The 57,159-nt window shown below is 72.1% G+C and carries 46 protein-coding genes, 1 pseudogene and 1 riboswitch (2 of these 48 running past the window's edge); of the genes and pseudogenes, 15 read left to right on the forward strand and 32 right to left on the reverse strand.

Translation table 11 applies throughout. From position 1 onward, the window contains the following. The 5 genes from ACZ4EF_RS08465 to ACZ4EF_RS08485 form a co-directional block, all read right to left on the reverse strand. Positions 1-486, reverse strand: the start of a protein-coding gene (locus tag ACZ4EF_RS08465; protein WP_467503452.1) for an SNF2-related protein. It extends 2,793 nt beyond the left edge of the window; only the first 486 of its 3,279 coding nucleotides appear in the window; the start codon lies at positions 484-486; its stop codon lies beyond the left edge, outside the window. A 125-nt stretch (positions 487-611) separates the two neighbouring features. Beyond that, on the reverse strand, positions 612-2,519 hold the full coding sequence (locus tag ACZ4EF_RS08470; protein WP_391163216.1) for a ricin-type beta-trefoil lectin domain protein: 1,908 nt from the start codon (positions 2,517-2,519) through the stop codon (positions 612-614). A 376-nt stretch (positions 2,520-2,895) separates the two neighbouring features. Further along, the gene (locus ACZ4EF_RS08475) at positions 2,896-3,912 is read right to left on the reverse strand and encodes a LacI family DNA-binding transcriptional regulator (RefSeq protein WP_467503454.1); all 1,017 of its coding nucleotides are present in this window, start codon (positions 3,910-3,912) and stop codon (positions 2,896-2,898) included. A 334-nt stretch (positions 3,913-4,246) separates the two neighbouring features. Then, positions 4,247-4,987, reverse strand: coding sequence for a class I SAM-dependent methyltransferase (locus ACZ4EF_RS08480; protein ID WP_467503456.1), 741 nt, complete (start codon positions 4,985-4,987; stop codon positions 4,247-4,249). A 117-nt stretch (positions 4,988-5,104) separates the two neighbouring features. Beyond that, positions 5,105-6,061, reverse strand: a complete 957-nt coding sequence (locus ACZ4EF_RS08485; protein WP_467503458.1) for an enoyl-CoA hydratase/isomerase family protein — start codon at positions 6,059-6,061, stop codon at positions 5,105-5,107. A 217-nt stretch (positions 6,062-6,278) separates the two neighbouring features. Continuing rightward, positions 6,279-6,373, forward strand: a riboswitch (ZMP/ZTP riboswitch). A 20-nt stretch (positions 6,374-6,393) separates the two neighbouring features. On the opposite strand from ACZ4EF_RS08485, the gene ACZ4EF_RS08490 reads away from it, so the two are divergent. Then, positions 6,394-7,863, forward strand: a complete 1,470-nt coding sequence (locus tag ACZ4EF_RS08490) for a glycine hydroxymethyltransferase (protein ID WP_467503460.1) — start codon at positions 6,394-6,396, stop codon at positions 7,861-7,863. Positions 7,864-7,979: 116 nt separating this feature from the next. On the opposite strand, the gene ACZ4EF_RS08495 is transcribed toward ACZ4EF_RS08490, so the two are convergent. Both ACZ4EF_RS08495 and ACZ4EF_RS08500 read right to left on the reverse strand, forming a co-directional pair. Next, positions 7,980-8,195 (reverse strand): DUF4190 domain-containing protein, encoded by a 216-nt coding sequence (locus tag ACZ4EF_RS08495; RefSeq protein ID WP_355346831.1) that lies wholly within the window; start codon positions 8,193-8,195, stop codon positions 7,980-7,982. Between the two features lie 161 nt (positions 8,196-8,356). After that, entirely contained in the window at positions 8,357-8,509 is a 153-nt protein-coding gene (locus ACZ4EF_RS08500) for a hypothetical protein (RefSeq protein WP_355346770.1), read from the reverse strand. 114 nt (positions 8,510-8,623) lie between these two features. On the opposite strand from ACZ4EF_RS08500, the gene ACZ4EF_RS08505 reads away from it, so the two are divergent. The 4 genes from ACZ4EF_RS08505 to ACZ4EF_RS08520 all read left to right on the forward strand — a co-directional run bounded on the left by ACZ4EF_RS08505 (position 8,624) and on the right by ACZ4EF_RS08520 (position 12,641). Then, the gene (locus ACZ4EF_RS08505) at positions 8,624-9,259 is read left to right on the forward strand and encodes a TetR family transcriptional regulator (RefSeq protein ID WP_467503463.1); all 636 of its coding nucleotides are present in this window, start codon (positions 8,624-8,626) and stop codon (positions 9,257-9,259) included. 326 nt (positions 9,260-9,585) lie between these two features. Further along, a complete protein-coding gene (locus ACZ4EF_RS08510; RefSeq protein WP_467503464.1) occupies positions 9,586-10,749 on the forward strand; it encodes an AraC family transcriptional regulator ligand-binding domain-containing protein in 1,164 nt (387 codons plus the stop codon). A gap of 236 nt (positions 10,750-10,985) precedes the next feature. Beyond that, on the forward strand, positions 10,986-11,696 hold the full coding sequence (locus ACZ4EF_RS08515) for a ThuA domain-containing protein (RefSeq protein ID WP_401856508.1): 711 nt from the start codon (positions 10,986-10,988) through the stop codon (positions 11,694-11,696). Positions 11,697-11,831: 135 nt separating this feature from the next. Then, positions 11,832-12,641 carry a DUF6227 family protein gene (locus ACZ4EF_RS08520; protein WP_391163211.1) on the forward strand — a complete coding sequence of 270 codons (810 nt, stop codon included), beginning with the start codon at positions 11,832-11,834 and terminating at the stop codon, positions 12,639-12,641. Positions 12,642-12,666: 25 nt separating this feature from the next. Here ACZ4EF_RS08520 and ACZ4EF_RS08525 read toward each other — a convergent pair whose 3' ends face one another. From ACZ4EF_RS08525 to ACZ4EF_RS08595, 15 genes and pseudogenes are all read right to left on the reverse strand, one after another. Further along, entirely contained in the window at positions 12,667-13,737 is a 1,071-nt protein-coding gene (locus tag ACZ4EF_RS08525; RefSeq protein ID WP_401856509.1) for a carbohydrate kinase family protein, read from the reverse strand. Then, positions 13,734-14,240 carry a hypothetical protein gene (locus ACZ4EF_RS08530; protein ID WP_355346790.1) on the reverse strand — a complete coding sequence of 169 codons (507 nt, stop codon included), beginning with the start codon at positions 14,238-14,240 and terminating at the stop codon, positions 13,734-13,736. The genes ACZ4EF_RS08525 and ACZ4EF_RS08530 overlap by 4 nt, the downstream gene beginning before the upstream one ends. A 69-nt stretch (positions 14,241-14,309) precedes the next feature. After that, positions 14,310-15,317 carry a hypothetical protein gene (locus ACZ4EF_RS08535; RefSeq protein WP_467503467.1) on the reverse strand — a complete coding sequence of 336 codons (1,008 nt, stop codon included), beginning with the start codon at positions 15,315-15,317 and terminating at the stop codon, positions 14,310-14,312. 265 nt (positions 15,318-15,582) lie between these two features. Continuing rightward, a pseudogene (locus tag ACZ4EF_RS08540) lies at positions 15,583-16,194 on the reverse strand (RNA polymerase sigma factor); the annotation flags it as partial. Between the two features lie 504 nt (positions 16,195-16,698). Then, the gene (locus ACZ4EF_RS08545) at positions 16,699-17,907 is read right to left on the reverse strand and encodes a glycoside hydrolase family 6 protein (RefSeq protein ID WP_355346796.1); all 1,209 of its coding nucleotides are present in this window, start codon (positions 17,905-17,907) and stop codon (positions 16,699-16,701) included. Positions 17,908-18,096: 189 nt separating this feature from the next. Next, on the reverse strand, positions 18,097-19,002 hold the full coding sequence (locus tag ACZ4EF_RS08550) for a carbohydrate ABC transporter permease (protein ID WP_391163203.1): 906 nt from the start codon (positions 19,000-19,002) through the stop codon (positions 18,097-18,099). Beyond that, complete coding sequence (locus ACZ4EF_RS08555) at positions 18,999-19,895, reverse strand: carbohydrate ABC transporter permease (RefSeq protein ID WP_467503470.1); 897 nt, start codon at positions 19,893-19,895, stop codon at positions 18,999-19,001. The genes ACZ4EF_RS08550 and ACZ4EF_RS08555 overlap by 4 nt, the downstream gene beginning before the upstream one ends. After that, positions 19,895-21,202, reverse strand: coding sequence for an ABC transporter substrate-binding protein (locus ACZ4EF_RS08560; RefSeq protein ID WP_467503471.1), 1,308 nt, complete (start codon positions 21,200-21,202; stop codon positions 19,895-19,897). Before ACZ4EF_RS08560 ends, ACZ4EF_RS08555 begins: the two co-directional genes overlap by 1 nt. A gap of 17 nt (positions 21,203-21,219) precedes the next feature. Then, positions 21,220-22,656 (reverse strand): aldehyde dehydrogenase family protein, encoded by a 1,437-nt coding sequence (locus ACZ4EF_RS08565; protein WP_467346133.1) that lies wholly within the window; start codon positions 22,654-22,656, stop codon positions 21,220-21,222. 520 nt (positions 22,657-23,176) lie between these two features. Next, on the reverse strand, positions 23,177-24,358 hold the full coding sequence (locus tag ACZ4EF_RS08570) for an ROK family transcriptional regulator (RefSeq protein ID WP_391045781.1): 1,182 nt from the start codon (positions 24,356-24,358) through the stop codon (positions 23,177-23,179). A gap of 179 nt (positions 24,359-24,537) precedes the next feature. Further along, entirely contained in the window at positions 24,538-25,818 is a 1,281-nt protein-coding gene (locus ACZ4EF_RS08575; protein WP_355346810.1) for an alpha-L-fucosidase, read from the reverse strand. A 201-nt stretch (positions 25,819-26,019) separates the two neighbouring features. Then, the gene (locus tag ACZ4EF_RS08580) at positions 26,020-28,710 is read right to left on the reverse strand and encodes a glycoside hydrolase family 3 C-terminal domain-containing protein (protein WP_467503474.1); all 2,691 of its coding nucleotides are present in this window, start codon (positions 28,708-28,710) and stop codon (positions 26,020-26,022) included. Positions 28,711-28,712: 2 nt separating this feature from the next. Continuing rightward, positions 28,713-29,585, reverse strand: a complete 873-nt coding sequence (locus ACZ4EF_RS08585; RefSeq protein WP_467503476.1) for a carbohydrate ABC transporter permease — start codon at positions 29,583-29,585, stop codon at positions 28,713-28,715. Then, a complete protein-coding gene (locus ACZ4EF_RS08590; protein ID WP_391045789.1) occupies positions 29,582-30,583 on the reverse strand; it encodes a carbohydrate ABC transporter permease in 1,002 nt (333 codons plus the stop codon). The genes ACZ4EF_RS08585 and ACZ4EF_RS08590 overlap by 4 nt, the downstream gene beginning before the upstream one ends. A gap of 377 nt (positions 30,584-30,960) precedes the next feature. Then, positions 30,961-32,265 carry an ABC transporter substrate-binding protein gene (locus tag ACZ4EF_RS08595; RefSeq protein ID WP_391163195.1) on the reverse strand — a complete coding sequence of 435 codons (1,305 nt, stop codon included), beginning with the start codon at positions 32,263-32,265 and terminating at the stop codon, positions 30,961-30,963. Between the two features lie 388 nt (positions 32,266-32,653). On the opposite strand from ACZ4EF_RS08595, the gene ACZ4EF_RS08600 reads away from it, so the two are divergent. Both ACZ4EF_RS08600 and ACZ4EF_RS08605 read left to right on the forward strand, forming a co-directional pair. Then, on the forward strand, positions 32,654-35,707 hold the full coding sequence (locus ACZ4EF_RS08600) for a discoidin domain-containing protein (RefSeq protein ID WP_391118899.1): 3,054 nt from the start codon (positions 32,654-32,656) through the stop codon (positions 35,705-35,707). A 138-nt stretch (positions 35,708-35,845) separates the two neighbouring features. Continuing rightward, positions 35,846-36,898: a LacI family DNA-binding transcriptional regulator gene (locus ACZ4EF_RS08605; RefSeq protein ID WP_401308294.1), complete on the forward strand. Its 1,053-nt coding sequence runs from the start codon at positions 35,846-35,848 to the stop codon at positions 36,896-36,898. A gap of 565 nt (positions 36,899-37,463) precedes the next feature. Here the strand turns inward: ACZ4EF_RS08605 and ACZ4EF_RS08610 are convergent. The 4 genes from ACZ4EF_RS08610 to ACZ4EF_RS08625 form a co-directional block, all read right to left on the reverse strand. Then, complete coding sequence (locus ACZ4EF_RS08610) at positions 37,464-38,168, reverse strand: 4'-phosphopantetheinyl transferase family protein (protein WP_467503479.1); 705 nt, start codon at positions 38,166-38,168, stop codon at positions 37,464-37,466. Continuing rightward, on the reverse strand, positions 38,165-39,031 hold the full coding sequence (locus tag ACZ4EF_RS08615; RefSeq protein WP_467503481.1) for a metallophosphoesterase family protein: 867 nt from the start codon (positions 39,029-39,031) through the stop codon (positions 38,165-38,167). Before ACZ4EF_RS08615 ends, ACZ4EF_RS08610 begins: the two co-directional genes overlap by 4 nt. A 211-nt stretch (positions 39,032-39,242) precedes the next feature. Then, entirely contained in the window at positions 39,243-40,436 is a 1,194-nt protein-coding gene (locus ACZ4EF_RS08620; RefSeq protein WP_467503483.1) for a thiolase family protein, read from the reverse strand. A 143-nt stretch (positions 40,437-40,579) separates the two neighbouring features. Further along, entirely contained in the window at positions 40,580-41,026 is a 447-nt protein-coding gene (locus tag ACZ4EF_RS08625) for a MarR family winged helix-turn-helix transcriptional regulator (protein ID WP_391163189.1), read from the reverse strand. Between the two features lie 88 nt (positions 41,027-41,114). Between ACZ4EF_RS08625 and ACZ4EF_RS08630 the strand changes: the two genes are divergently transcribed. Continuing rightward, positions 41,115-41,522: a VOC family protein gene (locus ACZ4EF_RS08630; RefSeq protein ID WP_355341747.1), complete on the forward strand. Its 408-nt coding sequence runs from the start codon at positions 41,115-41,117 to the stop codon at positions 41,520-41,522. A gap of 179 nt (positions 41,523-41,701) precedes the next feature. Here ACZ4EF_RS08630 and ACZ4EF_RS08635 read toward each other — a convergent pair whose 3' ends face one another. Together ACZ4EF_RS08635 and ACZ4EF_RS08640 are read right to left on the reverse strand one after the other, a co-directional pair. Further along, positions 41,702-42,172 carry an RNA-binding S4 domain-containing protein gene (locus ACZ4EF_RS08635; RefSeq protein WP_355341744.1) on the reverse strand — a complete coding sequence of 157 codons (471 nt, stop codon included), beginning with the start codon at positions 42,170-42,172 and terminating at the stop codon, positions 41,702-41,704. A gap of 357 nt (positions 42,173-42,529) precedes the next feature. Next, positions 42,530-43,285: an SDR family NAD(P)-dependent oxidoreductase gene (locus ACZ4EF_RS08640; protein WP_391045812.1), complete on the reverse strand. Its 756-nt coding sequence runs from the start codon at positions 43,283-43,285 to the stop codon at positions 42,530-42,532. Positions 43,286-43,492: 207 nt separating this feature from the next. On the opposite strand from ACZ4EF_RS08640, the gene ACZ4EF_RS08645 reads away from it, so the two are divergent. Next, positions 43,493-44,380: a LysR family transcriptional regulator gene (locus tag ACZ4EF_RS08645; RefSeq protein WP_355341738.1), complete on the forward strand. Its 888-nt coding sequence runs from the start codon at positions 43,493-43,495 to the stop codon at positions 44,378-44,380. A 43-nt stretch (positions 44,381-44,423) separates the two neighbouring features. Here ACZ4EF_RS08645 and ACZ4EF_RS08650 read toward each other — a convergent pair whose 3' ends face one another. Continuing rightward, positions 44,424-45,707, reverse strand: a complete 1,284-nt coding sequence (locus tag ACZ4EF_RS08650) for a phosphodiester glycosidase family protein (protein ID WP_467503486.1) — start codon at positions 45,705-45,707, stop codon at positions 44,424-44,426. A 333-nt stretch (positions 45,708-46,040) separates the two neighbouring features. Between ACZ4EF_RS08650 and ACZ4EF_RS08655 the strand changes: the two genes are divergently transcribed. The 3 genes from ACZ4EF_RS08655 to ACZ4EF_RS08665 all read left to right on the forward strand — a co-directional run bounded on the left by ACZ4EF_RS08655 (position 46,041) and on the right by ACZ4EF_RS08665 (position 48,695). Then, entirely contained in the window at positions 46,041-46,823 is a 783-nt protein-coding gene (locus tag ACZ4EF_RS08655; protein WP_467503488.1) for a hypothetical protein, read from the forward strand. 38 nt (positions 46,824-46,861) lie between these two features. After that, positions 46,862-47,869 (forward strand): phosphotransferase family protein, encoded by a 1,008-nt coding sequence (locus tag ACZ4EF_RS08660; protein ID WP_467503490.1) that lies wholly within the window; start codon positions 46,862-46,864, stop codon positions 47,867-47,869. A gap of 184 nt (positions 47,870-48,053) precedes the next feature. Next, positions 48,054-48,695 carry a hemerythrin domain-containing protein gene (locus ACZ4EF_RS08665; RefSeq protein ID WP_355341726.1) on the forward strand — a complete coding sequence of 214 codons (642 nt, stop codon included), beginning with the start codon at positions 48,054-48,056 and terminating at the stop codon, positions 48,693-48,695. 76 nt (positions 48,696-48,771) lie between these two features. Here the strand turns inward: ACZ4EF_RS08665 and ACZ4EF_RS08670 are convergent, their stop codons facing one another. The 3 genes from ACZ4EF_RS08670 to ACZ4EF_RS08680 form a co-directional block, all read right to left on the reverse strand. Next, positions 48,772-49,692 carry a zinc-binding dehydrogenase gene (locus tag ACZ4EF_RS08670; RefSeq protein ID WP_355341723.1) on the reverse strand — a complete coding sequence of 307 codons (921 nt, stop codon included), beginning with the start codon at positions 49,690-49,692 and terminating at the stop codon, positions 48,772-48,774. Positions 49,693-49,953: 261 nt separating this feature from the next. Further along, entirely contained in the window at positions 49,954-50,955 is a 1,002-nt protein-coding gene (locus tag ACZ4EF_RS08675; RefSeq protein WP_355341720.1) for a beta-ketoacyl-ACP synthase III, read from the reverse strand. 490 nt (positions 50,956-51,445) lie between these two features. After that, complete coding sequence (locus ACZ4EF_RS08680; RefSeq protein ID WP_467503493.1) at positions 51,446-53,494, reverse strand: ATP-binding protein; 2,049 nt, start codon at positions 53,492-53,494, stop codon at positions 51,446-51,448. Between the two features lie 677 nt (positions 53,495-54,171). Here ACZ4EF_RS08680 and ACZ4EF_RS08685 point away from each other — a divergent pair. The 3 genes in view from ACZ4EF_RS08685 to ACZ4EF_RS08695 are tightly spaced (each overlapping or abutting the next) and all read left to right on the forward strand, a layout consistent with a single transcriptional unit that may run on beyond the window. Next, the gene (locus ACZ4EF_RS08685) at positions 54,172-55,473 is read left to right on the forward strand and encodes an ABC transporter substrate-binding protein (protein ID WP_391046202.1); all 1,302 of its coding nucleotides are present in this window, start codon (positions 54,172-54,174) and stop codon (positions 55,471-55,473) included. After that, positions 55,473-56,477 carry a carbohydrate ABC transporter permease gene (locus ACZ4EF_RS08690; protein ID WP_355341711.1) on the forward strand — a complete coding sequence of 335 codons (1,005 nt, stop codon included), beginning with the start codon at positions 55,473-55,475 and terminating at the stop codon, positions 56,475-56,477. Before ACZ4EF_RS08685 ends, ACZ4EF_RS08690 begins: the two co-directional genes overlap by 1 nt. Next, on the forward strand, positions 56,474-57,159 hold the 5' portion of the coding sequence (locus ACZ4EF_RS08695; RefSeq protein WP_467503496.1) for a carbohydrate ABC transporter permease. Its footprint extends 235 nt past the window's final position; the window shows 686 of its 921 coding nt (coding positions 1-686); the start codon lies at positions 56,474-56,476; the stop codon falls past the right edge of the window. The genes ACZ4EF_RS08690 and ACZ4EF_RS08695 overlap by 4 nt, the downstream gene beginning before the upstream one ends.

The raw sequence follows: 57,159 nt of genomic DNA on the forward strand, positions 1-57,159 counted from the left end.
GTAGGGCAGCTCGGGCAGGTCGGCGTGCGACAGCTCGCCGAGGAGCTGGGCGGCCTGGCCGGGGGTGAACAGGACGGCCGGTACGGTCCAGGGCGCGAGCGCGCCGCGACCGTCGCCGGGAGCGGCCGGTGTCCGCAGTTCGGGCGACGGCCGGGGCCGCCCGGCGGTGGTGGGCAGCACGAGGCCCGCGGTCCCGCGCGCGGCGCGGCCCGCGAGCCAGCCCAGTCCTGGGCCGCCCGTCGAGAGCAGCCGTACGACCTCGGCGGCGGGCACGGCGAAGGGGTGCGTGGCGGGCGCGCCCGCCGGAGTCTCCCCGTCCGCGTCCCGGCCCGTAGCCGTCCTGGGACGACTACCAGCGGCGGGCTCCGCCGCCCGTGCGTCACCGGCGGCGGGCGGGCTCGTGCCGCCCGCCGTGCGCGGCGGTGTGTGTTCCGTCCACAAGGCGAGCCGCCGGTCCGCTCGCCACTGGGCGTGCAGAGCGAACACGGCGGCTGCCTTCCGTCGGCGACGGCTGATCGGCGGTTGATCAGCGGGAATGGTGGCTGCCGACAGCCTACGTCGAGGTCAGGACATCACCGGGGCGCCACCGGGGCCGCCCGTGGTGGCAGGGGTCACGCGGCGGGCGTGGTCCACTGCTGGTTGGCGGCCCCGGTGCAGTCCCAGATCTGGAGCCGGGTGCCGTTGGCCGAGCTGGGTCCCGTGGCGTCGAGGCATCTGCCCGACTGCGGATTGACCAGGGTGTTGTTGGCGCCGTGCGTCCATTGCTGGGCGCCGGAGCCGTTGCAGTCGTAGAGCTGCGCCTGGGTGCCGTTGGCGGTGCCGCCGCTGGCCAGGTCGAGGCACTTGCCGAGGACCTGGAAGGTGGTGCCGGAGGCGGTCCACTGCTGGGCGGTGGTGCCGTTGCAGTCGTAGAGCTGCACGGCGGTGCCGTTGGCGCTGCTGGCGTTGGCGGCGTCGGCGCACTTGCCGCCGTAGCCGGTGATCGCGCCGGTGTGGCCGGTGCCGCCGTTGCCCGTGCCCTGGGTGCCGTTCCAGGTGAAGGTGGCCGAGGCGCCGGCGGGCAGCGAGTAGGAGAAGTTCTCGTTGCCCCAGTTGGCCCGGATCGTCTGCGCGGACGACGTGTCGTTGTAGGCGATGAGCGCCTTGGACCCGTCGGGGTTGCGCCAGGCGACGTTCGGCACGCTGGTGTTGGCGGTGGAGGCGATCCGGTACGCGCCGGGCTTCACGAATTTCGTGAGGTGGCCCATCGTGTAGTACTCGATCGTGTAGTCGACCTGCCCGCTGCGGCTGTCGCCGTTGTGCACGGTGATCAGGCCGGTGCAGGTGCCGCAGCCGCCGTTGTGCGGACCCATGTTCTGGTCGACCGCCAGGCTCCATTTGACCCAGCTCTGGCCCCAGTTGCGGGTGTAGTCGATCAGATTGTGCATGTCCTCCTTCTGCTGGTTGGCGATCCAGGTGCCACCGGAGTGCTCGGTGTCGAAGGCGGGCAGATTCGGGTACTGGTTGTGGACGGTGGTCTGCTCGCTGACGTCACCGCCGTATCCGTGCCAGGCCAGACCGCCGAAGTTGGGGTCGTTGCGGATGGCCGCGTCGGTGACGGTGGGGGCGGCGTAGCTGTCGTACGTGTCCCAGTTCCAGTCCAGCGCGAGGACCTTGGTGGACAGTCCGGCCGCGTGCAGCGCGGGCAGCAGATTGGTCTTGGTGAAGTACGCCAGCCCCGCGCCGTTCCACTGCGCCGACGGGTAACCGCCGCAACAGGTGGGCTCGTTCTGCACGGTGACGTAGTCGATCGGCACACCCTGCGCCTGGTACGCCTGGAGGTACTTGACGAAGTACTGCGCGTACGCGGCGTAGTACTGCGACTGCAACCAGCCCTGGCTGTAAGCGCCGTTGTCCTTCATCCACGGCGGCGGGGTCCAGGGGGTGCCCATCACCTTGACGTTGGGGTTGAGCTGACGCGCCTGCTTGGTGAGCGGCACGACGTCGGCCAGGTCATGGGCGATGCTGAAGTGCGCGAGCGTCGGGTCGGTCTGCCCCGCGGGCATGTCGTCGTACGTGTAGTTGCCGCGGGCCAGGTCGGAGGCGCCCATCGGATTGCGCAGGAAGCCGAGGCCGATCCCGTTGACCGGGTCGAACAGCTTCTGCATCACGGTGTTGCGTGTCGAGGCGGACAGCGCGCCGCTGGAGTTCATCAGCCAGGCCGCGGTGTCGGTGAACGAGGCGCCGCCGCCGCTGAACTGCTGGTAGGTGGTCTTCTCGTCGACGGTGACGTTCTGTCCCGAGCCGCCGGTGCCGGTCGCGAAGGTGAGCGGCGTCTGCTGTTCGAGGCCCTTGACGACGTTGCGTCCGCCGGAGTCGGAGGTGGTGGTCAGATAGACCTGCACGCTCTCGCCCGCGGCGTGCGCGGTGGCCGGAACGGCCAGCATGGGGGTGACGGCCGCCGCGGCGGCGGCGAGCATCCCGACGAGTGTGCGCCGCAAGCGGCGTCTGCCCGCGTGGGGGCGGGTTGCTGCGCTCATGGGTCCGGTTGCCTTTCTACGGCTGAGATGGCATGGCCCTGACATGACGAAGTGGGCAGTCGTGGGGCGCCCACTTGTTTCATCACTTGTTTCACGACTTATATCGCGACGTGATTTAACTCGCGCGCTCTATAGGCGTCAAGGGATTGAACATGGGCTGAATCGCTGTAACGGAATGAAACAGCGGTGAATGCGTGCGGGCGGCCCGTGTGACCTGCGGCATTGGTCCAGACCGCAGGAAGAAGCGCGGCGGCGCGCGGGAGCGGGCTCCGGGGACGCACCTCTTTCCCCCGGCGGGCTCAGCCTCAGGGAGCGGGCTCAGCCTCAGCGGGCGGCCTCAGCGCCCAGCGGGCGGGCTCAGCCTCAGCGGGCGGCCTCAGCGCCGAGCGGGCGCCGTGCTTCCGCGCGGCACCAGGACCGGCGCCTCCAGCAGGATGTCGGCCACTTCCTGGCCGTCGACCAGCGCGAGCAGCGCGGCGGCGGCCCGCTCGCCGTACGCGGGCACGCGCCGGCTGACGGCGGTGAGCGCCGGGTGCACCAGACGGCACAGCTCGCTGTCGTCCCAGGCCACCAGGGACAGTTCGGCCGGGACCCGGATGCCCATCTCCTGCGTCACGCTCAGCGCGGCGACCGCCATCACGTCGTTGTCGTACACGATCGCGGTCGGCCGGTCGGCGCCGGACAGCAGGCGGCGGGTGGCGCGGGCGCCGTCCTCGCCGGAGTAGTCGGTGTACACACAGCTCACGCCGGTCAGGCCCAGTTCGGCCGCCGCCGCGTCGAACGCCTCGCCGCGCTCGCGGGTGTGCACGAAATGCGCGGGCCCCGCGACGCGGGCGATCCTCCGGTGTCCCATGGCGGCCAGATACGCCAGCGTCTCCCGTACGGCCTCCGCGTCGTTGAGCCACACCGACGGGACGCCGGGGACGCCTGCCGCGTGGCCGACCACCACGCCCGGCAGCTCCAACTCCCTGAGCAGGCCCAGCCGGTGGTCGTCGTCGCGCAGGTCGACCAGGAGCACGCCGTCCACCCGGCGCTCCCCCCACCAGCGGCGGTACGCGGCCTCCTCGGCGTCCGCGTCCTCGGTGACCTGGAGCAGCAGCGCCGTGCCGGTGGCGGCGAGACCGGCCTCGACGCCGGAGATGAGCTGCATGAAGAACGGCTCGATGCCCAGCACCCACGCGGGCCGGTCCACGACGAGTCCGATCGCGCCGCTGCGGCTGTTGGACAGCGCGCGGGCGGCGCTGCTCGGATGCCAGCCCATCCGCGCGGCGATCTCCAGAATCCGGGCCCTGGTCTGCGCCGACACCCCGGCCTTGCCGTTCAGCGCGTACGAGACCGCGCCCTTGGACACACCCGCGGCGTCGGCGATGTCGGCGATGGTGGGACGCTTCACAGGGCTCACTCGGCCTCAAGGTGCCAGGGCCCGCGCGGGCCGTGCTCGGATGCGATCGGCACACACCTTAACAACGCTGAAACGTCGCCGCACCCTGTGTGACGGACTCCCATGGTGCCCCATGACGCTGCTCCGCTCAACCGGTTCAGCGACTTCGAGCGCCCTGCGCGCGAGTGCCGCTCCGGCCCCGTCACGGCTCCCCCGACCGGACCGCGTCCCGTACCGCCCGGGGGGTGGCGGGGCGCCGGCTCCGGGGCAGGCGGGCCTCCGGGAGACATGCGCGGAACAGGCGTACAGGGCCCGTGTGCGGCCCCTCCCTGCCGGGCCCCGCCCCTCACGCCCGTGTCGCCGCGATCTCCAGGCGTACGTAGTCCACGACCGGTTCGGCGAGCCGGGCGGCGACGGCCTTGACGAAGGGCTCACGGTCGTCGTCGGCCATGCCGTCGAGGTGGGCGCCGAGGACGACGGTGGCGAGGTAGGACTCCAGTTGGTCGCCGGGCTCGAAGCGGGCCGGGTCCGGCCGGAGGCCGACCTCGATGCCGGTGAACCCGGCGTCGGCGAGCTGCCGCCGGGTGTCCTCGACCCCGGCGAAGTCCCAGACGTCGGGCGCGCCGCCCAGGACGTCGGCCACGGCCGCGTTGACGGCCGCGATGTTGCCCCGGCCGCCGCATTCGCTGACCAGTCGGCCGCCGGGGCGCAGCCGTCCGGCGAGCGAGGTGAAGAGCGCCGCGTGGTCGACGATCCAGTGGAAGGCGGCGACGCTGAAGACGGCGTCCACCTCGCCGTCGAACGGCAGCGGTCGCGTCAGGTCGGCGTGGACGACCTCGACGCGGTCCAGCCGTCCGGCGAGGCGTTCGCGGAGCTGTTCCAGCATGCGGACGGAGCCGTCCACGGCCACCACCCGGCCGCGCGGCAGGAGATCGAGCAGGCCCGCCGTGTCGCGGCCGGTGCCGCAGCCCGCGTCGAGCACCCGCTCGTCACCGGCCAGCGGCAGCCGCCCGAGCGTGCGCCGTCCCCAGCCGAGGTGCGGCAGGGGCAGCGAGTCGTACGTCTTGGCGTCCCATTCCCTCGGCATGGCGCGGCACTCCGTTCCCCGACCCTCGGGCCGTCAGCTCCCGCCGCGGCACGGCGAGTTCAGCGGTCACGCTACGCCCGTCGTCCACATCATGACACCCGTATCTCACATAATGAGCTACAGGGTCGCTGACCAGGTCGGCTTGCGGTCCTTGTCGACCAGCGCCGCGCGCACGCCCTCCGCGAAGTCGGGGGTGAACGCCGTCGCGCACGCCCATGCCAGCTCGTCCGCCAGGCACTCCTCAAGCTCCGCGCGGGCGCCGCGCGCCAGCAGGTCGAAGGTGATCGCCAGGCTCGCGGGCGACGCGCGGCGCAGCGCCTCCAGCGTGTCGTCCGCCCACGCGCGGTCCTCGTCCTCCGCCACCAGCCGCGCCCACACCTCGCCGAGGTCGGGGGCCGCGAAGCAGCGCTCGATCGCGGCGAGGTGGTCCGTCAGCTCCGACGGCGGCGCGCCGACGTACCGCGCCAACGGCGCCCCCGCCGGGTCCGTGCCGTCGTCGCCGATCAGCGCCGCCTCCAGCGCGGGCAGTTCGGCGGCGGGCACGTAATGCGTGGCGAGACCGCACGCCACGGCCGCCGCGCCCGACACCCGCACACCGGTCAGCCCGAGATACCAGCCGACCGCGCCCGGCAGCCGGGGCAGGAAGTAGCTGGCGCCGATGTCGGGGAAGAAGCCGATCCCCGTCTCCGGCATGGCGAGCGCCGCCCGCTCGGTCACGACCCGCGCCGACCCGTGCACCGAGATGCCGAGGCCGCCGCCCATCGCGTAACCGTCGATCAGCGCCGTGTACGGCTTCGGGTACCGCGCGATCATCGCGTTGAGCCCGTACTCGGCCGTGAAGTACGTCTTCACCGCCGTCTCGTCCCCGGCGAGCGCCGCCGCCCGTACGGCCCTGATGTCACCGCCCGAGCAGAACGCCTTGGGCGACGTGCTGCGCACCACGACCGACCGTACGGCCGCGTCGTCGCGCCACCCCTCCAGCGCCTGCGTCATCAGCCGGACCATCGTCAGGTCCAGCGCGTTCAGCGCCCCCGGACGGTCCAGCTCGATCACCCCCGTGCCCCCTTCGCTCACACGGGTCCTCACGGGCGATCCGACGGCATCCATGCTGCTCCCCACGGCTTCCGGACCCCGCCACCGGAGCCTCGCCCCCATCCAAACAGACGCCTCTCGACGCCCCGCGCGAGCGGCCCCGGCGCCGGTGGGCGGGCACGCGGGCGGGCAGGGGTGTGCGGAACCGTCTCACCAGGCCGACGCGCGGTACGCGCCCCCGAGGGACTTGGTACGCTCGGCGACGGGCCGTGACTGGCGCGCTGGGATGGGTTCAACCATCGGGAAGCGGCCCGCGCTGGAAGCGATGAAGTGCCGTGCGCCTGGGCCGTCCCGTTCCGATCAGGAGGACTCCCATGGCCGCTTCCGAGCCGTCTGCCAGCACCGCCTCGACCGCCTCAACCGCTTCAACCGCCTTCCGCAGCGCGCTGGACGTGATCCGCGGGGTCGAACCGCGCGTCGCGGACGCCATCGCGAACGAGCTGGCGGACCAGCGCGAGATGCTGAAGCTGATCGCCAGCGAGAACTACGCGTCGCCCGCCGTGCTGCTGGCGATGGGCAACTGGTTCAGCGACAAGTACGCCGAGGGGACCGTCGGCCGCCGCTTCTACGCGGGCTGCCGCAATGTGGACACCGTCGAGTCGCTGGCCGCCGAGCACGCGCGGACCGTGTTCGGCGCCGACCACGCCTACGTACAGCCGCACTCGGGCATCGACGCGAATCTGGTGGCCTTCTGGGCGGTGCTGTCGCAGCGGGTCGAGAGCCCGGCGCTGGCCAAGGCGGGCGTCAGGCAGGTCAACGACCTGTCGGAGGGGGACTGGGCGGAACTGCGCCGCGAATTCGGCAACCAGCGGATGCTCGGCATGTCCCTGGACGCGGGCGGCCACCTGACCCACGGCTTCCGCCCGAACATCTCGGGCAAGATGTTCGACCAGCGCAGTTACGGCACCGACCCGGCGACCGGTCTGCTGGACTACGACGCGGTACGGGCCACCGCCCGCGAATTCCGTCCGATGATCATCGTGGCGGGCTACTCGGCGTACCCCCGGCTGGTGAACTTCCGTCTCATGCGGGAGATCGCGGACGAGGTCGGCGCGACGCTCATGGTGGACATGGCGCACTTCGCCGGTCTGGTCGCGGGCAAGGTGCTGACCGGCGACTTCGACCCGGTGCCGCACGCGAGCATCGTCACGACGACCACGCACAAGTCGCTGCGCGGCCCGCGCGGCGGCATGGTGCTGTGCGACGACTCGCTGGCCGAGCACGTCGACCGCGGCTGCCCGATGGTGCTGGGCGGCCCGCTGCCGCACGTCATGGCGGCGAAGGCCGTGGCGCTCGCGGAGGCGGCGCGGCCGGAGTTCGCCGACTACGCGCAGGCCGTCGTCGACAACGCGCGCTCCCTCGCCGAGGGGCTGCTGACCCGCGGCGCGAAGCTGGTGACGGGCGGCACCGACAACCACCTCGTGCTGATCGACGTCTCCGGCTACGGGCTGACCGGCCGCCAGGCCGAGGCCGCGCTGCTGGACGCGGGCATCGTCACCAACCGCAATTCGGTGCCGCAGGACCCGAACGGCGCCTGGTACACCTCCGGCATCCGGATCGGCACCCCGGCGCTCACCACGCGCGGGCTCGGCGCGGTCGAGATGGACGAGATCGCGGGCCTGATCGACACGGTGCTGTCCGGTACGACGGCCGCGCCCGCGAAGAGCGGCGGCCTGTCGAAGGCGAAGCACGTGCTGGACGCGGCGGTGGCGGAGCAGGTCGCCAAGCGCGCCACCGACCTGCTCGCGGGCTTCCCCCTCTACCCGGGCATCGACCTGAGCTAGCGCCCGCGACCCGAACCGGGTCCTGGACCGGACTCCCCCGAACGCCGAGCGGGCCCTTCCCTTGCGGGAGGGCCCGCTCTGTTCGGCGGATCGACGGTTCGGCGGTTCGACAGTCCCTAGCTGAACTGCCAGATCACGCCGTGGTGGGCGATCGTCAGCGCCAGGACGACCAGCAGGTCGGCGACGCCGAGGGCGAAGCCGAGCAGCGCGCGCCCGCGGCGCTGGGTGCCGCGGCTGATCGCGACCAGGGCCAGCACGATGGCGACCGGGCCGAGCACGAGGTTGAGGACGAGCAGGCCGGGGAGGCCGAGCAGGAAGGACGCGACGGCCATGCCGTCGGCGTCACGGGTGTTCGCGGCCGGTGTGCCGGTCGCGACCGGGTGGGCTGCGGTGTTCACGGTGTTCCTTCCGGGAACTGTCGTGGTGGGCCGGGGTGTCGGGCCGGTACGGGCCCGTGCCGCACGCGGAGTGCGAGGGGCGCGTCGGCGTGGGTTCAGCCGCGGTGCCGGGCGATGCCCTCGCGGACCGCGAAGCCGAACAGCCAGACGGCGATGGCGCCCGCGGCGACGAGGAAGACCGGCAGCGTGGTGTGAGCGGCGGCGCCCATCAGGACGCCCATGCCGAGCAGGAGGACGACGAGGCTCATGTCTGCTCCACCTCCGGGGAGTTGACGTTTCAGATAACACTTGTTCACTGACTTCATCAGTGTAGCGCCGGACCGCGCTGGCCAAAGTCGGAGAACGGTTGTTTACTGAATGACATGAGTCACACTCCGGGGGTCCGCCAGGCACAGAAGCAGCAGACCCGGCAGTCGCTGCTGGACGCGGGCCTCCGGCTGCTGGAGCACCAGAACCTCAGCAGCCTGGGCCTGCGCGAGCTGACCCGGGAGATCGGCGTCTCCCCCGCCGCCTTCTACCGGCACTTCCCCGACATGGCCGACCTCGGCGTCGCCCTGGTCGCCGAGTCGCTGGGCAGCCTGCACACCGTGATCCGGGCGGTGCTGGCCGAGGGCGCCGATTCCGCGGAACTCATCGACCGGACGGTGGCGCTCACCGCGGCGTACGTGGCGGAGCACCGCGCACATGTCCGCTTCATCGCCCGCGAGCGGCACGGCGGCGTGGCGCGGGTCCGCGAGGCCATCGCCGCGGAGCTGAACAGTTTCGCCGACGAGGTGGCCGCGGGACTCGCCGCGCAGCCCGTCTCCGCGGGCTGGCCGGCCGACGACCTCCGCGTACTCGCCGAGCTGTACGTCGACCACATGGTGATGACGGCCGCGGCCTTCCTGGAGGCCCCCGCGGACGACCCGGCGGCGCGCGACCGCATCATCCACGCCGCCCGGATGCGCATGCGCGTCATCAGCATCGGCCGCGCCCACTGGCTCGACCCGGAGGCGTAGCGAGCCGGTCCGGGAGCGCGGGACGAGCCGGTCCGGGCCACAAAAAGGGGTGCCGCCGGTGCGAATGGAGACCCATCCGCACCGGCCGTCCCCCGTTGTCCCCCGCGCCTCCCCCGACACGGGACACCCACGATGCCCAGGGGCACCGGTGCCCCCGATCATGTCCCGGACAGGAGGTGCCAAGGGAGGGCATAACGCGCCACGCACCGGACCCAACGCGCCACATGCCGCGTAAGCTGCCGGAACCCCTTCGCATGCACCACGCACCACGCACCACACACACCTCCCGACCCGACCCGACGAGCCGACTGCCCGAGGAGCCGGTCATGCCCCCCACCGCGACACCGCCCGTCGGCCCGGCAGGGCCCGCCGCCCCCGACCGGCTGACGGAGCCCGACCGGCTGACGGAGTGCGTCGTCGTGCCGCGCTTCATCGCCACCGCGGCCACCCCGAGCCTCGCGCAGGCGCGGCAGCTCGTACGGGCGGCGGGACTGCCGAACGTCCTGCACGGGCCGGAGACCGCGCGGACGCCCTCCGCGAACACCTACCGCCTCTGGGGCGCGATACTGGCCCGCACGGAGCGGCCGGACGCCGGGCTGCTGGCCGCCGCGGGCTACCGGCCGGGACTGCTCGACCTCTTCGACTACCTGCTGAGCACCGCGCCCACCGTCGGCGAGGGCCTGGCCAGGGCCGCCTCGTACATCCATCTGGTGAGCAGCAATTCGGTGCTGACCAGCACGGAGTCGGGCGACGAGGTGAGCGTGGAGTACGCAGTGCGGCGCGGTGACGACGAACTGCGGGGCGTCGTCGCGGAGTTCGCCCTGTCGGTGGTCACCTCGCAACTGCGCCACGCCACCGGGACGGCCCTCACCCCGCTGCGGGTCTCCTTCACCCACCGGCGGCCACGCGGACACGGCGGCTACGGGGAGGCGTTCGGCGACGCGCCGGTGGACTTCGACGCCGAGGCGGACGCGATCACGCTGCACCGCGCCGATCTGGAACGCCCGTTGGTCACCGCGGACCCGGCGCTCGCCGCGATCATGATGCGTACCGCGCGGACCGTACGGGTTCCACGGGCGGACACCGAGGGCGTCGCCGTGCCCGGTCTGCGCGAGGCGATCATCACCCAACTGCCCGACGGAAGGCCCTCGTTGGCCGAAGCGGCACGGCGGCTCGCGGTCAGCCCGCGCACCCTCCAGCGCCGTCTCGGCGAGTCGGGCACCACCTGGCGCGCCGAACTCGACGCCGTGCGCCGTGAACGGTCCGCCGATCCCCGGCACGCGGGCGGCGGCTCCGCCCAGCGCGCGGCCCGCCTCGATTTCGCCGAATCCCGGTCGCTGCGCCGCGCGATGAACCGCTGGGACGCGCGCGAGCGCGAGACCGGGCAGCATACGGACCGGGCGGACCAGGCGGATCGGGCGGACCAGGCGGAACAGGTGGGCCAGGACAGGGAAACGGAACGCGACAGGGAGTGGGGACGACGTGCGTGAGTCCGGTGAGCACACCGAGGGCGGCGACCCCGTCTGCTGGCTGAACCGCGTCTGCGACGAATGCGGCGCCTTCCGCGAGGACATGACGGCCCGCGCCTGCGCCCGCTGCGGTACGCCGTTCCCGACGGGTGACGGCGTCGGGCCGGGCCAGGCCCGCGAGCACCCCGACCGCACCGACCACGACTCCCCCTCCGACTTACCCCGCAGCCCGCCCCAGCCCGCAGAGAGCCGCCCGCATGCCCGGATCCGACCGCGTCCTCGTCTTCAGCGCCACCGCCGGGTACCGGCACGACTCCATACCGGCCGGGGCCGCCGCCCTCACCGAGATCGCGGCGGACCACGGACTGCGCGTCCACCACACCGAGGACAGCGCGGAGTTGGGGGCAGCCGTGCTCGACGGCTGCGCGGCCGTCGTCTTCCTCTCCCCCACCGGTGACGTCCTCGACGACCTGACCCGTCGTCACCTGCGGGCCTACGTCACGGACGGCGGCGGTTTCCTCGGCGTCCACGCCGCCGCCTGCGCGGAGGAGCACTGGCCGTACTACGAAGAGCTGGTCGGCGCCCGCTTCGACGGGCACCCGGAGATCCAGCGGGCCGAGGTGACCGTCGAGGACCGTACGCACCCGGCGACCGCGCACCTGCCGGAGCGCTGGACGTGGACCGACGAGTGGTACAACTTCCGCGCCGGTCCCCGCGATGCCGGCCGGGCCACCGGCGCGGACGCGGGCGTACGTGTGCTGGCCTCGGTGGACGAGCGGGGCTACACCGGCGGCACGATGGGCGCCGACCATCCGCTGGTGTGGTGCCGTCGCCTGGGTGCGGGCCGGTCGTTCTACACGGCGCTGGGCCACGACACGACGGCCTACGCCGACCCGGACTTCCGCGCCCACCTGCGCGGCGCGCTCCTGTGGTGCGCCGCGAAAGGCCCGTCCGCCGACGGGAACTGACGGCGGATCACGCAGCCGGAGGGCGCGCGGGGGCCAACCATGCGCCGCAAATCTGCGCGTTCGCGGGCGCAATCGGCTACCGCGCTACTACCCTGAGTCGCCGCGGGGTTGGCGAGGCGGAGCCGGGAGGGCCGGATGGACGCAGAGCCTAGGAACGGAACGGAGCCCGTACGGTCGGGCGGCCGGCCGGCGGAGCAGTTCGACCAGTTACTCCGCCGTGCGGAGAACGGGGAACGGGTGGAACCCGTCCTGGCCGCGGAGGTGCGCACCGCGCTGATGCACTACTGCGGCCTCCAGTCGTGCCGTCACACCAAGGGCCCGCCGCGCAAGCTGAACCGGCGCACCTTCCGGCACAGCTTCCTGCTGCCGGACGGCGCCGTCCGCGTGGTGTGGGAGCTCGAACACAACGCGGGGCCGGACGACGGCGCCGTGCACCGCGCCGTCTTCACCGAACGCGAGGACCTGACGCTCGCCGAGTGGGAGGTCGACGCGGTCTTCGGCGGCTCCCCGGGACCGCGCGACCTCGCCCCCGACGCGCCCGCGTCGCCTTACGAGGACACGTTGCCCGCGACCGCGACCGGGCTGCTCGCCGACACCCCCGACGCCTTCCGTCGCGCGTACACCGAGGGCGACTCCGCCGAGCACGCCTGGCGGCTGCTGCGCCGCGCGACCAACGCCAACGCGCCCGGCCAGGACGTCCGCGGCAGGCTGCGCGCCGCGATCGCGCACGACATCAGCATCGTCACCCGCCGCAGCGCCCTGATCCGGGGCCGCCATGTGTCGTGGTCGCTGTACGAGCACGCGTTCCTGCTGCTGGACGGCACCGAGGTGAGCCTGTGGGAGATCGACCACACCCGCACACCGAGCGGCGACCCGGTGTGCGAGGTCTACGCGTCGCAGGACGCGGCCCTGGACACGGCGGTACGGCGGATCGAGGCGACGTGAGGACGTCGATCCGTACGGGCACGGGCTAAAGGACGGCCCCCACCGCGCCGTTGGCCGCGGCACGCGCGCGGGCGACGGCCGCGGCGAGGTCGGCGGCGCCGATGATCTCCTCGTGGGTGCCGTGGCTCCCGCAGGCGTAGGCGCCGGAGACGGAACCGGCCAGCACGCACTCCGCCAGGTCGCGCCCGGCGAACCGGGCGTGCAGGAAGGCGGTGAGGAAGGCGTCACCGGCTCCGTTGCTGTCCACGACCGGGCGTTCGGGGGTGACGGCGGGGAAGTGCCGCGGCCGGTCGTCGCCGCGGGCCAGGACGTGGCAGCCCGCGGCGCCGTCGGTGGCGACGACCAGCGAGGCCCTGCCCCGCGCGACGATCCGCAGCATCACCGCGCCGATCCCCTCGCCCACCGAGGCGGCGCTGAGGAAGACGAGATCCGCGCCGTACGCCCACGGGTGGGCGGAGGCGTCCTCGCCGTCCCAGGCGTGCAGGTCGGTGGAGACGGTGCGGCCCAGCCGGGCGGCGTCGGCGAACACGTCCTGGGCCAGGGGCGATCGGGAGATGTGCACATGGCGGGCGCGGGCCAGGTGGGGCAGGTAGAAGGCGCTCGGCAGCCGCAGGCCGTCCGGGTGGCGGCCGTCGTAGAAGGAGAAGCGCCGCCCTTCGCGGTCGACCAGGTTGACGCTGCGCGGGGTGCCCGCGGGCGCGGGCAGATGGCTGAAGTCGAGCCCGGCGGACGCGTACCGCTCCAGGATCATCCGGCCCTGCGCGTCGTCGCCGAGGAAGTCGATGAATTTGGTGGTCAGGCCGAGCGCGTGGAAGCCGAGGGCGACGCCGTTGCCGGTGTGCGCGACATAGTCGCGGATCGGCGGGACGCCGACCGAGTCGCTGTCGGGGATGGCGAAGTCGTCGACCCGCACGATGGTGTCCACGCCGGTGCCGCCGACCACGAGGACGTCGTAGTCGGGGCTCGCGGAACCGGGGCTCGCAGAACCGGCGCTTTCGGAACCTGGGCTTTCGAAACCGGCGCTTTCGAAACCGGGCGCGTCCGCGCCCCGTACCTCGGCGTCCGTCGCGTCGCGGCCCCGCGGTGCGGTGGTCATCGGCGGTCTCCCTCGTGGTCACCGCGGCGCGCGGCGTGGTCCTGGTGCGCGGTCAGTATCAGCAGCGAAAGCCGGGACAGCGGCGGCACCGGGTCGGTGCGGCCCGCCCGCTGCCAGGCGATGATGATCGTCAGTCTGATCATCTTCCGGGCGACGTACAACAGCAACGCGGCCATGGGCAGTTCGGCGAGGCCGGCGGTGAGCAGCGAGCCGACCCTGTCGTCGCTGTTCCAGTCGAGGACGACGTCGAACCAGGCGTCGCAGATCAGCAGGGTGCCGGTGACGATCGCCCACGGGATGAAGATCTGGAGCCGCCGCCAGGCGCACAGCGCGGTGACGCCGATCGCGAGGATCAGCGCGCAGTCGAAGCCGACCCACGCGAAGCGCCACTGGCTGACCACCCGGTGGCTCGGGAGGCTCGCCAGCAGGTAGCCGATCCAGGGGATGAGGAAGATGAAGCTTCCGGTGACGACCGCGAGGAACATCTGGCGCATGTGACGCACGTGAGGATCGTGCGGCGAGGGAACCCCGGTAAGCATGGCGTCCACTGTGCCGGATCGTCGCTCCGGAGGTCACCTCACGGTCGTCCCGTGGTCGTGTGTCGCGTTCTCGTCACTCTTTCCCTGCCCGGAGGAGTCGTCCGAGCCGGAATTCGACCCCGCGCCGGAGCCCTGCTCCGAGCCGGAATTCGACCCCGCGCCCGAGCCGGAGTCCTGGCCGGGGGCCGTGGCGCCCGGCGACGGCGGCGCGGACGTGCCCGGCCCGGTCGGCGCGCCCCCGGTGGGCCAGGTGTAGCCGTCGGTGTCGACGGGGTCGGTCGTGGCGGCCGGGGCGGACTGCCCGTGCGCGAGCACCCGGCGGCAGTAGTCGGCGATCCGCTCCTTGCGGCCCGCCTCCCCCTGGAGCCGGGCGACCAGCCACGGATCGGCGTGCCCGCCGTGCCGGGTGGCCTGCGTATAGCCGCGGCACAGCGCCTTGAGCACGGCCTGGTGGTTCCGGTCCGACGGCTTGTACGGGCCGGGGTGGTGCGGGGCACGCGGGTCGCCGTGCCGGTGTCCCCCGTCGTCCCCGGTGGGGGACGGCGAGGCGCCGCGGGGCGCGTCGGTGCCGGGCGCGGGCGGGGAGGTCGTGCGCGGTACGGCCGCCCCAGGTCCGTCGGCGGTCCCGCCGGCGCCACCGGCGGCGAGGGGACCCGCGTGGAAGGCGCCGCCGCGGAAGGGTCCGGGCAGCACGCCGGTCCCGGCGGCCACGGCGACCCCGCTCACCGCGAAGACCGCGACCAGTCCCCCGGCCAGCGCCTTCGCGGACCGCCCCGACACCACCAGCCGCCGTCCCTCGTCGGCGCCGCCGGTACGGCGCGCGGCCCGGAAGGCGGCCAGCGCGGCCTGTTCGCGCTCGGGGTCGACCTCGGTGTCCCCGGACGCGGCCGTCAGCAGCCGCAGCAGTGTGAAGAACCGGGCGTCGGCGACCTCGTGGAGGGTGCCGGGTTCGGCGGGGCACTCGCCCTTGGTGACGACGCTCAGCAGCCGTTCGGCGGTCACCGGGTCCGGCCAGGTGCCCACGTCACGTCCGTCGTCCATCTCACGCCTCCCCGGCATCGTCACCCACCACCTCGTCGGCGCCGCCGCGCCCCGGCCCGTCCGCGCCCGCGACCCGTCGGCGTCCGACGACCGCCGGCCCGCCCGAGTCCGTACCCGCGATGTCCGTGCGCGCGGTTTCACCACGCGCGATGTCCTTACCTCCGGCGCCCGTACCGGCCGGGTCCGTGACGTCCGCGTCCGTAGTGCCGACCTCCCCGCCGGATTCCGCGGGCGCCACCGCGCGTCCGCGCGGCTCGCGGGCTCCGGCGCCCAGCTGTTGGGCGAGGCGGCGCAGGCCGCGGTAGGCGGCGGTGCGTACGGCGCCGGGGCGTTTGCCGAGGACGTCGGCCGCCGCGGGTGCGCTCAGGCCGATCACGACGCGGAGCAGGACGGCCTCGGCCTGGTCGCGCGGGAGCGCGGCGATCAGGGCGAGCGCGCGGGCGGTGGACAGATTGTCGAGGGCGGTGCCCGCGGAGTCGGGCACGGGGACCGGCTCGGCCGCGGCGGGGTCGAGGACGGTGGTGCGGGGGCGGGACTTGAGCCGGCGTACGTGGTCGAGGGCGCGGTGCCTGGCGATGGTGGCCGCCCAGCCGCGGAAGGCGGCGCCGTCACCGCGGAAGGCGTGCAGGTCGCGGACGATGTCGTGCCAGGTGTCGGAGGCGATGTCGTCGGCGTCGTCGCCGACCAGGCCGCGCAGGTAGCCGAGCAGCATCGGCTGCACCTCGCGGTAGACGACGGTGAACGCGGCCTCGTCCCCGGCTCTCGCGCGGGTCACCGCGCGGCCGAGTTCCCCGCCGTCCGTCCCCGCGCGCCGTCGCGTACCGGCCCTGACCACCGCGTCCTCTTCGTACGTCGCGGCACCGCGCACCGTGCCCATGCCCCCGGAGCGGCCGGACCCCCGGGGTTGCCGTCCCGTCTCGTACAGCGTCGCGGCCCCGGCAGGTGTCACCGCGGACCCCGTCCGGCGCGGGACGGCTCGGCGGTACGTCGTTCCGGGTGCGGGCGTACCGGGCCCGCGCCCGTGGGACCTGCGAACCGGCGGGCGCGGCCGGGAGGCGGACCGTACTGTGTGCGCGCCGGACCGTGCATACCGCCTCCGCTCAGCGAGCCGACCGCTCCCGGTGGGCGGTGCGTGGCTCTACTCCCCACAGCGCCCACGGCGGCGAAAGCGTCACTCGCGCCCCACACGCCACGACCGGCGGACGGTCGCCTTCCGGTCCACGGGAGCGGGCGGCGGCGGAGCGGGGGCTCGAGTGGGCGCGGGTGGTCGGGGGTCGGACGGGCGCGGGTCGGACCGGCGGGGACGGGAAAGCGCACGGCCGCCTTCCCCGCCCTGCCGCGAGCGGGGAGAGCGCGGTGGCGGGGAAGGCGGCCGGCGGCATCAGTGCGGCAGCAGCGGCGGGTTGGCCCGGCGGACCAGTTCCAGCGCCTGCTGGGTGAACCACGCGCCCGCCGCCGGGTCCGCGTAGCCGCGTTCCGGGTCGTTCGGGCCCGCGGTGCCGCGGGTGCACTGGCCGTCGGACTCGCCCGGGATCTTCACCCAGAGCTTCGCGTCGGCCAGCGGGTCGCCGGTGTTCAGGGTCGGCCTGGCCCCGAGGCCGCGGCCGGGGGGATTGCACCAGTCCTGCGCATCGGTGTAGACGCCGGACGGCGGGGTCCAGGGGCCCTGGCCGTTGCGGCTGGTGTCGGTGACGAAGTGCTTCATGGCGGACGGCGCGGTGTGCACGTTCGCGGTCAGCCAGGTCTGCGCGTCGTTGACCGGCCAGTACTGGTTGGGGCAGGCGGCGGTGTCGCCGCCGCCCGCCGCGTAGGCGAGGCAGGACGAGATGAGCTTGCCGTACCAGGCGAGTTCGCTGTCCGAGCGGTAGTTGGAGATGTTCAGGTAGAAGCCGGTGGCGTCGCCGACGCCCGCCTCCACCAGCCGGGGGACGATGTCGTTGACGTTGTGCCAGCCGCTGTGGCCCGCGTCAAGGTAGACCTTGGTGCCCGCCTGCGGCTCCAACGCCTCGACGGCGTAGTGGATTTCGTCGTAGCGCGCGGCCGTGAGGGTGCCCTGCGCGTCGTCGGCGCCGCAGTCGGACGGGAGCAGCGCCAGCGAGTCGGGTTCGAGGATCACCGTGGCGGGCTGCGCCCCGATGCCGCGCTTGACGGCGTCGATCCACGCCTCGTACTCGGCGGTGTTGGCGGCGCCGCCCGCCGAGTACTGGGCGCAGTCGCGGCCGGGGATGTTGTAGAGCGCGAGCACCGGCAGCGCGTGGCGGCGGGCGGCGTCGGTGACGGTCTTGTGGACCGAGCTCTCCACCTGGGCGGGTGTCCCGTCGCCGTACCAGACGGCCTGCGGGGTCAGGGTCATCGCCAACACCCCTGCCGCGTCCCGGAATTGCCCGTGCCGCAGCAGGTCCAGGATCTGCCGGTTCCCGTCCGCGTTGGCGGGCGGGGTGTAGAGCGCGGCGGGCGGGCGCGGGGCGGGGTTCGTGCCGTGACCGGTCGTCGCGTGCGCCGGGGCGACGGCGACGGCGGCCAGCGCGGCGGTGGCCGTGGCGGCGGTGACGAGCGTACGGGCGGTACGTGCGCGGACGCGTGCGGGCATGCGGGTGGACTCCTCGGTACGGCGGGACGGAGTGCGGGCGCTGTCCGGGCGACGCTGAGTGGGAGCGCTCCCATGAACGGCTAGGGGAATTAACTCCTCATAGCGCGGCGCCGTCAATCCCCTGTGCGGGCTTCAAGAAATGAAGCCCGCACAGGAGCGGGGACCCGGCACAGGCGCGAGCCAGGAACCCTACTTGAGCGCCCCCGTCACCAGATCGATTCGCCAGAACCGCTGGAGCGACAGGAAGAGCGCGATCACGGGAACGACCGACAGCAGCGTGCCGGTCACCACCAGCGAGTACAGCGACGCCTCGTCGGCGCCGTGCCGCAGCAGGCTGTACAGACCCACGGTGAGCGGGAATTTGTCGTCGCTGGTGAGCATCACGTACGGCAGGAGGAAGTTGTTCCAGATCGCGATGAACTGGAGCAGGAACACCGTGACCAGGCCGGGGCCCATCAGCCGCAGCCCCACGGAGAAGAACAGCCGGGCCTCGCCCGCGCCGTCGATCCGCCCGGCCTCAAGCAGCGAGTCGGGCACCGCGGCGGCGGCGTAGATCCGGCACAGGTAGATGCCGTACGGGTTGAACAACTGCGGGAGCAGCACGCCGATCAGACTGTCCGTCATACCGGCCTTGGACAGCAGCAGATACTGCGGCACGGCGAGCACGATCTGCGGCAGCAGCACTCCGGCGAGGATCGTGTTGAACAGCGCGGTACGGCCGCGGAAGGCGTATTTGGCCAGCGCGTATCCGGTCGCGGCGGAGACGAAGGAGGCGAGCAGGCCGCCGACCGCCGCGTAGAAGAAGCTGTTGAGCATCCAGCGCCAGAAAATGCCGTGCTGATAGTCCGTCAAGTCCCTGATGTTGCGCAGCAGTCCGAGGTCGGGCGAGGGGACGTAGGTGGCGGTGGAGAAGAGTTTGGTGCGGGATTTGGTGGCCGCGATCAGGATCCAGAGCGTGGGCACGACGCAGTAGAGCGCGCCGAGGACGAGCGCGGCGGTGGGGAGGAACGCGATGCGGGGGCGGGGGGCCGGCGCGCCGCGCTCCTGGCTCTCGCGCGGCGGGGCGCCCGCGGGCGCGGTGGTCACGGTGGTCACTTGGCCTCCCGCTGGACCCGGGACTGGATGACGCGCGCGGTCACGAAGGAGACGGCGAGCGCGGCGACGGTCAGGACGACGGAGGTGGCCGCCGCCGCGTGGATGTCGGAGTTGCCGAAGGCGTCGTCGTAGATCTTCATCAGCGGCACCCAGGTGGAGGAGACGGCGTTGGACAGCGGCTTGAGGGTGTTGGGCTCGTTGAAGACCTGGAGCGCGGCGAGCACCGTGAACAGGCAGCACATCACCACCGCGGGCATGACCAGCGGTACCTTGATCCGCAGCACGATCTGCCACTCGGTCGCGCCGTCCAGCCGCGCCGACTCGTGGAGTTCGGCGGGCAGCGCGCGCACCGCCGTGTAGATCACGATCGTGTTGAAGCCGACCGCGCCCCACACCGCCATGTTGGCGACCGAGAAGAAGACCGCGGTCCGTCCGAAGAAGTCGACGTGGTCGCCGCCGATCGGGCTGGTGGCGGGCAGGTAGAGGAAGCCCCACATCAGCGAGGCGATCACGCCGGGGACCGCGTACGGCAGGAAGATCGTCAGCCGGGTGATCCGCTTGAGCCGGGTGCGTTCCATGTCGAGCAGCACCGCGAACAGCAGCGCGAGGAACACCGTCCCCGGCACGGTGATCGCGCCGAGCGCCAGCATCCGCGTGACACCCGACCAGAGGTCGGAATCCCCCAGCACGTCACGGTAGTTGGCCAGACCCGCCCATACGGTGTGGGTGCCGCCGCCGAGCAGCCCGCCGTTGACCTTGCGGCGCTGGAAGCTGAGCAGCAGCGCGTAGAGCCCGGGGGCCACGACGAAGGCGGCGAAGAGCAGGACGGCGGGCAGGACCAGCAGATACGGGAACCGGCCGGTCCTGCGCGCGGTGGTCGTCTGACGCTCCATCAGCCGACCGTGAATCCGAGCTTCTTCATGTCCGCGACGGTGGCGCTCTGCATGGCGTCGAGCGCGCCCTTGAACGAACCGCCGCCCTGGAGCGCCTTGCTGAAGTTGTCGGTGTAGCCGGTGAAGGTCACGGTGACGTCGGGTCCCCACATCGGGAAGCTGCGCGCGGCCGGCGCGACCTTCTTGACCTGCGCGTAGAAGTCCGGCTGGTTCGGGAAGAACGCGGGCGCGGCCTGGAGCACGGGCAGCGAACGGCCCGCGGTGGCGGCGGGATAGACGTTGATCTGCTTGACCTGCTCGGTGACCGCCGCGTCGTCGGTGTTCAGCCAGGACGCGAACGCGGCGGCCTCGGCCGGGTGCCGGGAGTCGCTGGTGACGGTGGTGGCGGAGCCGCCCCAGATGCCGGTGGCGGGGTCTCCGGCCGTCCACGCGGGCAGCGGCGCGACCGCCCACTTGCCCTTGGTGGCGGGCGCGATGCCGCCGATCTGCGCGGGCGCCCAGGCGCCGGAGATCCAGGTGAGCAGGGTCCCGTCGTTCATCTGCTTGTTCCACTGCGGGCTGAACGACGGATTCTTGGCGATCACGCCGTCGTCGACCAGGCCCTGCCAGTAGTCCGCGACCTTCACCGTCGGCGCGCCCGCGATGTCGACCTTCCAGGTGGTTCCGCTGGTGGTCCACCAGTCGGCGCCCGCCTGCTGGGCGAGGCCGGTGAACCAACCGGGGTCCGCCGCGTCGAAGTTGGTCAGATACGCCTTGGGCGCCTTGGCCCGCAGCGTCCTGGCCGCCGCCGCGTACGCGTCCCACGTCGTCGGTACGGCCAGGCCGTACTTCGTGAACAGGTCGGCGCGGTAGAAGAGCATCAGCGGGGCGACGTCCTGCGGGACGCCGTACACCTTGCCCTCGAACACCGTGCTCCTCAGGGTCGGTTGGTCGAATTTCCCGACGGTGTCCTTGGTGTACTCGGTGATGTCCCGCACGACGCCCTTGGAGACCAGCGCGGGCAACGACTGGTACTCGACCTTGGCGATGTCCGGACCGTTCTTCGCCTCGTGCGCGGTGATCATCTTGGCGACCAACTGGTCACCGCCCGCCGGGTTGGAGAGCTTCACGTGGATCTCGGGGTGCGCCGTGTTCCACTTGGCGACGACCTTGTCCATGTTCGGGTCCCAGTCCCAGAAGGACAGTTCGACCTTGCCCTTCCCGCTCGGCTCCTGGCCGGACTTCTTGTCCGATCCGCCGCCACAGGCCGCCGTCGTCACCAGCAGCCCTGCCGCCACCAGCACAACGGCGGCTCTTGTCCGTGTCACGCCCATGGGGTGGTTCCTCAGCTCTCGTCGGTGGCGGGCGCGGTGGCCCAGTCGGGAAGGTTCAACGGCGTGCGCTGGAGGCCGATCCACTGCCGCCGCGTGAAGCCGGGCATCTGGTTCTCCGCGCCGTGCCTGGCGTGCGCGTCGTTGACGTGCACCTCGCCCGCCGCGAGCCGCTCCGCGACGGACAGACCGCGGATCAGATCCCGCGTGAAGACCGAATTCATCAGCATGGGTAGGCCGTTGGTCAGCGCCACGGCCTCCTCCTCGGTGTCGACCACCGTCACCGGGATCACCGGCCCGAAGACCTCCTCCCGGAACGCGGGCATCCGCGGCGTCACCCCGGTCAGCACCGTCGGCCGGTAGAACAGCCCCTCGTACGTGCCGCCGGTCACCAGCCGCGCGCCCATCGCCAGCGACGGCTCCACGATCGTGCGGTGCAGCCGGTCGAGCTGCGCCCGGCTGATCAGCGGTCCCAACGCGTTCCCCGCGTCGAACGGGTCCCCCACCTTCAGCGCCGCCGCCCGCCGCACCACGGCCTCCACATACGCGTCCGCGACGGCCCGCTGCACGATGTGCCGACTGGCGCTGATGCACGTCTGCCCCTGGAACTCCAGCGACGCCACCATCGCGCAGTCCGCGGCCAGTTCCACATCCGCGTCGTCCAGCACCACGAACGCGTTGCTGCCGCCCAACTCCAGCCGGATGTCCCGCAACTCCCCCGCCGCAGCCCGGCTGATCGCCAGCCCCACCTCCCGCGACCCGGTGAAGTCCAGCATGTCCACCCCCTGATGCCGCGCCAACGCCCACCCGGCCTCCGGGCCCTCCCCCGTCACCACGTTCAACACCCCGCGCGGCAGCCCCACATGCTCGGCCGCCTCCGCCAGCACCTGCCCCCCGATCACCGGCGTCAGCTCCGCCGGTTTCAGCACCACCGTGTTCCCGAACGCCAACCCCGGCGCCACCGCCCGCATCGCCAGATTCATCGGGTAGTTCCACGGCGTGATCAGCCCCAGCACCCCGAGCGGCACCACCCGCGACAGCGACAGCTTCCCCGCCTTGTATGGCGGCAGGATCTCCCCCGCGTTCTCGCTCACCTGCACCGCCGACAAGGCGAGCTGCCGCACGCTCGTCCCCACCTCGTCCTCGGCCTTCGCCCTCACCCCGCCCGTCTCCCGCATGCTCTGCTCGACCAGCTCCCCGAACCGGTCCTCCAGATACCGCCCCAACTCCCGCACATACCGGCCCCGTTCCGGCGCCGCCAGCCCCGCCCACCCCGGCTGCGCCGCCCGCGCCGCCGCCACCGCCCGGTCCACGTCCTCCGCCGCCCCCAGCGCGTACCGCCCGATCTCCCGCCCCGTCGCCTTCTCCTCCACCACCCCGCTCCTCCGCGACGCCGCCGCCACGAACTCGCCGTCGATGTACAGCCGACCGTCTCCGGGATGCGAGGGCATACGTTCTCCAAGGAAGGGGGTACCGAAATGAGCCGCCTTTTTCTTGGACTTAAACTAAGTAGCGACCGATCACCGGTCAATCCGTCGCACACAACTTTTTCCCGGGCCCCACATCCCCCAGCCGGTTCCCCACCAGCTCACCGCCCCGCCCCGGGGTTCACCGCACGGGTGCCCCTGCACGAGGGGCTGCGCCCCTACGGCACCGCTGCGCAGGTGGGGTTCGCCGGTAGCCAGCGAGCCAAAGGCGGCGCCGGTGTCGAAAGCGACGATGAGCAGGGAGCGAGGAACGAGCGACCGTCGAAGAGGAGCGTCGACACCGGATCTAAGCCGCCGGAGGCGAGAGGGCGGCAAAAAAGGGAAGGACGGTGCGCCTGCGCAAGAGGGCTCCCACGCACGGTTCGCCGCACCGGTGCGCGAACGCGGGACGGTGACCCGCACCGGTTCGCCGCCACGGCACCCCCACCCAAGACCGCTCCCCGCCGCAGCACCCCCGCACCACCGACCAGACGCGAACCGCCCCCTACCCCCCCGTCAACACCCCGTGCACCGGCAGCGTCGCCGCGCCCAGCGCCACCGCCTCCGGGCCCAGGCGGCCCAGTTCCACCGCCGTGCCCGCCGCCAGGTAGTCGAGCGTGTGGCGGCGCATCGCGTCGCGTACGGCGGGGAGCATCGTCGGGCCCATGGCGCCGCTGACCCAGCCGGAGAGGATGACGCGGTCGGGGCTGAGCAGATTGATCAGGTTGGCGATGCCGATGCCCAGGTACTCCGCGGTCCAGCGGACCGTGTCGGCCGCCGGGCCCGGCCGGGAGGCGGCGGCGACGAGCGCGGCGACGCGCGCCTCGGTGCCGACGCCGGGGAGTTCGGGGGCGCCGGGGATGCGCCCGTAGTGGCCGAGGATGGCGTCGGCGCCGACGTACGCCTCCAGGCAGCCGTGGGAGCCGCAGCGGCACGCGGCGCCGCCCGCCTCGACGACGGTGTGGCCCCACTCGCTGGTGGTGCTGGTGACGCCGCCGGGCGAGCCGGTGGCGACGGCGGCGCCGACGCCGACCGCGAGCAGCGCGACGATGGCGCGTTCGGCGCCCCGGCCCGCGCCGCGCCACATCTCGGCCTGGCCGAGCGTGCGGGCACAGTTGTCGAGGTGCAGGGGCGCCGCGATGTGCGGCCTGAGCAGCGCGTCGAAGGGGACGTCCGACCAGCCGAGGGTCGGCGCGTGGACCGAGCCGTCGGGCAGGACGGCGCCGGGCACGCCGACGCCCACGCCGAGCAGGGTGCCGGTGTCGACGCCCGCCTTGGCGGTGACCTCCTCGATGCCCGCCGTCACGAGCCCGGCCAGCACCGCGGGGTCGGGCCGTCCGGTGTCCATCGGGTAGGTGGCGGTGGCGAGGGTGTCGAGCGTCCAGTCGAAGAGCCCGACCTGGACGTGGGTCTCGCCGATGTCGACCCCGGCCACCTGCCCGTATCCGGGCCGCACTTCGAGGAGCGTGCGGGGACGGCCGCCGTCGGAGTCGAGCAGTCCCGCCTCGGCGACGAGGCCGTCCGCGACCAGGTCGGTGACGACGTTGCTGACGGTGGCGGAGCTGAGCCCGGTGGCGCGCATCAGGTCGTAGCGGCTGGCGGGGCCGTGCAGATAGAGCCGGGTCAGCACCGATGTGCGGTTGTGCCGACGCAGGTCCCTCGTCGTCCGGCCCACGTCGCGCGTCACCGGGCTCCCTCCACGATGTCGGTCGGACACGGCACCCCCGGGAGAGCGCAGTACAGGGCACATAGTGCCAGATCACCCACTCTCCGCTTTGGGGAGCACTCCCCAGGAACCAAGACATCGGATGCTTACGGGTTAACTCACCCCTTCCCACCGACCCGCGGCCGTCCTTGGACCACTCCTCACACCCGTCCCGTCCCCCGGTAGAGGTCGAGTTCGCCGTCCAGTTCCACGGCCAGCACGGTGGCGTGCTCGTCCACGTCGCCCGCCGAGGGCGCGTCGATCCACAGCACTCCCGGTACGTCGTGCAGGCCGCCGGTGACCTCGTGGCCGAGTTCGGCACCGGTGCCCACCACGGTCACGCGGCGTACGGCGTTGCGCAGGCCGCGCAGTGAGACCGTCTCACGCGGGGCGTCGAAGCAGGTCAGGTAGAGGGTGCGGCGGTCGGCGGAGAGGGTGCTCGGACCGTAGTGGTGACCGGCCGGGAGTCCGGCGACGGTGCCGTAGACGGCGGCGGAGTGCCGGGCGATCCAGTCGCCGAGCCCTTCGAGGCGGGCCGCCTGCTCCGCGGTGATCGTGCCGTCCTCGCGCGGGCCGACGTCCAGCAGCAGATTGCCGCCCGCGCCGATCGTCTCGGTGAAGTAGCGCACGAGCTGGCCGACCGACTTCTGGTGGTCGTCGTGGCCCTGGTAGCCCCAGGAGTCGTTGACAGTCAGGCACAGCTCCCAGGGGCCGTCGGGGGCCTGGAGCGGGACGCCCTGCTCGGGGGTGGCGTAGTCGCCGCGGCTGAACATCCGGGCGTTGAAGACCGTCTCGGGGTTGACCGCGAGGACGGCGTCGGCGAGCGTGTCGATGCCCCACTGCTCCTCGGCGCGCTCCCACTCGCCGTCGAACCACAGCAGGTCGGGGCGGTACCGCTCGGCCAGTTCCACGACCTGGGCGTCGCGGTAGCCGAGGTAGCGCCGCCAGGCGGCGGGGTCCTCCGCGCCCGGCGCGGGGGCGCTGAGCGGGTTGTCGTTGACGGCGGCCTGGAGCGGGTCGGGGTCGGGGTGCCGTACGGACGGGTAGTCGGGGTGCGACCAGTCGGAGTGGGAGTAGTAGAAGCCGACCTTGAGCCCTTCGGCGCGCAGCGCGTCGGCGTAGCCGCCGAGCAGGTCGCGGCCCGCGGGGGTGTCGCGGGTGACGGACAGGCCGTCCTCGCGGGCGGTGTCCCACAGGGCCACGCCGTCGTGGTGACGGGCTGTCAGCACGGCGTAGCGGGCGCCGGCGCGGGCGAACAGCCGCGCCCAGTCGTCCGGTTCGTACGCGGCGGCGGTGAACCCCGCGAGCTGTTTCATGTACCGCTCCCGGGTGACCTGCCCGGTGTAGAAGGACCACGACTCGGGGACGCCGTCGACGGCGTAGATCCCGTAGTGGATGAAGATGCCGAGCTTGGCGTCGGCGAACCAGGGCTGCATGGGCATGGGGCGCGTCCTCGCGAGACGATACATCGGATGTGTTGCCGGGACGCGTTGACCTTACGGTTCGCCGGTCCGGGCAATCAATCCCCCTCAGGATCCCTCAGGAACCCCCAGGCTCCACCGGATCAGGACCGGGCCGGAGTGTGCCCGGGGGACGCCCCCGACTGTCAGGTGAGGGGGGCGCCCCGGTCTCGGTGCGTTCTCTCAGAACGCCAGTGGCGCGGAGAGCGGCAGCCGGGCGGCCGTGGGCCCGGCGTACAGCGTGTACGGGGCCGGGCGGCTCCGCCAGCGTCCTTCCGCGGGTGACCACCGCTGGAACGACCGTGCTGCCACGTGAACTTCCGCCACGACATCCTCACCGGGCTCGGCCCGGACCGCGGTAAATCCGGCCAGTCGCGGTCCACCGTTGTCATAGTCGCCGTCGGGCCCGGTGCCGAGGTAGACCTGGACGACCTCGCGGCCGGCACGCGCCCCGGTGTTGCGCAGCGCGACCCGTACCACGATGTCCCGTTCCCCGCTCTCACCTGCGGATTCGCCGTGGCCCGAGGTCTCCTCCGCCGCCTCGGGCACGTCCAGCAACCGGTAGTCCCAGGTGGTGTAGCCGAGCCCGTGACCGAACCAGTACGCGGGTTCCGCGCCCGCCCTGCGCCACGCACGATGGCCGATATACGGCCCTTCCTCGTACGGCAGCACACCGTCTGCGGGAGTGGTGGACGGCAGGGGCGCGCCCTCGGCGAGTCCGGCCCAGGTGGTGGGCAGCCGCCCGCCGGGCTCGGCGTGGCCGAACAGCACGTCGGCCAGGCCGTGTCCGGCCTCCTGGCCGGGGAACCAGCTCAGCAGCACCGCGGGGACGCTCTCCCGCCAGGGCAGTTCGACCGGTCCGCCGGAGTTGACGATCACCACGGTACGGGGGTTGGCGGCGGCGACCGCGGCGACGAGTTCGTCCTGGCGGCCGGGGAGCGCGAGCGACGTACGGTCGAAGCCCTCGCTCTCGATCTCGTCGGTGGTGCCGACGACCACGACGGCCACGTCCGCGTCGCGGGCCAGCGCCACGGCCTCGGCGATCGACTCGTCCTCGTCGCGGCGCGGCGGGTCGGCGGCCAGCGCGACCGCGAAGCCGTCGTCCGCCTCCCAATGGCGGGTGGCGACCAGCAGCAGTTCACCGCCCGCCGTCACCTGCCGGGACGCCACCCGGAAGGACGGTGTGACATGGACATATGTGGGGTCCCGCGATTCGGGCCGCACATAGGTGTCGATCAGCGTCTCGCCGTCCGCCCGCAGTGTGACCGCGCCGAGGCCGACGACGGCGAACCGCCACTCCCCCGTGACATCCGGTGTGACCAGGGCGCTGACCTCGACGGCCACCGCGGTGGCGGCGAGTTCCGGCGCGTCGCCCGACTCCAGGATCCGGCCGCTGAGCCGGTGCTCGGCGTGGATCTCGGCGCCGTCGGCGGCGAGGTAGCGGACCAGGACGCCGGGTGCGCCGCTGCGCGGGTCGCGGGAGTTGCCGCTGTGCAGCGGGGTCGGGCGGGTGGTGAGGACGACGCCCTCGGCGTGCACGACCTCGGCGCTGTCGCCGACCGCGTCCCTGATGCCGTCGAGCGGCGAGACGACCTCGATCGGGAAGACGCCCGCGCTGCCGCCGCCCTGGACGCGCGCGGCGGCGGCGTTCGGGCCGAGTACGGCGATCCGCGGCGGCCCGCCGTCCGGACCGTCCTGGCCGGTCCCTCGTCCGGGGGCCGGGTCGAGCGGCAGCAGCCCGCCCTCGTTGCGCAGCAGGACGCTCGCGGCGGCGACCGCGCGGCGCAGCAGGGCGCGGGCGTCGTCGGACACGACCGGCGCGGCGGTCGCCGGAGGGGTCGCTCGTGTTTCGCCGTGGGCTTCCAGGGGTGACAAGGTCCCCTGGAAGCCCTCCAGCGCACCGACCCGTGCGGCGAGCCGCAGGAATCGGCGGACCTTGTCGTCGATCACCGTCTCGGGCACCCGGCCCTCGCGGACCGCCGCCACCAGCGGCTCGCCCCACAGCGGGTGCGGCCCCGGCATCGCGAGGTCCTGCGGGGCGAGCGCCGACTCCTCGGTGGACCGGACCGCGCCCCAGTCGGAGACCACGACCCCGTCGAAGCCCCAGGTGCCCTTGAGCGGTTCGGCCAGCAGCGGGCTCTCGGACATGGTGATGCCGTTGACCGCGTTGTACGCGGACATCACCACCCACACGCCCGCGCGCACCGCGGCCTCGAAGGGCGCCATGTACACCTCGCGCAGGGTGCGTTCGTCGACGCGGGCGTCCAGCGTCAGACGTTCGGTCTCCGAGTCGTTCGCCACATAGTGCTTGGCGGTGGCCGCGACGCCGCCGGCCTGGACGCCGCGGATGTACGCGGCGGCCGTGCGTCCGGTGAGCAGCGGGTCCTCGGAGTAGCACTCGAAGTGCCGTCCGGCCGCCGGGGTCCTGTGCAGGTTGAGGGTGGGGGCGAGCATGATGTCGATCCGCTTGCGGCGGGCCTCCGCGGCGAGCAGACCGCCCAGTTCGGCGACGAGTTCCTCGTCCCAGCTCGCCGCGAGCGCGGTCGGCGACGGCAGGACGAGCGCGGTGTCGCGTTCGTCCCAGCGCTCGCCGCGTACGCCCGCGGGCCCGTCGGACACGCCCATCTCCCGCAGGCCGACGGCCGGTTCGCCCTGCGTCCTGAAGGAACTGGCGCCGGAGAGCAGCCGGACCTTGGCGGGGAGGTCGAGCTTGGCGACGAGCGCGTCCAACTCCGCGTCGGACGGGGCGGGTTCCGCCTCCGACGCGGGCTGTGACGCGGACCCCGGCGCGGGCCCCGACCCGTTCCCCGACGCGGGATCGGACAGCGTCGCGGGCCCGGGAAGGGGCAGGGACTCGGACTCGGGAGTGATCATGGTCATCCCTTCATGGCCCCCTGCATGATGCCGTCCAGGATTTGACGGCCCATCAGCAGGAAGACCGCGATGATCGGCAGGCTGGAGACGAGCGCCCCGGTGAGCACCAGGGAGTAGTCCTGGATGTAGCCGCTGGCCAGTTCGGACAGCGAGAGCTGCACCGTGGGGTTCTGCTGGGTCATGACCACCTTGGGCCAGTAGAAGTCGTTCCAACTGGCCATGAAGGTGAGCATGCCGAGCACCGCCATCGCCGGGCGGGCGGCGGGCAGTGCGATGTGCCAGTACAGGCCCCGGGTCGTGCAGCCGTCCATCCGGCCCGCGTCGAGCAGTTCGTCGGGGATGGCCGTGACCAGGTACTGCCGCATGAAGAACACGCCGAAGGCGTTGGCGGCGGCGGGCACGATGAGCGCCTGGAGGTGGTTCGCCCAGTGCAGCCAGTTCGCCATCATGATGTAGAGCGGGATGATGCCGAGCTGGGTGGGGACCATCATCGTCGCCACCACGGAGCCCAGCAGCGGGCTCCGGCCGGGGAACCGCAGCTTGGCGAAGGCGAATCCGGCGAGCGTGGAGGTCAGCACCACCGAGACGGTGACGGTGCCGGCCACGATCAGCGAGTTGACCAGGGCCAGTTGCATGTCGGCCTGGTCGAACGCCCGGCGCAGGTTGGACAGGAGGTGGCTGCCGGGCAGCAGCGCGGGCGGCACCTGGCTGAGCGCGGCGTTGTCCCGCGAGGCGGCGACCAGCGTCCAGTACAGCGGGAAGACCGAGAGTCCGACGACGACGGCGAGCGCGACGTAGACGCCCTTGCCGGCCGAGAGCTGACGGTCCCGGCCGGACCGGCGGCGGGGGCGCTTGGTGAGCGGCAGGGCGGTCATGCGGCCTCGACTCCCTTCATGCGGCGGGCCAGAAGGAAGTTGACGGCGACGATCACGACGATGACCAGGAACATCGCCCAGGAGATCGCGGCGCCGTAGCCGTATTTGAACTTCCCCCAGAACTGGTCGTACGAGTACAGCGCCATCGTCTGGAACTGGTGCTGCGAGCCGCCCGCCATCGGGGTCTGGCTCGCGCTGAACAGCAGTGGCTCGCCGAACATCTGGAGCGCGCCGATGGTCGAGGTGATGACGGTGAACAAGATGGTGGGGCGCAGCACCGGGATGGTGATGGACCTGAACTGCCGCCACCGGCTGGCCCCGTCGATCGCGGCGGCCTCGTACAGCTCGAAGGGGACGGCCTGCATCGCGGCGAGGTAGATCAGCGCGTTGTAGCCGGTCCAGCGCCAGGTGACGATGGTGGAGATGCCGATCCAGGAGGACCAGGTGCCCGCCTGCCAGTCGGTGTGCGGGACGCCGAAGAGGCCGAGGAACCAGTTGACCAGGCCGAAGTCGCGGCCGAAGAGCTGGACGAAGATGATCGTGACGGCCGCGACCGAGGTGACGTTGGGCAGCAGCACGCCCATCCGGATGAAAGTGCGGCCCCGCAGGCGGTAGTTGAGCAGGTGGGCCAGGCCCAGCGCGAGCAGCAGTTGCGGGACGGTGGAGAGCACGCCGATGCCGAGGGTGTTGCGCAGCGCGTTCCAGAAGAACTGGTCGTGCAGCAGGGTGCGGTAGTTGTCGAGACCGACGAAGGTGTGCCTGCTGCCGTCGGTGTCGGCCCGCCAGGCGGTGAGCGACACATACGCCGTGTAGAGCAGCGGGAACAGGCCGAAGACGCCGAAGACGAGGAAGAACGGCGAGATGTAGAAGTACGGCGACAGGCGCCGCTCGGCCCGGTGCCAGCGGGCCCCCTTGGCGGGGGCGAAGTCGGGCGCCGCCTTTCCGGGCGAGGGATTGTCCTGCGAGGCGGCGGGCGGGGTGCCGGTCGAGACGGCCATGCATCTGCTCCTGGTTGGTGGCCGGCGGGGGGTACGCGGTGGGCGGGGAGTGGGAAGGGTGCGCAACCCCCGCCGGCCCGTCGAGTGGCGCGAGCGGCCCGGAACGGGTACCTCGGGGCGGTCAGGGACCCGGAGGATCTGAGGACCTCACGTTCGGGGCCGGCTCCCGTCGTGCCCCACCGTCCGCGCGGCCCGCTCGGGACAGCGGTCCGCGCGGACGGCGGGATCCGGTGGCCGCCCGCCGCGATCCGGCGGCCACTTCGGTCCGGGAGTCCGGGCTCGGGGCCCGGCTCCGGGACGCCGGAAGGGTGGTGCCGGGACCGGCGGGTCATGGGCGGCGCGAGCGGCGCCCGGCACCCGTGCCCGCCGGCCGGGCACTACTCGCCGATGTTCTTGATCTCGGCGTTGGCGTTGCTCCACGCCTTGTCCACGCTCGCCTTGCCCTGTTCGACCGAGACCAGGGCGTTGCCGTAGATGTTGCCGATGTCGGCGCCGTGCGGGCCGAGCGGCTGCGGCTTCAGGTTCTTCGCGGAGTCGGAGAAGATCTTGCCGGTGGGCGCGCCGTTGAACATCGGGTCGGTGAGGTTCGCGATGTCGGGCGAGGTCCACAGCGCCTGGTCGGAGGGGAAGAAGCCCTTGTTCTTGAAGAGCCAGGCTTCCTGGGTGGGCGCGGTGAGCCACTTGGCCAGCTCGACGGCGGCCTTGGTGTGCTTGCCCTGCTTGGGCACCGTCAGATAGGAGCCGCCCCAGTTGCCGCCGCCGCCGGGGATGGTGGCGATGTCCCACTTGCCGCCGTCGGCGGGCGGGTTGGCCTTGAACTCGTAGCTCATCCAGGCCGGGCAGGTCACGGTGGCGAACTGGCTCTTGCGGAAGCCGGTGTCCCAGGCGGGGGTGAAGGCGGCGATACCGGCCGACTCACCGTCCTTGATGGCGCCCGCGACCGTGTCGAACGCCTGCTTGACCGCCGGGTTGGACGCGGCGACGACCTTGCCGTCCGCGTCGTAGAACGCCTGCGGCGCCTGGGCGGTCATCGCGGAGAAGACATTGCTGCCCGCGTCGAACCACTTGACCTTCTTGTCCGGGCTCTTGGCGAGGAACTGCTTGCCGGTGGAGAAGTAGGAGTCCCAGCTCGACACCAGCGAGGAGACGGCCTGCCGGTCGGTGGGCAGCCCGGCCTTCTGGAAGAGGTCGGCGCGGTAGCAGAGCGCCATGCCGCCCATGTCGGTGCCGAGGCCGAAGAGCGAGGAGCCGTCCCGGCTGGAGGCGGGGGCGGTCTTGGACGGCACCCACTGGTTCTTGTCGACGCCCTCGTCCAGGAAGTTGACGAATTTGCTCGCCTCGGACTGGAAGCCCGCGACCTGGCCGATCTCGATCGCCTCGATGTCGGCGGTGCCGCTGCCCGCGACCAGGTGCGCGTGCAGGTTCTGGTGGTGGGCGCCCAGGTCGGCGCGGTTCTCCTTGATCGTGATGTTCGGGTGGAGCTTGTGGTACTGGGCGTAGAGGTCCTTGTAGCCGAAGTCCGAGAACAGGTTCACGGTGAGCGTGGTCTTGGCGTTGGCGTCGTCGCCGGAACCGGACTTGGACGTCGAGTCGCTTCCGCAGCCGGTGGCCAGGAGCGCGGCGGCCAGTACGGCGCCCCCTCCCGCGAGCCACGTCCTGCGTCTGTTTCCTGTGTCGCTCATGGGGACTTCCTCGGATTTCTCGGTCTCTGGGCGGACGGGCGGGGCGGCCGGAGGGACCCCGGGGCAGGCAGGAAAAGAACGCTTGGAGAGCGCTCTCCCAATGCCGGTACATTCACGCCCCGCACGGGCGTGTGTCAAGACCCGGTACTCCGATCCGCACCGGATACGCACGTTCCGACGGTGAACAGACCTGCCGATTCAGGATGTTAGAGGGCATAACGAGCGGGACATGTCGTCATCTCGTGTCCGATGCCTTGACACCCCGGAAACCGGGACGCAACCATCTGCCCACTGAGAGAGCGCTCTCCCGCATGCTCCATGCCCCGGAACCCGCCGTCCCGGAGAGCCGCACCCTCCCTCCCTCACCTCCCCCCGCAGGAGAATCGGCATGAGAGCCTCACACTCACCGACCGCCCGGTTCAGATCCCTTCCACCGTCGCTGCGCGCGGCCCTTCTGGTGCTCCTCGCCATGGGCCTCGCGCTGTACGCGCTCGCCGTCCCCACCACGGCCGCGCACGCCGCCGACACCCTGCTCTCGCAGGGCAAGCCCGCCACCGCGTCCAGCACCGAGGGCGCCGGTTACCCGGCCTCCGCCGCGGTCGACGGCGACGCCGGCACCCGCTGGGCCAGCGCCTGGAGCGACCCGCAGTGGCTCCAGGTCGACCTCGGCGCCACCTCCACCGTCAGCAAGGTCGTGCTGAACTGGGAGAACTACGCGACGGCGTACCAGATCCAGGTCTCCGACACCGGCACCGGCGGCTGGACGACGATCTACTCCACGACCACCGGCACCGGCGGCACCCAGACCCTCACGGTCAGCGGCACCGGCCGGTACGTCCGGATCAACGGCACCGTGCGCAACAACGGCTACGGCTACTCGCTGTGGGAGTTCCAGGTGTACGGCACCGCGGGCTCCGGCGGCACGGGCGGTACGACCGGCGGTGACAACGGCGGTACGGGCACGCCGCCGCCCGGCAACTGGACCACGGTGTGGAGCGACGACTTCACCGGCGCGGCCGGCACCTCGCCCAGCGCCGCCAACTGGATCACGGACACCGGCACCGCCTACCCCGGCGGCCCCGCCAACTGGGGCACCGGCGAGGTCGACACCGCCACCAACTCCCCCGCGAACGTGGGCCTCGACGGCAACGGCCACCTCAACCTGACGGCCCTGAAGTCGGGTACGGCCTGGACGTCCGGCCGGATCGAGTCCAAGCGGACCGACTTCGCGGCGCCCGCGGGCGGCCAGCTCCAGATCTCCGCCACGCTCAAGCAGCCGGATCCGGCCAAGGCGCTGGGCTACTGGCCGTCCTTCCGCGCGATGGGCGCCGCCTTCCGGGGCAACCCCGGCGCGTGGCCGGCCGTCGGCGAGAGCGACATCATGGAGAACGTCAACGGCCGCTCGCAGCTCTCGGCGACCCTGCACTGCGGCACCGCGCCCGGCGGCAACTGCGACGAGTACAACGGCAAGACCAGCGGCCTGGCCACCTGCTCCGGCTGCCAGACCGGCTACCACACGTACTCCGAGATCATCGACCGCACGAAGTCCGACGAGCAGATCCGCTACTACCTCGACGGCAAGCAGATCTGGCAGGTCAGCGAGTCGCAGGTCGGCGTCGCGACCTGGGAGGCGGCCGTGCACCACGGCGTCTTCGTGGACTTCAGCCTCCGGATCGGCGGCTCCTACCCCAACTCCGTCTGCGGCTGCACCTCTCCGGCCGCCGACACCTCCTCCGGCGGCGCGCTGAGCATCGACAACGTGACGGTCTCCCAGATCGCCGCGGGCACCGTGCCGACCCCGCTCACCGACCCGCCGGTGCCGACCGGCGCCAGCGACGTGCACGTCACGGGCGGCCAGGGCAACTGGAAGCTGACCGTCAACGGGGCGCCGTACACCGTCAAGGGCATGACCTGGGGTCCGTCCAACGACACGGCGAACGCGCACATGCGTGACCTGAAGGCGATGGGCGTCAACACCGTGCGCACCTGGGGCACCGACGCGGGCACCAAGCCGCTGCTGGACGCCGCCGCGCAGTTCGGTCTGAAGGTGGTCAACGGCTTCTGGCTCAACCAGGGCGCGGACTACGTCAACGACACGGCGTACAAGACCAACACGCTCAACGACATCAAGAACTGGGTGACGACGTACAAGAACCACCCGGGCGTGCTGATGTGGGACGTCGGCAACGAGGTCATCCTCACCACGCAGGACCACTACTCGGGTGCCGCGATCGAGCAACAGCGCATCGCCTACGCGAAGTTCGTCGAGCAGGTGACGCAGGCGATCCACGCGATCGACCCGAACCACCCGGTGACGTCGACGGACGCGTGGACCGGCGCGTGGCCGTACTACAAGCAGTACACGCCGTCGCTCGACCTCTACGCGGTCAACTCCTACGGCGCGGTCTGCAATGTGAAGCAGGACTGGATCAACGGCGGTTACACCAAGCCGTACATCGTCACCGAGACCGGCGAGGCCGGTGAGTGGGAGGTGCCGAACGACGCGAACGGGGTGCCCACCGAGCCGACGGACATCCAGAAGCGGGACGCGTACCTGTCCGCGTGGAACTGCATCTCGGGCCACACCGGGGTCGCGCTCGGCGCCACGATCTTCCACTACGGCAACGAGAACGACTTCGGCGGCGTGTGGTTCAACGTCCGCCCGGCGAGCTGGAACCGGATGATGTACTACTCGGTGGCGAAGGACTACGGCGGCACGCCGCAGGCCAACACCCCGCCGGTGATCAGCTCGATGACGGTCGGCAACAGCGGTTCCGTCCCGGCAGGCGGCACCTTCGACGTCTCGGCGTCGGCGACCGATCCGGACGGCGATCTGATCCGGTATCAGCTCATGTACTCCACCAAGTACGTGGACAGCGGGACCGGTCTGCAACAGGTCACGTTCACACAGACCGGCGACGGCAGGTTCACGGTGACCGCGCCCAAGACGCTCGGGGTGTGGAAGGTGTACGTGTACGCCTTCGACGGGCACGGGAACGTGGGTATCGAGACCAAGTCGTTCCGCGTGGTGGCGCCGACGGTCGGCGGTACGAACGTGGCGCTCGGCAAGCCGACGACCGCGTCCTCGTACCAGCAGACCGGCAACGGGGCGCCGTTCCCGCCGTCGAACACCACGGACGGGCGCTGGGACACCCGGTGGGCGACCGACTGGACCGACGCGCAGTGGCTGCGGGTCGACCTCGGGCAGACCACCGCGATCAAGCACATCCAGCTCGGCTGGGAGTCCGCCTACGGGAAGTCGTACCAGGTGCAGGTGTCCAACGACGGCAACACGTGGACGGACATCTACAGCACGACCACCGCGACCGGCGGCGTGGAGACGTTCGACGTCAACGGGTCCGGCCGCTATGTGCGGCTGAATCTGACGCAGCGCGGCACGGCCTACGGGTACTCGCTGTACGAGTTCGGGGTGTACGCGTGACCCGGGTGACCGGGGCGCGCGGTTGAGACCGGGGCGGGGCGCGGCGGGCCTGTGGGGGGCTGCCGTACCCCGCCCCATCTGCGTGTTGTCCGACCAGGACTTAGGGAGAGCGCTCTCCGTGCGTGGTATAACTGGACCATGACGAGCAGCCGTCCTGCCGGGCCCCGCCTGCCCACACTGGAAGACGTCGCGCGGTCCGCCGGGGTGTCGCGGGCGACGGTGTCCCGTGTGGTCAACGGGACGCGCAATGTCGATCCGGAGATCCAGAAGGTCGTCCAGGAGGCGGTCGAGGCGACCGGGTACATCCCCAATCGCGCGGCCAGGTCGCTGGTCACCCGGCGTGCGGACTCGGTCGCGCTGGTCTTCTCCGTGCCCGACCACCACGCGGCCGACGACCCCTTCCTCGGGCAGGTCTTCAGCGACCCGTTCTTCGGCCGGATAGTGGGCGGGCTGCTCACGGTGCTGCGCCCGCGCGGCGTGCACCCCTTGCTGATGCTCGCCGACTCCGAGAAGGCGCGGCGCTCGCTGGTGCCGAATCTGCGGCAGGAGCACATCGACGGCGTGGTGCTGGTGTCGATCGCGCCGGGCGACCCGCTGCCGTCCCTGCTCACCGAGGCCGGGCTGCCGACCGTGCTGTTCGCCCGGCCGGCCACGCCGATCCCGATCAGCTTCGTGGACGTCGCGCAGCAGGCGGGCGCGAAGCTCGCCGCCGAGCACCTGCTGGCCCGCGGCTGCCGCCGGATCACCACCATCGCGGGCCCGGCCGACTCCCCCGCGGGCCAGGACCGCCTCGCGGGCTTCCGCGAGGCGATGGCCGAGCACGGCTACGCGTACGTCCCCAGCGTCGAGGGCAGCTTCACGCAGGAGGGCGGCGAGCGGGCGATGAAGCAGTTGCTGTCCGAACAGCCCGACACCGACGGCGTGTTCGTCGCCAACGACCTCATGGCCCAGGGCGCCCTTCTCGTCCTGCGCGACCACGGCCGCCGCGTGCCCGACGACGTGGCCGTCATCGGCTTCGACGACAGCAGCGCCGCCCTGTCCTCCCGCCCCCTGCTCACCACCATCCGCCAGCCGGTCGAGGACATGGCCGCGGAAATGGCGAAGCTCCTGATGGCCCTCATCGACGACCCCGCCCAGCAGACCCGCTCAGCGATCTTCAAAACAACCCTGATCCCCCGCGAATCCGCCTGACGGCGGAGGTCATCAACCGCGCCCGCCCCCACCCCCCGCAGCGGCCTGCGCCCGCGCCCGCCGCGATTCCGCCCGACGGCGCAGCCCGTTGGGCGCGCACCAGCGCTCGGTACCGGCACTCCGCCGCAGGCCACGTCACGGCACAAGTCGGTGGGCCGAGCCGGCCCGCCCGGCGGCTGTCGCACGGACGCCCAGCGGCGGTACGCCTGACGGCAAAGGTCGCGGGTCATTCCGGCCCGGCCCAGCACCCGTCGCACGGACACTCCGCCGCAGGCCGCATGACGGCACCGGTCGGTGGGCCAGTCCGGCCCGCCCCCGCGCCGGACGGCGCTCGCGTCCACCACGAATCCGCCGGACTGCGGGGGGCGTTGAGCGTCTGCTGGGACTCGGCCATCCGGCAGCGATCGTACGGAACTCAGCGGCGAAGGCCGGTGGGCGGATCGGGGCGGGGGGTCGGCGGGGTTCCGGCGCTGGCTCGGCGGACGGGGCGCCTTGGCGGAATTCCGGGCTGGGCCGCCAGGCCGCGCACGGGCCCGGCGGGCGAGGGGCCGGGGTGTCGCGGGGGTCAAGCGGCAGGCGTAGCGGTTGGGTTGGGGACGACGATCGCCGTGGTGACGAGGCCGTTGCGGGTGGTCCAGCGGCCGGTGAAGATGTCGGGGCCGATGTCCTCGGCGAGGAGGGGGCCGGGGATCAGGAGGCGGGCGGTGTAGCCGCCGCGGTCGGGGGCGTCGGGGTCGCGGGTGAAGAGGAGTTCGGCCTCCTCGAAGCCGAGCATCTTGCGGTGGAAGGGATACCACGCCTTGTAGACGGTCTCCTTGGCGCTGAACAGCAGCCGGTCCCAGTGGATTTCGGGTGCTTCCTCGCCCAGCCGCTCCAGCGCGGCGGCCTCCGCGTCGGTGGCGGTGACGACCTTGAGCACCCCCTCGGGCAGCGGTCCGTGGGGCTCCGCGTCGATGCCGAGGGTGTGGACGTCGGAGGTACGGGCGACCGCCGCGGCACGGTAGCCGTCGCAGTGGGTGATGCTGCCGACGACGCCGGCCGGCCAGACCGGCGCGCCCCGGTCGGGGTCGCGCGGGATCGGCCCCGGCGCGATCCCGAGCCCGGCCAGCGCGGCGCGGGCGCAGGCGCGGCCCGCCGCGTACTCGGCGCGGCGCTTGGCGACCGCCTTGGCGACGGCCGCGGCCTCCTCGGGGAAGAGCGGCGCATCGTCGAGTTCCGCGCCGTACACGGCCCGTGAGCGGACGGCGGCGGGCAGCAGGTGCTCGATCACCGGCGGACGCCCTGACGTCCGGCCAGTATCCGCCGCGGCCCCGCGGGCCCGGTGTCGCGGCGCCCCCACTCGCGCGGGTAGCCGAGCGAGACCTCGGTGAAGCGGACGCCGTCGCGCCACATCACGCGCGGGATGTGCAGATGCCCGTAGACGACCTCGGCGGCCCGGAAGCGGGTGTGCCACTGCTCGGTCCGCTCGGTGCCGCACCACAGCGCGAACGACGGGTAGCGCAGGATGCGCGTCGGATCGCGGTGCAGCGGGAAGTGGTTGGCCAGCACCGTCGGCAGCGCCGGGTCCAGCGCCTCCAGGCGCGCTTCGGTCTCGGCCACCCGGACCCGGCACCAGTCGTCGAGGCCCGGCAGCGGGTCGGGGTGCAGGAACCGCTCGTCGTTGCAGATCACGCCGAGGTCCCGCGAGTGCGCCAGCGCCTCTTCCTTGGTGGTGGCACCGGGCGTGCCGTCGCGCCACGTGTAGTCGTACAGCAGGAACATCGGCACGACCGCGACCGGCCCCCGCTCGCCCTCCCACAGGGGGTACGGGTCCTCGGGTGTGATGACGCCGAGGCGGCGGATCTCCTCGACCAGGTGGCGGTAGCGGGCCTCGCCGCGCAGTTGCACCGGGTCGTCCGGCGGGGTCCACAGCTCGTGGTTGCCCGGCAGCCAGATGACGGTGGAGAAGTGCTGCTTGAGCGTGCTCAGCGCCCAGATGATGTCCTCGGAGTTCTCGGCGACGTCTCCGGCGACGATCAGCCAGTCCTCGTCCGTCCCCGGCCGCAACTGCTCCACGATGAGGCGGTTGGCCGCGTAACCGACGTGCAGGTCACTGATCGCGAGTAGCTGCGCCCCGCTGCCGGGGCCGGTCAACGTGCGTCAACTCGTCCGCTAAGTGGTGTAGGCACGCGATCGATTGTCCCAGACGGCGGCGGACGGCACCGGGCTTTCGGGTCCGCGGGCGGGTGTCACGGAGGTGGTTCCCGTCACCCTCGCCGCCGTTTCGCCCGGGCGGCGGCACCGTCGCACCGACACGGATCGAGCGCGAGTCCGTCGCGCGTCCGCGTCACCGCTCAGTCACCGCTCAGTCGCGGTCGACCAGCACCGCCGTGCCCTGGCCGACCCCGACGCACATGGTGGCCAGGCCCCGGCGGGCGCCGGTGCGGTTCATCCGGTGCAGCAAGGTGGTGAGGATACGGGCGCCCGAGCAGCCGAGCGGGTGGCCGAGGGCGATGGCGCCGCCGTCGGGGTTGACCAGTTCGGGGTCGACGCCGAGTTCGCGCACGGAGGCCAGCGCCTGGGCGGCGAACGCCTCGTTGAACTCGGCCTCCTCGACGCTGTCGACGGTCCTGCCGAGCCGGGCGAGCACGCGCCGGGTCGCCGGGACCGGCCCGACGCCCATGACGTCCGGGTGCACTCCGGCGCTGGCCCCGGCCGCGTACCGGCCGAGGGATTCGAGTCCGAGGTCGCGCAGCGCCTCCTCGCTGACCAGCAGCAGCCCGGCGGCGCCGTCGTTCATCGGCGAGGCGTTGCCCGCGGTGACCGTCCCGGTGCCGTCCTTGCGGAAGACCGGCTTGAGCGCGGCCAGCCGCTCGGCCGTGGTGTCCTCGCGGATGCACTCGTCCCGCGTGACGACCACGCCGTCGGGCCGGGTGACGGGCAGGATCTCGGCGTCGAAGAGGCCCTTCCCACGGGCCGCGGCGGCATTGCGGTGGCTGCGCAGCGCGAAGGCGTCCTGGTCGGCGCGGCTGACGCCGTACCGCGTGGCGACCTCCTCCGCCGTCTCCCCCATCGCCAGCACGCCGTGCAGTTCGCGCATCCGGTCGTTGGTGAGCCGCCAGCCGAGCCGGGTGTCGTACGTCGGCATCGTGTGCGGCAGCGCGTCGTCGGGGCGGGGCAGGACGAAGGGGGCGCGGCTCATCGACTCGGAGCCGCCCGCGACCACGATGTCGGCCTCGCCCGCCGCGATCATGCGGGCGGCGGCGGTGACGGCTTCGAGCCCGGACGCGCAGAGCCGGTTGACGGTGGCGCCGGGCACGCTGTCCGGCAGGCCCGCGAGCAGCACGGCCATCCGCGCCACATTGCGGTTGTCCTCGCCCGACTGATTCGCCGCGCCCCAGTAGACGTCGTCGATCCTGGCGGGGTCGAGCGCGGGCACGCCGTCCAGCAGACCGCGCAGCACGGTCGCCGCCAGGTCGTCGGGGCGGACCGTGGAGAGCGCTCCCCGCAGCTTCCCGATGGGGGTGCGGCGGGCGGCGGCGAAGTGGACAGGTCGCATCGCGTGCTCCTCCTGGCGGGACCCGATGGTGCGGGTCGGGCGGCCCCGGGCGTGGGTACGTACCGCCCCCGTAAACTAGCACCGCAAGTTTACGGGGGCGAGGGCCGCTCCCAGCACACCCCAGCCCCGCCGCTGCCGCGGTCTCACCGTCCCCCGGCGGGCAGCCCGTCGTGCACCCGCAGCAACAGGGCGTGCAATTGGGCCCGTTCGCGCGCGTCGAGCGGGGCGAGCACGTCGTCCTGTACGGCCTCGGCGCGGGCGGTGAGCGCGGCGAGGCGGTCGCGGCCCGCCGGGGTGAGGGCGACGCGGACCCGGCGGCGGTCGGCCGTGTCGCGGGCGCGCTCGACGCAGCCGGACGCGGCCAGTTCGTCGACGACCTTCACCATGTCGCTGGGGTCGACGCCCAGCCGCCCTGCCAGCTCCCGCTGCACCTGCGGGCCGAAGTCGGCGAGCGCGGCGAGCACCGCCATGTGCCACAGCCGCAGACCCTCGTCGGACAGTTCGGCGGCCAGCCTGCCGCGCGCGGCCTTGCCGGTCTTCGACAGCAGATACGTCGTGAGGGCGGCGAGGGTGGGCGGTGTTCCGTTCATGGACCTCATTGTAGGCTGACACCAATGATGGGTCAGCACCTATGATCCCGTCACTCATCATCCCGTACGCACCGAGTGAGGTCTCCCGATGGACGCGCTCCACCCGCGCCTGCTCGTCGGCCGGTTCGCCGACACCTTCCGCTTCTACGACGCCGTGCTCCCCGGTCTCGTCGGCGCCGCGCTGACCCGCGGCGGCGAGAGCGGCCCCTACGCGAGCTGGGACGTCGGCGCCGAGGGCGTCCTCTCCCTCTTCGACCGGGCCGCGATGGCCGAGGTGACGGGCGGCACCGGCCTGCCCGCCGACCCGCCGCCCGCCCGGGACCGGGCCGTGCTGGTCAGCCGGGTGCCGGACGTCACCGCCGGGTACGAGCTGTGCCTGCGGCACGGCGGACGGCCGGTCGCTCCCCCGGCCGACCGCCCCGAGTGGGGCCCGTCGATGCGGACCGCGCATCTGCGCGACCCGGACGGCAACCTCCTGGAACTCCAGTCGTACTGATCCGGCGTACGGCCGGTCCCGCCGGGGTCCTCAGCCGCCCAGCACCGCTCAGTGCGCTCAGACGCTCTGAGCCATCAGCCAGGGTCCGACGCAGGACTCTCGCGGGTCACACGGGCGCCGCTCAGCCGTCCGCGGGACGCCGGGAACCCCTCACCCGTCCGCGGGACCCCGCCCACTCCTCAGCCGTCCGCGGGACGCCGGGCGCCGCCGCGCGGACGCGGGGTCCCGCCGGGCCGGCCGCCGTCGCCGGGCCGCGCGCTGCCGTGCAGCAGCCGTTCCAGCTCGCGCCGGTCGCGCTTGGTCGGCCGTCCGGTGCCGCGGTCGCGCAGGCCCAGCGCCAGGACGTCCTCGCGCGGGGGCGGTGGCGGGCTGTTGTCCACGAAGCACTCGGCCGCCGCGGGCGCGCCGACCCGCTTGCTCAGCACCTTGGAGACGACCACGATCCGCTCACGGCCCGCATGGTGCAGCCGTACCTCGTCGCCGACGCGTACGGCCTGGGCGGGCTTCACGCGCTCGCCGTTCACCCGGACGTGTCCGGCCCTGCACGCCGCGGCGGCGATCGAGCGCGTCTTGGTCAGCCGGACGCACCAGATCCAACTGTCCACCCGTACGCTCCCGCCGCCCGCGGGCTTCCCCTCGTCACCAGCCATGCCTCCGAGCCTACGACGTGGTCCGCTCCCGTCACCCCTGGTTTCCCGCTCACCTGGGCGGACGGCTGCGGGGTGCGGGGCGCAGCGTGAGGGTGCTGGTGCTGGTGCTGGTGCTGGTGCGAGTACCGTCGGTGAGACCGGTCCCGTGACCGAGGAGGCGGCGCCGCCCGCTCCGAGTGTGCGTCAGCGCAACATCGTGTTCGGCACGATCATGCCGGGGATGCTGCCGGCGGCGCTCGACCAGACCGTCGTGGGCACGCGGACACCGCCCGCCGCATCCTGGACAGCGCGGACACCCGGCTCGACGCGGCGGGGGCGTCCGCTCGGCCGCGTGACCGCCCGGGCGCGTTCGAGCGGTCAACGGCCCAGCATCGCACCGCCGTTGACGTGCAGGATCTGTCCCGTGGTGTACGCGGCCTCGGGCGCGGCCAGGTGCTTGATCGCGGCGGCGATCTCGCTGGGCCTGCCGGGGTTGCCGGTGAGCGTCTGGGCGACGCGGGAGGCGATGAACCCCGGGGTGCCGCGGTCGCCGAAGAACTCGGTGTCGCCGACGAAGCCGGGCGCCACCGCGTTGACGGTGATGCCGTCCTTGCCGAGCCGCTGGGCGAGTTCGAAGGTGTAGGCGTGCACGGCCGCCTTCGCGCCGCCGTACGAGCCGGGGCCGCGTACCGCCGCGATCGAGGACAGGTGGACGATCCGCCCGCCGGGCCGCCGTACGGACGGCAGCAGCGCCTCGGTGAGCAGGACGGCCGTCAGGACGTTGGCGGCGAAGTTGCGCCGGTAGCCGTCGGCGATGCCCTCCAGGGTGCCGTCGTCGTCGAAGGCGGCGTTGCCGCCCGCGTTGGTGACGATGACGTCCACGGGGCCCTCGGCGGTGATGAACGCGGCTGCCGCGCGCACCTGTTCCGGCTCGGTGAGGTCGGCGGCGAAGAGGTCGACGCGCCCCTTGCCGTACTCCTCGTTCAGCTCCTCGGCGGCGGCGCGCAGGACGCCCTCGCGGCGGCCGAGGACGGTCACCCGGTCGCCGTCGGCGGCGAAGGCCGCCGCGGTGGCCCGTCCGATTCCGGTCCCGCCGCCCGACACCACCACGCGACGCTGCTGCTGCTCTGCCACGGTCCCCGCTCTCCGCCTCACTCCGAGGCGTTCTTTCATCTGAATAGCAGTCACATACGGGCACGACGCTAGGCAGCTCGGGCGGGCGGTGTCAACCGACTTCCCTGACGCGGGCGGGAGGATCAACTCCACTTCATGGAATGATCGTTAAGTACGATTTAACAGCGCGCTCACACATGCCTCGACGGCACCAGGAAGGGGGCCTGCATGGAGCGGTACGAGATGGAGACGTTCCTGACCCTCGCCGAGGAGCTGCACTTCGGGCGGACCGCCATGCGGCTGCGGGTGACCACGGCCCGGGTCAGCCAGGTGATCAGCAAGCTCGAACGCCGTGTCGGGGCGCCGCTGTTCGAGCGCACCAGCCGCAGCGTGGTGCTGACCCCGATCGGCCGGCGCCTCCACGACGACCTGCGGCCCGCGTTCGAGCGGCTGGAGGCGGCGCTGGCGACGGCCGTGGCCGAGGGACGCGGGGTGACCGGGCTGCTGCGGGTGGGCTTCGTGGGCGCGGCGGCGAGTCAGCTGCTGGTCAGGGCGACCGAGCGGTTCCGTACCCGGCATCCGGGCTGCGAGGTGGAGATCCGCGAGGTCCAGATGACCGAGGCGCTGGAACGGCTGCGCGCCGACGCGCTGGAGGTGCTGATCGCCTGCCTGCCGCTGTCGGGCCCGGATCTGGCCAACGGTCCCGTGCTGCTGTCGGAGCCGCGCATGCTGGCGGTCCCCGCCACGCATCCGTTCGCCCAGCGCGGCACGGTCTCGGTGGAGGATCTGGCGCGCACCGAGGTGCTGCAAGCGCCGTGCTCGCTGCCCGACTACTGGCGCGAGCCGGGGACGCCGCAGCAGACCCCGGCGGGCCTGGCGATCCCGGTCGGCCGCTCGGCGGCGACCTTCCAGGAGGTGCTGACCCTGGTCGGGGCGGGCCAGGGGGTCTTCCCGGTGGGCGCGCACGCCACCCGGTTCCCCGCCCGCCCCGACGTCGTCTACGTCCCCTTCCACGACACACCGCCGCTGGACTGGGGTCCGGTGTGGCGGGCGTCCCGCGCCACCGCCAGGATCCGCGCCTTCACCGAGGCGGCGGCGGCCGACCAGATGGCGTAGCGCCGTACCCGGCCGTGCCGACGGGCCGCCGCCTTGCGTACGGTCAGCGGGCGTAGACGGCCACGAAGTCGCGGGTGGCCTGGGTGTAGTAGCGGTCCGGCGGGTCCTCGAAGTCGAGGATGTTGGTGGGTTTCGGGTCGGCCGGATTCTTGCCGCTGTCGTAGGACATGAAGGACGGCCACGCGCGGTTCATGTCCAGCGGCATGGCGCGGACCGCCCCGGCGTGCTGCATCAGTTCGGCGAGGGTCCGCGCGGACAGGGCCTGGCCGACCACCATGATGATGTCGCCCTGTGCGGTGATGCCGACGCCCGAGCGCTCGACGAACATCTTGCTCTGGTCGGTGACACCCCACTTGGAGTCGTCGCCGATGTCGGACACCACCCGGCCGTCGTCGACCATCAGCTCCAGGCACTGGCGTACGCCGACGACGTCCTTGGTCATGTGCACATCGCGGCCCCAGACCCCGATGCGGATCGAGCCGTCCTTGTAGAAGACCTCGGACGCGGTGCCGTCGCGCAGGTCGCCCGCCGTCTGTCCGTTGAGGTAGAAGCCGCCGCGCGAGCCGCCGTCGGTGACCCGGAAGCCGCCGTTCCAGGTGGCGACCAGACCGGTGCGCTGTCCCTTGGGGATGTTGGGCGGTACGGAGAAGGTGCCGCCGGGCTCGCGGAATCCGGGGTGGAGCTGGAAGCGCGCGTGCTTGCCGCTGATCCAGGCGACGGCCGCCTCGTACGAGGTGTGGTCGCCGTCCGGCCTGACGTACGTCCCCTGGACGATCGGCTGGCCGTGGGCGCTGGACAGGGTACGGAAGACGCCCTCGCCCGGCAGGCCGGGGGTGACCAGCGGGCGCATCGGGGCGCGCAGCGGGATGACCGGCGCCGCGGGGGCCGCGGGCGCTCCCTCCGGGGCGGTGCCCGCGGCGGTGGTGGCGGGCGCGGTGGCCTTCATCCGGGCCAGCGCGTCGGCCGACAGCGAGCCGCCGACCTTCGGCGGGTTCATCTTGTACTGGACGTCCTCCAGCTTGTTGACCACGAAGCCCAGCTCGTGGTCGCGGGCCCACTCGGCGAGCCTGGCCACGTTGCTGTCCTTGCCGGGGTAGGTCAGCGCCTGGCCGACCGACCAGCCCACGGTGCCGACGCACACCACGCAGACGCCGAGCGCGCCGCGGGTGACCAGCCGGCGGCGGCGGAGCTGCGTCGGGGTCAGATCCCGTTTGTGCTTCCACGGCAGCAGTCGTCTGCGGCGCGTGCGTCCGCCGCCGTCCGCCGCTTCCGCGGAGTCGGCGCCGTCGCGCGGTTCCGCGATCCGGCCGCCCGTCTGCTGGGTCATGACACTCCTCGCCCTCGCTCCTGCCGCCCCTGTCGCCTGCGCGACCCGGGGAGACTTTTAAGCATATTTTCAGACACTATGACCGTTGTGCGACCAGCCCAATCACGGCACGCCCGGAACCACCCGACCGCCGGACCCTTCTGACGGCCGATCAGCGGTGCGGGGGTCCTGAAGGCGGGCGCGTACTCCACCGGGAGCAGCGCGACCGCCTCCCGCGCGACGACGCGGCGCGCCCCGCCCGCCGCCTACCGTGAGCGCGTCCCGGCCGCGCCGCGTCCGAGACTCCCCGGCCGGGAGCGCCGCCGGGGCCCCCTCGGTCAGGAGTCCCGCGCCATGTCCGCCACGGCAGCAGCAGTCGTCCCGCCGCCCGGCCGCCTCCCCGTGCGCGGCGCCGAGCGGGCGGCGTACGCGGTCGGCGCCGCGCTCATCGTGTCGGGCCTGTTCCACCTGGGAGTCTTCGCGGTGGACGGCGGGCCGTGGGACGGCCCGGTCTCCTGGCGCAAGCCCTTCACCTTCGGGGTGTCCTTCGGCCTGACCCTGATCGCGCTCGCCCGGGTGACCTCGTACGTGCGGATCGGCGAGCGGACCCGCTCCACGCTGCTCGCCCTCTTCGCGGCCGACTGCGTCCTGGAGGTCGCGGGGATCACCGTGCAGGCGTGGCGGCACGTGCCCTCGCACTTCAACGTGGAGACGCCGGTGAACGCCGCCGTCGCCATGTCGCTGGCCGTCGGCGGCGCGCTGCTCGTCGTGGTCCTCACCGCCTTCGCGGTCGCCGCCTTCCGCACCCGGCCCGCCGGACCCGCCGGAATGCCGCTCGCGCTGCGCGCCGGATTCGCGCTGCTGCTGGTCGGCCTGCTCTCGGGCGCCGCGATGATCGCCCACGGTGTCGTCGACACCAGGACCGGCGACCAGCAGGCCGCGTACCACTCGACCGGCGCCCTCAAGCCGCTGCACGCAGTGAGCCTGCACGCGGTCCTCGTACTCCCCGCGCTGGCCTGGCTGTTGGCCCGTACGCCCTGGTCGGAGTCCGTCCGGCGGCGGATCGTGCTCGCCGCCGTGTGGGCCTACGCGGCCGCCGCCGTGGGCGCGCTCGGCTGGGGACTGGCGACCGCGTAGGGTTCGGCCCCACGGAAGGCGACCACGGGGAGGGGCGGATGGCACCGCTGACGCGGGACGACACGGTGACCGGAGCGCTGGAGCGCGCCGGAATCCCGGCGGCCGGGATCGCCGGACACGCGCCGCTCCAGGGCGGCACGTACAACGCGATGCACCGCGTCGAACTCACCGACGGCGCCGTCCTCGTGCTCAAGGTCCCGCCGCCGTCGCGGGTCCCGAAGCTCGGCTACGAACGCGAACTGCTGCGCGGCGAGGCCCGGTTCTACGAGGGCGCCGCCACGGCGGGGGTGCCCGCGCCGCGCGTGGTGCACGCCGAGTACGACGACGGGAGCGAACAGGCCGCTCCCTTCCTGCTGATGACGCACTGCCCCGGTGTCACCTGGTCGGCGGCGGGAGAGGCCGCGGAGGGCGTCGGCGAGGCCGAGCGCGCGCGGCTGTGGCGGGAGACCGGCGGCCTGCTGGCCCGGCTGCACTCGGTGCGCGGACCGGCCTTCGGCTACCCGGCGCAGACCCTCGCCCCGCTCGACTCCCGCTGGCGGCCCGCCTTCACGGCCATGACCGACGCCGTCCTGGCCGACGCGGAGCGGTACGGACCCTGGCTGCCGCTCCCGGTCGCCGAGATCCGCGCCGCGCTGGCGACGGCGGCGCCCGTGCTCGACGAGATCACCGAGCCCGCGCTGGTCCACTTCGACCTGTGGCCGGGCAACATCCTGCTCCACGGTCCCGCCGGCGCCCGTACGGTCAGCGGTCTCATCGACGGCGAGCGGATGTTCTGGGGCGACCCGCTGGCGGACTTCGCGTCGCTGTCGATCGGGCGCGACGACATCGAGCGCGACTCCGCCTTCCTCGCCGGATACGGCGCGGGCGGCGGGCGTACGGACTTCGACGCGGCGGCCCGGCGGCGGATCGCGCTGTACCGCTGCTACCTCTTCCTGATCATGCTCGTCGAGGTGGTGCCGCGAGGGACCGGGGGTGAGCATCTGGCATGGGTGAGGCAGTACACGGGACCGCGGCTGGAGGCGGCGCTGCGGACCGCGGCGGGGTGACGTGCCGGGCCCCGCGACGAGGGGCCGCGGCCGAAGTCGGCCTCCTTATCGCGAGGTTCGCCCCGATCGGCGCGGAAGTCGCCGCCGCCGCGGGCCTCGGGGTTCCTGAGGAGGAAGCACCGTGACAGGCGTCGGTGCCACCATCTGACCACGTACCCGCGCACGCACTCATCAGGAGGCACGCATGAGTACCTACACCCCGTCGGATGCGCAGTCCCGGCTCGACTTCACCATGATGTACGCGGTGCACGACGCCTTCCGGCGCGACCTCGGCAGGCTGGTCACGGCCGCCGACCACAAGGCCGGGAGTCCGCGGGCCTTCAAAGAGGGCTGGAAGAACTTCACTTACTACTTGGACATCCACCACACCGCCGAGGACACCACCTTGTGGCCCGCCATGCGCGGGCGGATCGGAAGCGACCCCGAGCGGGTCGCGCTGCTGGACGCAATGGAGGCCGAGCACGCGGTGCTCGATCCGCTGATCGCGGCGGTCGATGCGCGGCTCGCGGCGGGTGACACGGCCGGGTTGAGCCAGGACGTGGAGCGGCTGCGGGACGCGCTGACGGCGCACTTCGACCACGAGGAGGACGCGGGGCTGCCGCTGGTGGGGGCCGTGGTGACCGCCAAGCAGTGGGACGCCTTCGGGGCGGAACAGCGCAGGCAGGTGGGGACGAAGGGGGCGGCGACGTTCTTCCCCTGGCTCCTGGATTCGGCGCCGGCCGCGACCGAGCAGAAGGTGCTGGCGCTCGTTCCGCCGCCCGTGCGCTTCCTCTTCCGCAAGACCTGGCGGCCCCGCTACGAGAAGCAGTCCCCCTGGGCCAAGTAGCCCCTGCCGCTGACACGTTCACCGCGCGGAGGTCGCACGATCCCTCCGCGCGGTGAACATCCGGGAGCTGCCCGGGTCAAAGGGCCAGCACCACCTTGCCGTTGACCTGACGGCGGTCCAGACACCGCAGCGCGGGCGTCGGATCGGTCCATGAGCCGACCAGGGCGACCTGGGGGTCCAGCCGGTCCTCGGTGACGAGTTGGAGCAGGAAGGCCAGGTCGTGGCCGACGTCGTGGCGGGTGATCTCGTCGAAGAGGAAGACGTAGTGGAGGCTGACACCGGGCCGGGCGCGCCCCCAGTCGCGGGGAAGGCGTAACTCGGCCCGCGCGGTGTTGCCGTAGACGACCACGCTGCCGCCGGGGGCGACGGACTCGAAGGCCCAGGTCAGGACGGAGCCGCCGCAACTGTCGAGCAGGATGTCGACGGGCACGCCGGGGTCGGTGCCGTAGGTCGCGACGACATCGGCGCCGAGGGCGGCGAGACCGGTCGCGCGGTCCGGGGAGCCGACCCAGGCGATCACGTGGGCGCCCGCGGCGGCGGCGAGCTGGACGGCGGCCCGGCCGACTCCCCCGCCCGCGCCGGTGATCAGTACGGTGCGGCCGATCAGACGGCCGGCCCGCTGGAGGGCGTAGAGAGCGGTGAGGCCCGCGACGGGAAGGGCCGCCGCGGCGGCCCAGTCGACGGCGTCGGGCAGCCGGGCGAGCCTGCGGGTGTCGAGGGCGACGCGCTCCGCCCAGCCGTCGCGGTCGGCGAGGCCGACGACGCGGGTGCCCGCGGCCGGGCCCGATCCGTCGGCCGCCGGGCGCAGTACGGTGCCCGCGACGTCCCAGCCGATCCGGGAGCCGGGGGGCAGCTCGTCGAGCACGGACAGCTCGCCGCGGTTGACGGCCACCGCGCTGACCGCGATCAGGGCCTGTCCGGGCAGCGGTTCCGGCTCGTCGACCGGGTCGAGCCGGAGTCGGCCGTCCGCGTTGTCCGTTGTGACCAGGGCTTTCATCAGCTACCCGCCTTCTTCGTCACACGTCACCAGTGGGGAGAGGGAGAGCGGTGCGCGCCCGGTCGCGCGAGATTCCGGGCGGGCCCCGTTCTCCTCCTGGTACGTAGAGTCATTAACTCCGGCAGCTGTGACGGCCGATGATCGTTCATTTCGGAACGGCGGGTGTCGCGGGCGGAAAAGGCGCCGGCCGCCGCCCCTGTGTGCCGGGGCGGCGGCCGGTGCCAAGTGGTCGCGCTGCGCGCTGTGCTGGAGTGCGGTGGGTCAGGGCAGGGTGGCGACCACCGCGGCGTAGGACAGGCCGGAGCCGTACCCGAGCAGCAGTGCGGTGTCGCCGGAGTTGGCCTCGCCGGAGGCGAGCACCGCTTCCATGGCCTGCGGGATGGACGCACCGGAGGTGTTGCCGTTGGTCACGATGTCCTTGGCGACGGTGACTTCGGGCGGCAGGCCGATGGACTTGGCCATGCTGTCGATAATGCGCTCGTTCGCCTGGTGCGGGATGAACGTGTCGAGGTCGGCCGGGCCGACGCCCGCCACGTCCAGCGCCTGCTTGGCCACCTTGGCCATCTCGTAGACCGCCCAGCGGAAGACCCGCTGCCCGTCCTGGCGCAGTGCGGGGAACGCGTGGCCGGGGTCGTCCTTGAGCACGTCCCAGGGTGCCGTCTGCTCGATCGCGTCGGCCTGCGAGCCGTCCGCGCCCCAGACCACCGGGCCGATGCCCGGTGTGTCCGACGGGCCGATTACGACGGCCCCCGCGCCGTCGCCGAAGATGAATGCCGTCGAACGGTCGCTGAGGTCGAGCAGATCGGTCATCCGCTCCACGCCGACGACCAGGACGTGGCCGCCTCTGGCGCGCACGGCGTCGGAGGCGAGCACCACGCCGTGGACGAATCCGGCGCAGCCCGCGGTGATGTCGAAGGCCGCGGCCTCGGTGGCGCCGATCCGGTGGGCGATCTCCGTGGCGACCGCGGGTGTCTGCATGAGGTGGGTGAAGGTGGCGGCGATCACGCAGGTGATGCGGTCCGGGGTGAGCCCGGCTGCCGCGATGGCCTTGCTGGCGGCCTGCTCCGCCATCACGCCCAGGGTTTCGTCGGGACCGGCCCAGCGGCGGGTCACGATGCCGGTTCTGGAGCGGATCCATTCGTCCGAGGAGTCGATGTATCGACATACTTCGGCGTTGTCGACGACCGACCGGGGGCGATACGCGCCGACACCGAGAATTCGGGTGTGCCGTGCGCCGTCGGGCACGGCGATCTCAGCTTTCATGGGAGCCTTTCAGGCCATCGGCCATGGATGGGGGTCAGACCTTGCATCAGGCAGTGACCCATCGTCCTCGACGTGGTGTACGTCGCTCAACGCAGGGTCGCCATACGAATGATCCCGCGATTCAGCAGGAAAGAAGACCAATCCTTCCTCCACGCCGAGAGGTGGCCTGGAATCGACGCAGGTATGGCACACCTGTCCGAGACCAACCGCCCCGACCTGCGGCTTCTCCGTCCGAGCCCGCTTCGGCGCCGTCACTCGCACGGCCGGATCACCCCCCTTGCGGCGCGTCCTGCGGATCTAATCCCGTACGGTAAACGGCAAAAGGCGCACAGTGGTTCCGCCGAAAGGGCAATTGACATCAATGCGATAACGTGAAGCGCCGGAGTCGGCTCCGGGAACACACGATATTCGTTACCGATCAGTATCGGCCAACGCGCCGTCTCCACGGCGGCGACCCGTGTCACGCGTCACACCCGCCGGGTCACGGCGGTCAGCGTTGCGCCGGGGGCTCTTCGGCGAGAGCGGCGGCCAGCGCGGTGCGGCCGTACTCCGTGGCGCCGCGCCGGTACGCCCTGTCGTACGCGGCGTCGCCGACCAGAGCGCGGGCGGTCGCCTCGCACTGCTCGCGCACCCCGCGCAACTCCGGCGTGCCGCGCTGCGGGTGCCCGACGCTGCGCCAGTACGACTCGCCGACGCCGTAGACGGTGGCCGCCTGCTCGCCCCTGCCCTCGGCGGCCAGCGCGGCGGCCAGCAGGTCGAGGCCGAGCGCGATCCCGAAGGCGTCGCCGAGCAGCCGCTTGCTCTCCAGCATGGTGCGGGCGTGTCCCGCGGCCTCGTGCGGCGCCGACTGGAACAGCGCGATCAGCGCGAGTTGGTACTCCAGGTAGGACAGCGTCCAGACCTCGCCGAGCTGGGCGCAGTGCTGACGCAGTTCGCGGGCCCGCGCCCGCGCCTCGGGGAGCCGGCCGAGGCCGGTGAGCGCGAAGACCGCGACGAGGTGGCAGCGCAGCCGGGAGGGCGAGTCGAAGGCCCAGCCCGGTACGGCGGCCAGCGCCGCGTCCACGGTGTCGCGGGCGTCCTCGGCGCGGCCGGTGAGCAGGGCCAGCAGCCCGGACAGGTACGCGGCGGCGAACTGCGCCTCCTTGTCCCCGTCGTACGCGGCGGCCCGCGTGGCCAGTTCGCTGACCTGGAGCGCCGAGGGGTAGTCGCCCTGGAGAGTGATGGTCACTCCCAGCGCGCACAGCGCGCGGGTGCGTTCAGGGCCCTGGGTGTCGTGCGCCATCAGCGCGCGCTCCAAGTAGCCGCGGGCTTCCTTGAGATGGCCGCAGCAGGTCCAGAAGAAGCAGAGCAGTCCGGCGAGTTCGGCGGCGCGGGCGGGCTCGGTGGCCAGCAGGTGGTCGAGCGCGGTGCGCAGGTCGGTGTGGACGTCGTCTATCTGCCGGTAGCAGCGGGCCTGTTCGCTGCTCGACCACAGGGCGTCGGCGCGCCGGGCCAGTTCCAGGAAGTGCCCGGCGTGCCGGTCGGCCAGGGTGTGTTGCTCGCCCAGTTCGCGCAGCCACTCCTGGCCGTACTCGCGGATGGTGTCGAGCATCCGGTAGCGGTGGCCGTCCCTGCGGACCACGGACTGGGCCACGAGGCGCTCCAGGGTGGCGGCGACGGCGTGTTCGGCCAGCGGGCCGCCGGAGGTCACCGCGCGCGCGGCGGTGAGGTCGAAGGAGCCGCGGAAGACGGTGAGCCGGGCCCACAGCAACCGCTCGACCGGCGCGCACAGTTCGTGGCTCCAGCCGATGGTGGTGCGCAGGGTGCGGTGCCGCGGCGGCCAGACGAAGTCGGCGCGGGCCAGCACGTCGAAGCGGAAGCCGAGCCGGGAGGAGACGTCCTCGACGGTGGAGGGGCCGACCTGGGCCGCGGCCAACTCCAGTGCCAGCGGGATGCCTTCGAGGCGGCGGCAGATCTCTGCGGCGGCGCGGGCGGCGCCGGGGCCCGCGAGGGCGTCGGGGTCGGAGTCGGTCACGCGCCGGGTGAACAGCGCGAGAGCGTCGGCGCCGTCGCCGTCCAGCGGCCCCACTTCGGTCAGTTCCTCGCCCACCAGGTTCAACGGGCGCCTGCTGGTGGTCAGTACGGTCAGCCCCGGCGCGGAGGTGAGCAGTTCGCCGACCAGGTGCGCGCACTCGTCGACCAGGTGCTCGCAGGAGTCCAGGACCAGTAACAGGCGCTTGTCCGCGAGCCATTCGCACAGCGCTTCCACCGGCATGCGCGGTGAGTGATCGGAGAGGTCGACCGCGTCCGAGACGGTGGCCAGCAGCAACTCGGCGTTCTCCAGGGCCGACAGGTCGGCCCACCACACCCCGTCGGGGAACCGCGGCGCGGCCCGCTGCGCGGTGCGGGCGGCGGAGCGCTGCGCGATACGGGTCTTGCCGACGCCGCCCGCACCGGTGAGTGTGACCAGCCGGTGGGTCGCGAGCGCGGTGTCCAACCGCGCCAACTCCTCCTGTCGCCCCTCGAAGCTGGTCGTTTCCTCGGGGATGTAGCCCATCATGGGGACAGCCTGGCATCGTCCGGCCACACAGGGCAGCCACACGACCGGAGCAAAACGGGCCGGTGGACTTCCGGAACGATCTCGTCCGGTGTTGGCGATCATTGCCGATCATCGCGTGATGCCCGAACTTTACCGCTATCTCCGGCAATTCGGGCGCGCGGATGTCGAGTTCACCGGGCGCGCGCCCCCGCGACTCGGCCATGACGTCGGAAGCACGCAATATCAAACATTAGAAGAGATGGATCTTCAGGGCCCGTTGCCCCTTTGGTGCATGTTGTTCCATCCGGTTCGATCGTGCTCGGACCGCCTCCGAGCTGCCACGATCCGACCGCTACCCTGAACCGTCCCTCTCATGCGGGGCGGCAACGGAATTGGGCGGCCAATCAGCACGCTACCTGCACATCACGGTCCGGCAACGCATCCGTAATGGGGCGTTGACGCTCCTGGGTATCTGGCGTAGAACTACCCCTGCGGTTGAGATGGCGTTTCATCTTGGTGACTTCTGTTGGAAATCGATAGGCTACAGGCCCTCCAGAAACGTCCACTCCGCCATCGCTCGCCTACCGCACCCGGAACGGCCACACACACATGGAGGCACCATGTCGGACGTCGAATCAACGGGAAGCAGCACAGCGGGAAGCGGCCTGGACAGCGGTACGTCGCCGTCGCGCAGAAACGTGCTCAGAGGCGTCGCGGGCGCGGCCGGTCTCGCCGTCGTCTCCGGCGGCCTGCTGACGGCCTGCGGCAGCGACTCCAAGGACTCCAAGGACAAGGGCAGCCCCAGCGCCTCCGGCGGCAAGGTCGGCGGCACGGTGACCTTCGGGTCCAACTACTCCGACTCCGCGCCGAAGGCCGCCTTCGCGGCCCTCACCACCGCCGCCGCCGCGAGCACCAAGGCGCAGGTCAAGATCAACACGGTCGACCACAACACGTTCCAGGAGAACATCACCAGCTATCTCCAGGGCACCCCGGACGACCTGTTCACCTGGTTCGCGGGCTACCGCATGCAGTACTTCGCCGCGCAGGGCCTGGCCCAGCCGCTGGACGACGTGTGGGACAAGATCGGCGGCAACTTCGGCGACGCGGCCAAGAAACTCTCCACCGGCCTCGACGGCCACCAGTACCTGGTGCCGCTGTACAACTACCCGTGGGTGGTCTTCTACAACAAGAGCCAGTTCGCGGCCAAGGGCTACTCCGTGCCCACCACCTGGGACGCCTACGTGGCGCTCGCCAAGAAGATGAAGGGCGACGGCATCATCCCGATCGCCTTCGGCGACAAGGACGGCTGGCCCGCCCTCGGCACCTTCGACATCCTGAACATGCGGATCAACGGGTACGACTACCACACCAAGTTGATGAAGCACGAGATCCCGTGGACCGACCAGGGCGTGCACACGGTCTTCCAGCACTGGGCCGAGATCCTGCCGTACACGCAGACCGGCGCCAACGGGCGGATCTGGCAGGACGCGGCCAAGACCCTGGAGACCAAGAAGGCCGGGATGATGTTCCAGGGCACCAACCAGGTGGCCGCGCAGTACGTCTCGGACAAGGCCGACCTCGCCGACCTGGACTTCTTCACCTTCCCCGCGATCAACCCGTCCTACGGCCAGGACTACATGGACGCGCCGACCGACGGCTTCATGCTCAGCAAGAAGGCCAAGAACCCCGACGCGGCCAAGGCGATCCTGGAGTACATCGGCACCGGGCAGGCCGAGTCGGACTTCCTCAAGACCGACCAGTGGGATGTCGGCCTGGCCACCGGCCTCCAGGTGCCGACGTACAACGCGATCCAGAAGAAGTCGGTCGCCGAGATCGCCAAGTGCAAGGCGGTGGCGCAGTTCATGGACCGCGACGCCGACCCGGCGATGGCCACCGCGATGATCTCGATCATCCAGAAGTTCATCGACGACCCGAGCACGGGCAACATCGCCGGCCTCCAGAAGAGCGCCGAGGCCCAGGCGAAGGCGATCTACTCCTGATGAGTTCCCCCCAGACGCCCGCCCCGGCGGCGGCGGAAACCACGGCCACGCCGAAGGTCCGCCGCCGCCGGGGCATACGCAGGCTGAGTGCGCGCGACCGCGTGGTCGTCGCGCTCCTGCTGGGCATACCGCTCCTGCTCGACCTGGTCTTCGTCTGGTTCCCGGCGCTCGGCACGGTGCTGCTGTCGTTCACCAAGTGGAACGGCGTCGGCAGTCTGCACACCAAGACCTGCCAGCCGAATCTGCCGTCGATCCTCAACAACGGCTGTGTGTACGGCGTCCAGAACTACCACCAGGCCGCCACGATCTACCCGGAGTTCTGGCCCGCCGTCCGGCACAATCTGATCTGGCTGGCCGTCTTCGTCCTGATCGCCACACCGCTGGGCATGCTCTTCGCCGTCCTCATCGACCGCGGCATCCGGGGCAGCCGGATGTACCAGAGCATCCTCTTCCTGCCCGTGATGCTCTCCCTGGCGCTGGTCGGCATCATCTGGGAGTTCATGTACTCGCAGAACTTCGGACTGATCAACACCGTCATCGGGCGCAACGGCAACGACAACGCCATCGACTGGCTCGGCAATCCACACCTGAACCTGTGGTCGGTCCTGGTCGAGGCCACCTGGCGGCAGGCCGGATACGTCATGGTGCTGTACCTCGCCGGGCTCAAGGCCGTGGACCCGACGCTGCGCGAAGCGGCCCTGGTCGACGGCGCCAACGCCTGGCAGACCTTCTGGCGGGTGATCTTCCCCGTGATGCGTCCGATCAACATCGTCATCATGGTGGTCACCGTCATCGAGTCGTTGCGCGCCTTCGACCTGGTGTACATCACCAACAAGGGCATCAACGGCCTGGAGCTGCTCTCGGTCCTGGTCACCTCCAACATCGTCGGGGAGACCCAACGGGTCGGCTTCGGCTCCGCGCTGGGCGTGGTGCTGCTGGTGATCTCGCTGGTGCCGATCAGCGTCTTCCTGTACCAGACGTTCAGCCGTGAGGAATCGCGATGACCACCGATACCCTGCCGCGGCTGCACACCGAACCCGCCGCGCGGCCCCCGGGCCCCGGGAAGCCGCGCCCCTGGGGCCAGATCGCCTCGCAGATCTTCCTGATCTGCGCCTCGGTCCTCTGGCTGCTGCCGATCGCCTTCGCGCTGTACGTGGCCGTCCGCCCGTACTCCGACACCCGCAAGTACGGCTATGTCTCGCTGCCGCACCACCTGACGTTCAAGAACTTCACCGACGCGTGGACCCAGTCGGACATGAAGCACTTCTTCTGGAACTCGGTGCTCATCACCGTTCCGGCGGTGATCGTCGTGCTGGCGCTGGCGTCCGGTGTGGCCTTCGTGCTGACCCGGGTCAACGTCAAGCTCAACATCGCGCTGCTGATCCTCTTCACGGCGGGCAACCTGCTCCCCCAGCAGGTCATCATCACCCCGCTGTACCGGATCTACCTGAAGATCTCGCTGCCCGGCTTCCTCAGCGGCAGCGGCCTGATGTACAACTCGGTCTTCGGCCTCATCGTCATCAACGTGGCCTTCCAACTGGGCTTCTGCGTCTTCGTGCTGAGCAACTACATGAAGTCGATCCCCGACGAGATGTACGAGGCCGCGCTGGTCGACGGCGCGGGGCTGTGGACCCGGTACTGGAAGCTCACCCTGCCGCTGTGCCGTCCGGCGCTCGCGGCGCTGGC

The sequence above is a fragment of the Streptomyces sp. NPDC025721 genome (genome assembly GCF_055558595.1).

What these genes read in the sequence shown, in the direction of transcription:
- ACZ4EF_RS08505 (WP_467503463.1), top strand. Translation starts at nt 8,624, where the DNA reads ATGAGTCACACTCCGGGGGTCCGCCAGGCACAGAAGCAGCAGACCCGG.
- ACZ4EF_RS08645 (WP_355341738.1), top strand. Translation starts at nt 43,493, where the DNA reads ATGGAGCGGTACGAGATGGAGACGTTCCTGACCCTCGCCGAGGAGCTG.
- ACZ4EF_RS08470 (WP_391163216.1), bottom strand. Translation starts at nt 2,519, where the DNA reads ATGAGCGCAGCAACCCGCCCCCACGCGGGCAGACGCCGCTTGCGGCGC.
- ACZ4EF_RS08580 (WP_467503474.1), bottom strand. Translation starts at nt 28,710, where the DNA reads ATGATCACTCCCGAGTCCGAGTCCCTGCCCCTTCCCGGGCCCGCGACG.
- ACZ4EF_RS08555 (WP_467503470.1), bottom strand. Translation starts at nt 19,895, where the DNA reads ATGGAGCGTCAGACGACCACCGCGCGCAGGACCGGCCGGTTCCCGTAT.
- ACZ4EF_RS08545 (WP_355346796.1), bottom strand. Translation starts at nt 17,907, where the DNA reads ATGCCCGCACGCGTCCGCGCACGTACCGCCCGTACGCTCGTCACCGCC.
- ACZ4EF_RS08650 (WP_467503486.1), bottom strand. Translation starts at nt 45,707, where the DNA reads ATGACCCAGCAGACGGGCGGCCGGATCGCGGAACCGCGCGACGGCGCC.
- ACZ4EF_RS08630 (WP_355341747.1), top strand. Translation starts at nt 41,115, where the DNA reads ATGGACGCGCTCCACCCGCGCCTGCTCGTCGGCCGGTTCGCCGACACC.
- ACZ4EF_RS08520 (WP_391163211.1), top strand. Translation starts at nt 11,832, where the DNA reads ATGGACGCAGAGCCTAGGAACGGAACGGAGCCCGTACGGTCGGGCGGC.
- ACZ4EF_RS08600 (WP_391118899.1), top strand. Translation starts at nt 32,654, where the DNA reads ATGAGAGCCTCACACTCACCGACCGCCCGGTTCAGATCCCTTCCACCG.
- ACZ4EF_RS08665 (WP_355341726.1), top strand. Translation starts at nt 48,054, where the DNA reads ATGAGTACCTACACCCCGTCGGATGCGCAGTCCCGGCTCGACTTCACC.
- ACZ4EF_RS08565 (WP_467346133.1), bottom strand. Translation starts at nt 22,656, where the DNA reads ATGCCCTCGCATCCCGGAGACGGTCGGCTGTACATCGACGGCGAGTTC.
- ACZ4EF_RS08525 (WP_401856509.1), bottom strand. Translation starts at nt 13,737, where the DNA reads ATGACCACCGCACCGCGGGGCCGCGACGCGACGGACGCCGAGGTACGG.
- ACZ4EF_RS08500 (WP_355346770.1), bottom strand. Translation starts at nt 8,509, where the DNA reads ATGAGCCTCGTCGTCCTCCTGCTCGGCATGGGCGTCCTGATGGGCGCC.
- ACZ4EF_RS08535 (WP_467503467.1), bottom strand. Translation starts at nt 15,317, where the DNA reads ATGGACGACGGACGTGACGTGGGCACCTGGCCGGACCCGGTGACCGCC.
- ACZ4EF_RS08605 (WP_401308294.1), top strand. Translation starts at nt 35,846, where the DNA reads ATGACGAGCAGCCGTCCTGCCGGGCCCCGCCTGCCCACACTGGAAGAC.
- ACZ4EF_RS08590 (WP_391045789.1), bottom strand. Translation starts at nt 30,583, where the DNA reads ATGGCCGTCTCGACCGGCACCCCGCCCGCCGCCTCGCAGGACAATCCC.
- ACZ4EF_RS08595 (WP_391163195.1), bottom strand. Translation starts at nt 32,265, where the DNA reads ATGAGCGACACAGGAAACAGACGCAGGACGTGGCTCGCGGGAGGGGGC.
- ACZ4EF_RS08620 (WP_467503483.1), bottom strand. Translation starts at nt 40,436, where the DNA reads ATGCGACCTGTCCACTTCGCCGCCGCCCGCCGCACCCCCATCGGGAAG.
- ACZ4EF_RS08690 (WP_355341711.1), top strand. Translation starts at nt 55,473, where the DNA reads ATGAGTTCCCCCCAGACGCCCGCCCCGGCGGCGGCGGAAACCACGGCC.
- ACZ4EF_RS08655 (WP_467503488.1), top strand. Translation starts at nt 46,041, where the DNA reads ATGTCCGCCACGGCAGCAGCAGTCGTCCCGCCGCCCGGCCGCCTCCCC.
- ACZ4EF_RS08515 (WP_401856508.1), top strand. Translation starts at nt 10,986, where the DNA reads ATGCCCGGATCCGACCGCGTCCTCGTCTTCAGCGCCACCGCCGGGTAC.
- ACZ4EF_RS08635 (WP_355341744.1), bottom strand. Translation starts at nt 42,172, where the DNA reads ATGGCTGGTGACGAGGGGAAGCCCGCGGGCGGCGGGAGCGTACGGGTG.
- ACZ4EF_RS08510 (WP_467503464.1), top strand. Translation starts at nt 9,586, where the DNA reads ATGCCCCCCACCGCGACACCGCCCGTCGGCCCGGCAGGGCCCGCCGCC.
- ACZ4EF_RS08625 (WP_391163189.1), bottom strand. Translation starts at nt 41,026, where the DNA reads ATGAACGGAACACCGCCCACCCTCGCCGCCCTCACGACGTATCTGCTG.
- ACZ4EF_RS08585 (WP_467503476.1), bottom strand. Translation starts at nt 29,585, where the DNA reads ATGACCGCCCTGCCGCTCACCAAGCGCCCCCGCCGCCGGTCCGGCCGG.
- ACZ4EF_RS08575 (WP_355346810.1), bottom strand. Translation starts at nt 25,818, where the DNA reads ATGCCCATGCAGCCCTGGTTCGCCGACGCCAAGCTCGGCATCTTCATC.
- ACZ4EF_RS08670 (WP_355341723.1), bottom strand. Translation starts at nt 49,692, where the DNA reads ATGAAAGCCCTGGTCACAACGGACAACGCGGACGGCCGACTCCGGCTC.
- ACZ4EF_RS08660 (WP_467503490.1), top strand. Translation starts at nt 46,862, where the DNA reads ATGGCACCGCTGACGCGGGACGACACGGTGACCGGAGCGCTGGAGCGC.
- ACZ4EF_RS08495 (WP_355346831.1), bottom strand. Translation starts at nt 8,195, where the DNA reads ATGGCCGTCGCGTCCTTCCTGCTCGGCCTCCCCGGCCTGCTCGTCCTC.
- ACZ4EF_RS08675 (WP_355341720.1), bottom strand. Translation starts at nt 50,955, where the DNA reads ATGAAAGCTGAGATCGCCGTGCCCGACGGCGCACGGCACACCCGAATT.
- ACZ4EF_RS08680 (WP_467503493.1), bottom strand. Translation starts at nt 53,494, where the DNA reads ATGATGGGCTACATCCCCGAGGAAACGACCAGCTTCGAGGGGCGACAG.
- ACZ4EF_RS08490 (WP_467503460.1), top strand. Translation starts at nt 6,394, where the DNA reads ATGGCCGCTTCCGAGCCGTCTGCCAGCACCGCCTCGACCGCCTCAACC.
- ACZ4EF_RS08480 (WP_467503456.1), bottom strand. Translation starts at nt 4,987, where the DNA reads ATGCCGAGGGAATGGGACGCCAAGACGTACGACTCGCTGCCCCTGCCG.